At 75.1% G+C, this 55113-nt stretch carries 55 protein-coding genes (1 of these 55 only partly in view); 31 read left to right on the top strand and 24 right to left on the bottom strand.

What is annotated here, in order from left to right:
• Positions 1 to 1444 carry the 5' portion of a sigma-70 family RNA polymerase sigma factor gene (locus ACIQTO_RS19815; RefSeq protein ID WP_402389424.1) on the bottom strand. It extends 143 nt beyond the left edge of the window, so only the first 1444 of its 1587 coding nucleotides appear in the window; its start codon is at positions 1442 to 1444; its stop codon lies beyond the left edge, outside the window.
• A 122-nt stretch (positions 1445 to 1566) separates the two neighbouring features.
• Positions 1567 to 3204 carry a CAP domain-containing protein gene (locus ACIQTO_RS19810; RefSeq protein WP_402389422.1) on the bottom strand — a complete coding sequence of 546 codons (1638 nt, stop codon included), beginning with the start codon at positions 3202 to 3204 and terminating at the stop codon, positions 1567 to 1569.
• Between the two features lie 221 nt (positions 3205 to 3425).
• Here ACIQTO_RS19810 and ACIQTO_RS19805 point away from each other — a divergent pair, with 221 nt between their 5' ends.
• The 6 genes from ACIQTO_RS19805 to ACIQTO_RS19780 all read left to right on the top strand — a co-directional run bounded on the left by ACIQTO_RS19805 (position 3426) and on the right by ACIQTO_RS19780 (position 9029).
• Positions 3426 to 4649, top strand: a complete 1224-nt coding sequence (locus tag ACIQTO_RS19805) for a GNAT family N-acetyltransferase (protein ID WP_402389419.1) — start codon at positions 3426 to 3428, stop codon at positions 4647 to 4649.
• A gap of 172 nt (positions 4650 to 4821) precedes the next feature.
• Entirely contained in the window at positions 4822 to 6381 is a 1560-nt protein-coding gene (locus ACIQTO_RS19800; RefSeq protein ID WP_402389416.1) for an ATP-dependent DNA ligase, read from the top strand.
• Between the two features lie 181 nt (positions 6382 to 6562).
• Entirely contained in the window at positions 6563 to 6802 is a 240-nt protein-coding gene (locus tag ACIQTO_RS19795; RefSeq protein WP_402389413.1) for a ferredoxin, read from the top strand.
• A gap of 108 nt (positions 6803 to 6910) precedes the next feature.
• A complete protein-coding gene (locus ACIQTO_RS19790; protein ID WP_402389410.1) occupies positions 6911 to 8125 on the top strand; it encodes a cytochrome P450 in 1215 nt (404 codons plus the stop codon).
• Positions 8126 to 8404: 279 nt separating this feature from the next.
• Positions 8405 to 8566, top strand: coding sequence for a hypothetical protein (locus ACIQTO_RS19785; protein WP_402389407.1), 162 nt, complete (start codon positions 8405 to 8407; stop codon positions 8564 to 8566).
• Positions 8567 to 8675: 109 nt separating this feature from the next.
• Positions 8676 to 9029 (top strand): hypothetical protein, encoded by a 354-nt coding sequence (locus ACIQTO_RS19780; RefSeq protein WP_402389405.1) that lies wholly within the window; start codon positions 8676 to 8678, stop codon positions 9027 to 9029.
• A gap of 223 nt (positions 9030 to 9252) precedes the next feature.
• Here the strand turns inward: ACIQTO_RS19780 and ACIQTO_RS19775 are convergent, their stop codons facing one another.
• From ACIQTO_RS19775 to ACIQTO_RS19760, 4 genes are all read right to left on the bottom strand, one after another.
• Positions 9253 to 10155, bottom strand: a complete 903-nt coding sequence (locus tag ACIQTO_RS19775; RefSeq protein ID WP_402389403.1) for a hypothetical protein — start codon at positions 10153 to 10155, stop codon at positions 9253 to 9255.
• A 36-nt stretch (positions 10156 to 10191) separates the two neighbouring features.
• On the bottom strand, positions 10192 to 10476 hold the full coding sequence (locus tag ACIQTO_RS19770) for a DUF427 domain-containing protein (RefSeq protein WP_402389400.1): 285 nt from the start codon (positions 10474 to 10476) through the stop codon (positions 10192 to 10194).
• 129 nt (positions 10477 to 10605) lie between these two features.
• Entirely contained in the window at positions 10606 to 10842 is a 237-nt protein-coding gene (locus ACIQTO_RS19765) for a DUF6296 family protein (protein ID WP_402389397.1), read from the bottom strand.
• 140 nt (positions 10843 to 10982) lie between these two features.
• A complete protein-coding gene (locus ACIQTO_RS19760) occupies positions 10983 to 11219 on the bottom strand; it encodes a DUF2277 domain-containing protein (protein ID WP_402389395.1) in 237 nt (78 codons plus the stop codon).
• A 246-nt stretch (positions 11220 to 11465) separates the two neighbouring features.
• Here ACIQTO_RS19760 and ACIQTO_RS19755 point away from each other — a divergent pair, with 246 nt between their 5' ends.
• Positions 11466 to 12722, top strand: a complete 1257-nt coding sequence (locus tag ACIQTO_RS19755) for an MFS transporter (RefSeq protein ID WP_402389392.1) — start codon at positions 11466 to 11468, stop codon at positions 12720 to 12722.
• Between the two features lie 220 nt (positions 12723 to 12942).
• On the opposite strand, the gene ACIQTO_RS19750 is transcribed toward ACIQTO_RS19755, so the two are convergent.
• Positions 12943 to 13935 (bottom strand): helix-turn-helix domain-containing protein, encoded by a 993-nt coding sequence (locus tag ACIQTO_RS19750; protein WP_402389390.1) that lies wholly within the window; start codon positions 13933 to 13935, stop codon positions 12943 to 12945.
• Positions 13936 to 14198: 263 nt separating this feature from the next.
• On the opposite strand from ACIQTO_RS19750, the gene ACIQTO_RS19745 reads away from it, so the two are divergent.
• The gene (locus ACIQTO_RS19745) at positions 14199 to 14606 is read left to right on the top strand and encodes a hypothetical protein (RefSeq protein ID WP_402389388.1); all 408 of its coding nucleotides are present in this window, start codon (positions 14199 to 14201) and stop codon (positions 14604 to 14606) included.
• Between the two features lie 103 nt (positions 14607 to 14709).
• Here the strand turns inward: ACIQTO_RS19745 and ACIQTO_RS19740 are convergent, their stop codons facing one another.
• The 3 genes from ACIQTO_RS19740 to ACIQTO_RS19730 all read right to left on the bottom strand — a co-directional run bounded on the left by ACIQTO_RS19740 (position 14710) and on the right by ACIQTO_RS19730 (position 17575).
• Positions 14710 to 15252, bottom strand: coding sequence for a gamma carbonic anhydrase family protein (locus ACIQTO_RS19740; protein ID WP_402389385.1), 543 nt, complete (start codon positions 15250 to 15252; stop codon positions 14710 to 14712).
• Between the two features lie 163 nt (positions 15253 to 15415).
• On the bottom strand, positions 15416 to 16672 hold the full coding sequence (locus ACIQTO_RS19735) for a serine hydrolase domain-containing protein (RefSeq protein ID WP_402389382.1): 1257 nt from the start codon (positions 16670 to 16672) through the stop codon (positions 15416 to 15418).
• A gap of 336 nt (positions 16673 to 17008) precedes the next feature.
• The gene (locus ACIQTO_RS19730) at positions 17009 to 17575 is read right to left on the bottom strand and encodes a DJ-1/PfpI family protein (protein ID WP_402389379.1); all 567 of its coding nucleotides are present in this window, start codon (positions 17573 to 17575) and stop codon (positions 17009 to 17011) included.
• Between the two features lie 258 nt (positions 17576 to 17833).
• On the opposite strand from ACIQTO_RS19730, the gene ACIQTO_RS19725 reads away from it, so the two are divergent.
• Complete coding sequence (locus ACIQTO_RS19725; RefSeq protein WP_402389376.1) at positions 17834 to 18382, top strand: RBBP9/YdeN family alpha/beta hydrolase; 549 nt, start codon at positions 17834 to 17836, stop codon at positions 18380 to 18382.
• A gap of 51 nt (positions 18383 to 18433) precedes the next feature.
• Here ACIQTO_RS19725 and ACIQTO_RS19720 read toward each other — a convergent pair whose 3' ends face one another.
• Entirely contained in the window at positions 18434 to 18730 is a 297-nt protein-coding gene (locus tag ACIQTO_RS19720) for a hypothetical protein (RefSeq protein WP_402389373.1), read from the bottom strand.
• 168 nt (positions 18731 to 18898) lie between these two features.
• Between ACIQTO_RS19720 and ACIQTO_RS19715 the strand changes: the two genes are divergently transcribed.
• The 3 genes from ACIQTO_RS19715 (at position 18899) to ACIQTO_RS19705 (ending at position 21159) form a co-directional block, all read left to right on the top strand.
• Entirely contained in the window at positions 18899 to 19171 is a 273-nt protein-coding gene (locus ACIQTO_RS19715) for a hypothetical protein (RefSeq protein ID WP_402389370.1), read from the top strand.
• A 311-nt stretch (positions 19172 to 19482) separates the two neighbouring features.
• Positions 19483 to 19728: a hypothetical protein gene (locus tag ACIQTO_RS19710; RefSeq protein WP_402389367.1), complete on the top strand. Its 246-nt coding sequence runs from the start codon at positions 19483 to 19485 to the stop codon at positions 19726 to 19728.
• Between the two features lie 162 nt (positions 19729 to 19890).
• Complete coding sequence (locus ACIQTO_RS19705) at positions 19891 to 21159, top strand: glycerophosphodiester phosphodiesterase (protein WP_402389364.1); 1269 nt, start codon at positions 19891 to 19893, stop codon at positions 21157 to 21159.
• A gap of 73 nt (positions 21160 to 21232) precedes the next feature.
• On the opposite strand, the gene ACIQTO_RS19700 is transcribed toward ACIQTO_RS19705, so the two are convergent.
• Positions 21233 to 23602: a transglycosylase domain-containing protein gene (locus ACIQTO_RS19700; protein WP_402389362.1), complete on the bottom strand. Its 2370-nt coding sequence runs from the start codon at positions 23600 to 23602 to the stop codon at positions 21233 to 21235.
• A gap of 224 nt (positions 23603 to 23826) precedes the next feature.
• Positions 23827 to 24909, bottom strand: coding sequence for a hypothetical protein (locus ACIQTO_RS19695; RefSeq protein ID WP_402389359.1), 1083 nt, complete (start codon positions 24907 to 24909; stop codon positions 23827 to 23829).
• A 135-nt stretch (positions 24910 to 25044) separates the two neighbouring features.
• Between ACIQTO_RS19695 and ACIQTO_RS19690 the strand changes: the two genes are divergently transcribed.
• Positions 25045 to 26052, top strand: a complete 1008-nt coding sequence (locus ACIQTO_RS19690; RefSeq protein WP_402389356.1) for an SPFH domain-containing protein — start codon at positions 25045 to 25047, stop codon at positions 26050 to 26052.
• On the top strand, positions 26049 to 27014 hold the full coding sequence (locus tag ACIQTO_RS19685; protein WP_402389353.1) for a hypothetical protein: 966 nt from the start codon (positions 26049 to 26051) through the stop codon (positions 27012 to 27014). The genes ACIQTO_RS19690 and ACIQTO_RS19685 overlap by 4 nt, the downstream gene beginning before the upstream one ends.
• 35 nt (positions 27015 to 27049) lie before the next feature.
• Here ACIQTO_RS19685 and map read toward each other — a convergent pair whose 3' ends face one another.
• Complete coding sequence (gene map / locus ACIQTO_RS19680; protein WP_402389351.1) at positions 27050 to 27817, bottom strand: type I methionyl aminopeptidase; 768 nt, start codon at positions 27815 to 27817, stop codon at positions 27050 to 27052.
• A gap of 76 nt (positions 27818 to 27893) precedes the next feature.
• Here map and ACIQTO_RS19675 point away from each other — a divergent pair, with 76 nt between their 5' ends.
• The 3 genes from ACIQTO_RS19675 (at position 27894) to ACIQTO_RS19665 (ending at position 29400) form a co-directional block, all read left to right on the top strand.
• Positions 27894 to 28163 carry a helix-turn-helix domain-containing protein gene (locus ACIQTO_RS19675; RefSeq protein ID WP_402389348.1) on the top strand — a complete coding sequence of 90 codons (270 nt, stop codon included), beginning with the start codon at positions 27894 to 27896 and terminating at the stop codon, positions 28161 to 28163.
• Between the two features lie 188 nt (positions 28164 to 28351).
• The gene (locus tag ACIQTO_RS19670) at positions 28352 to 28741 is read left to right on the top strand and encodes a hypothetical protein (protein ID WP_402389345.1); all 390 of its coding nucleotides are present in this window, start codon (positions 28352 to 28354) and stop codon (positions 28739 to 28741) included.
• A 32-nt stretch (positions 28742 to 28773) separates the two neighbouring features.
• Positions 28774 to 29400: a hypothetical protein gene (locus ACIQTO_RS19665; protein WP_402389342.1), complete on the top strand. Its 627-nt coding sequence runs from the start codon at positions 28774 to 28776 to the stop codon at positions 29398 to 29400.
• A 115-nt stretch (positions 29401 to 29515) separates the two neighbouring features.
• Here ACIQTO_RS19665 and ACIQTO_RS19660 read toward each other — a convergent pair whose 3' ends face one another.
• From ACIQTO_RS19660 to ACIQTO_RS19650, 3 genes are all read right to left on the bottom strand, one after another.
• A complete protein-coding gene (locus ACIQTO_RS19660; RefSeq protein WP_402389340.1) occupies positions 29516 to 30277 on the bottom strand; it encodes an SDR family NAD(P)-dependent oxidoreductase in 762 nt (253 codons plus the stop codon).
• Entirely contained in the window at positions 30274 to 31626 is a 1353-nt protein-coding gene (locus ACIQTO_RS19655; protein ID WP_402389337.1) for an MFS transporter, read from the bottom strand. The genes ACIQTO_RS19660 and ACIQTO_RS19655 overlap by 4 nt, the downstream gene beginning before the upstream one ends.
• A 301-nt stretch (positions 31627 to 31927) precedes the next feature.
• Complete coding sequence (locus tag ACIQTO_RS19650) at positions 31928 to 32518, bottom strand: TetR/AcrR family transcriptional regulator (RefSeq protein ID WP_402389335.1); 591 nt, start codon at positions 32516 to 32518, stop codon at positions 31928 to 31930.
• A gap of 245 nt (positions 32519 to 32763) precedes the next feature.
• On the opposite strand from ACIQTO_RS19650, the gene ACIQTO_RS19645 reads away from it, so the two are divergent.
• On the top strand, positions 32764 to 33240 hold the full coding sequence (locus tag ACIQTO_RS19645) for a DoxX family protein (RefSeq protein ID WP_402389332.1): 477 nt from the start codon (positions 32764 to 32766) through the stop codon (positions 33238 to 33240).
• Between the two features lie 63 nt (positions 33241 to 33303).
• Here the strand turns inward: ACIQTO_RS19645 and ACIQTO_RS19640 are convergent, their stop codons facing one another.
• Both ACIQTO_RS19640 and ACIQTO_RS19635 read right to left on the bottom strand, forming a co-directional pair.
• Positions 33304 to 33600 carry an MTH1187 family thiamine-binding protein gene (locus ACIQTO_RS19640; RefSeq protein ID WP_402389330.1) on the bottom strand — a complete coding sequence of 99 codons (297 nt, stop codon included), beginning with the start codon at positions 33598 to 33600 and terminating at the stop codon, positions 33304 to 33306.
• A gap of 172 nt (positions 33601 to 33772) precedes the next feature.
• Positions 33773 to 35461: a SulP family inorganic anion transporter gene (locus tag ACIQTO_RS19635; RefSeq protein WP_402389328.1), complete on the bottom strand. Its 1689-nt coding sequence runs from the start codon at positions 35459 to 35461 to the stop codon at positions 33773 to 33775.
• A gap of 993 nt (positions 35462 to 36454) precedes the next feature.
• Between ACIQTO_RS19635 and gcl the strand changes: the two genes are divergently transcribed.
• The 4 genes from gcl (at position 36455) to ACIQTO_RS19615 (ending at position 40159) form a co-directional block, all read left to right on the top strand.
• A complete protein-coding gene (gene gcl / locus ACIQTO_RS19630) occupies positions 36455 to 38242 on the top strand; it encodes a glyoxylate carboligase (protein WP_402389325.1) in 1788 nt (595 codons plus the stop codon).
• 270 nt (positions 38243 to 38512) lie between these two features.
• On the top strand, positions 38513 to 39019 hold the full coding sequence (locus ACIQTO_RS19625; protein WP_402389323.1) for a pyridoxamine 5'-phosphate oxidase family protein: 507 nt from the start codon (positions 38513 to 38515) through the stop codon (positions 39017 to 39019).
• Between the two features lie 69 nt (positions 39020 to 39088).
• Positions 39089 to 39577, top strand: coding sequence for a glutathione peroxidase (locus ACIQTO_RS19620; RefSeq protein WP_402389320.1), 489 nt, complete (start codon positions 39089 to 39091; stop codon positions 39575 to 39577).
• 171 nt (positions 39578 to 39748) lie between these two features.
• Positions 39749 to 40159, top strand: a complete 411-nt coding sequence (locus ACIQTO_RS19615) for a hypothetical protein (protein ID WP_402389317.1) — start codon at positions 39749 to 39751, stop codon at positions 40157 to 40159.
• 58 nt (positions 40160 to 40217) lie between these two features.
• On the opposite strand, the gene ACIQTO_RS19610 is transcribed toward ACIQTO_RS19615, so the two are convergent.
• From ACIQTO_RS19610 to ACIQTO_RS19595, 4 genes are all read right to left on the bottom strand, one after another.
• A complete protein-coding gene (locus ACIQTO_RS19610) occupies positions 40218 to 40691 on the bottom strand; it encodes a GNAT family N-acetyltransferase (RefSeq protein WP_402389314.1) in 474 nt (157 codons plus the stop codon).
• A 110-nt stretch (positions 40692 to 40801) separates the two neighbouring features.
• Entirely contained in the window at positions 40802 to 41587 is a 786-nt protein-coding gene (locus tag ACIQTO_RS19605; protein ID WP_402389312.1) for a hypothetical protein, read from the bottom strand.
• 90 nt (positions 41588 to 41677) lie between these two features.
• The gene (locus ACIQTO_RS19600; RefSeq protein ID WP_402389309.1) at positions 41678 to 43669 is read right to left on the bottom strand and encodes a protein kinase; all 1992 of its coding nucleotides are present in this window, start codon (positions 43667 to 43669) and stop codon (positions 41678 to 41680) included.
• A 286-nt stretch (positions 43670 to 43955) separates the two neighbouring features.
• Positions 43956 to 44888 carry a LysR family transcriptional regulator gene (locus ACIQTO_RS19595; protein ID WP_402389306.1) on the bottom strand — a complete coding sequence of 311 codons (933 nt, stop codon included), beginning with the start codon at positions 44886 to 44888 and terminating at the stop codon, positions 43956 to 43958.
• A gap of 108 nt (positions 44889 to 44996) precedes the next feature.
• Here ACIQTO_RS19595 and ACIQTO_RS19590 point away from each other — a divergent pair, with 108 nt between their 5' ends.
• From ACIQTO_RS19590 to ACIQTO_RS19570, 5 genes are all read left to right on the top strand, one after another.
• Positions 44997 to 45701: a succinate dehydrogenase cytochrome b subunit gene (locus ACIQTO_RS19590; RefSeq protein ID WP_402389303.1), complete on the top strand. Its 705-nt coding sequence runs from the start codon at positions 44997 to 44999 to the stop codon at positions 45699 to 45701.
• Positions 45698 to 47644 (top strand): fumarate reductase/succinate dehydrogenase flavoprotein subunit, encoded by a 1947-nt coding sequence (locus ACIQTO_RS19585; RefSeq protein ID WP_402389300.1) that lies wholly within the window; start codon positions 45698 to 45700, stop codon positions 47642 to 47644. The genes ACIQTO_RS19590 and ACIQTO_RS19585 overlap by 4 nt, the downstream gene beginning before the upstream one ends.
• Positions 47641 to 48378, top strand: a complete 738-nt coding sequence (locus ACIQTO_RS19580; RefSeq protein ID WP_402389298.1) for a succinate dehydrogenase/fumarate reductase iron-sulfur subunit — start codon at positions 47641 to 47643, stop codon at positions 48376 to 48378. The genes ACIQTO_RS19585 and ACIQTO_RS19580 overlap by 4 nt, the downstream gene beginning before the upstream one ends.
• Positions 48379 to 48586: 208 nt before the next feature.
• A complete protein-coding gene (locus ACIQTO_RS19575) occupies positions 48587 to 48751 on the top strand; it encodes a hypothetical protein (RefSeq protein WP_380579549.1) in 165 nt (54 codons plus the stop codon).
• Positions 48748 to 49050: a hypothetical protein gene (locus ACIQTO_RS19570; RefSeq protein ID WP_402389295.1), complete on the top strand. Its 303-nt coding sequence runs from the start codon at positions 48748 to 48750 to the stop codon at positions 49048 to 49050. The genes ACIQTO_RS19575 and ACIQTO_RS19570 overlap by 4 nt, the downstream gene beginning before the upstream one ends.
• 118 nt (positions 49051 to 49168) lie before the next feature.
• Here the strand turns inward: ACIQTO_RS19570 and ACIQTO_RS19565 are convergent, their stop codons facing one another.
• Complete coding sequence (locus ACIQTO_RS19565) at positions 49169 to 50095, bottom strand: DUF2797 domain-containing protein (RefSeq protein WP_402389292.1); 927 nt, start codon at positions 50093 to 50095, stop codon at positions 49169 to 49171.
• Positions 50096 to 50278: 183 nt separating this feature from the next.
• Between ACIQTO_RS19565 and ACIQTO_RS19560 the strand changes: the two genes are divergently transcribed.
• The 4 genes from ACIQTO_RS19560 (at position 50279) to ACIQTO_RS19545 (ending at position 54824) form a co-directional block, all read left to right on the top strand.
• Positions 50279 to 50566 (top strand): hypothetical protein, encoded by a 288-nt coding sequence (locus ACIQTO_RS19560; protein ID WP_402389290.1) that lies wholly within the window; start codon positions 50279 to 50281, stop codon positions 50564 to 50566.
• A gap of 86 nt (positions 50567 to 50652) precedes the next feature.
• Positions 50653 to 51339, top strand: a complete 687-nt coding sequence (locus ACIQTO_RS19555) for a hypothetical protein (protein WP_402389287.1) — start codon at positions 50653 to 50655, stop codon at positions 51337 to 51339.
• A gap of 103 nt (positions 51340 to 51442) precedes the next feature.
• Complete coding sequence (locus tag ACIQTO_RS19550; RefSeq protein ID WP_402389285.1) at positions 51443 to 52459, top strand: NAD(P)-dependent alcohol dehydrogenase; 1017 nt, start codon at positions 51443 to 51445, stop codon at positions 52457 to 52459.
• A gap of 142 nt (positions 52460 to 52601) precedes the next feature.
• Complete coding sequence (locus tag ACIQTO_RS19545; RefSeq protein ID WP_402389282.1) at positions 52602 to 54824, top strand: restriction endonuclease; 2223 nt, start codon at positions 52602 to 52604, stop codon at positions 54822 to 54824.
• The last annotated feature ends 289 nt before the right edge of the window (positions 54825 to 55113 follow it).

Below are 55113 nucleotides of genomic sequence, written 5' to 3'. Positions count from 1 at the left end.
CGGGTGCGCTCGGCCCCCGGTCGAGGTTCTCCCCCCACTGCGACCAGCGGTACCCGGCCGCCGACAACCGGGCGTCCGCACGGGCGCCGTCCGGGTTGACGTGGTCGAAGTAGCCGCGGGCCACCATGTCGTCCGTGTGCTTCTGGGCGGCCGCGTGCAGCTTGGGGTCGATCCGCAGCGGGGCGCAGCCGGCCTTGGCGCGTTCGGTGTTGACCAGGTCCACCAGCTGGCGCTCCAGGCTGGGCGGCGTGGGGCGGGCGGTGGCCGGTGACGGCGACGCGGTGACGGCCGCGGGTGACTCGGTGGCGGTCGGGGTCGGCGCGACCGCCACGGGAGCGGGAGGGGTCTCGGCGAGCGGCGGCTCCGCCACGGGCCGCGCGGGTATCGCGGCCGCGAGCGGGGTGTCGGGCACGGCGCTCGGGGTGGTCGGCTCGGGCGCGGCCCGCTCCGGCTGCGGGTGGTGCGGCCACACCATGGCGAGGGTGGCGACGGCCAGCACCGCGGCCGTGCCGCCCGCGACGGCGGTCCGGCGCCGGACCGGGCCGAACCGCCCCTCGGCGCCTCCGGGCGCCCCGGAGTTCCCGGCGCCGCTCCCCGCTCCGCCCCCGGCGCCTGTCGGCGGAGCGGGCGTGGCCGCGGCGGCCGCGGCCTGGAGCTGCAGCCCGGTGGGCGAGTCCAGCGGGATCGGGACCAGCGCCAGGCCGGCCAGCAGGCCCTCGGCGGGGAAGAGGTCGCGGCCGAGCCCGTCGCAGCCGGCGCAGCCCCGGATGTGCCGGGCGATCCGCTTGCGCCACACCGAGTCCGGGGTGCCGTCCCAGCCCGCGGTCAGCTCGACCAGCTCCGCGCAGCGCGGGTAGGCCGTGAGCGCCCGGACCACCACCCGGCCCGCCTCCAACTGCTTCTTCATCCGCTGGACCCGGACGGCCGTGTGCTGCGGCGTCAGGTCGAGGGCCTCGGCGAGTTCGGCCCGGGTGAGCTCGCCGCAGGCCTCCAGCCACCAGAGCGCGAGCAGTTCCCGGTCGTCCCGGTCCAGCCAGCGGGTGGCCTCGGCGACCTCGCGGCGCTGACCGGACAGGCCCAGCCGCAGGATGGTGAGGTCGGTGAAGTCGGCCCGCGGGTCGGCGAGGTCCCAGGCCTCGTCGAGGCCGCCGACGGTGCTCTGCTGCTGGCCGGTGAAGCGTCGGCGGACCTGGTTCATGGTGATCGCGACCAGCCAGGAGCGGAAGGACTCCGGATCCCGCAGGCCGTCCAGACCGTCCAGCGCGCGGATCATGGTCTCCTGGGCCACGTCGTCCACATCGGCGTGGCCGTTCAGCGCCCGGCCCGCGACGTTGTAGACCAGCGGCAACCAGGCGGCGACCAGCGCCTCCTGGGCCTGCCGGTCGCCCGCCTGGGCCGCCAGTACCAGGGTCGTCCCGGTCCTGCTCTGCACGTCAACGTTCATGGGTCAGCACTCCGTCTTGCCGTCATCCGTCCGCCGCTGCCTCCTCGGAGACCTCGGGGGACTGCTCAGATAACAACAATTCGCGCGGATTCGGAAAACGGGGGTCCGGGCGGGCCCGGCGGTCAGGACGGGGACGCGAAGACCTGGGTCCACCAGGGGCCGCCCGAGCCGGTCTTCACACCGACGCCGATCTCCTTGAAGGAGCAGTTCAGGATGTTGGCACGGTGGCCGGGGCTGTTCATCCAGGCGTCCATCACGGCGGCCGGGTCCTTCTGGCCGCGGGCGATGTTCTCGCCCCAGCTGTTCCAGCGGTAGCCGGTGGCCTCGATCCGGTGGTCGGCGTGGTAGCCCTCGGGGCTGGCGTGGTCGAAGTAGTCGCGGGCGGCCATGTCCTCGCTGTGGCCCTGGGCCGCGGTGGCCAGCCGGGAGTCGGCGGTGAGCGGTCCGCAGCCGTGCTGGGCGCGCTGGACGTTGACCAGGTCCACGACCTGCTGGGCGGTGGAGCCCCCGCCGGTGGCGCCGCTCGTCGGGGCGGCGGTGGTCCGGCCCGGGCTCGCGGCGGAGCTCGCCGACGCCTTGGGGACCGTGCTCGCGGTGGCCGCCGTCGTCCCGGCGGAGGTCGGCCTGCCGCTCGCCGTGGCCGGTGCGGACGCGCTCGCGGTGGCGGCGCCGGCCGAGGGGCTCTGGCCCGCCGTGGCCGCGGCGGTGGGCACCGGGGTGGCGGAGGCGGCGTGGGCGGCGTCGCCGGCCGACGGGCTGTCGGAGGGCGTGGGGGGCAGCGCCGGGGCGCCGAAGCCCGCGCCGGGGACCTGGATCCCGTTGTGGTCCCCGGCCTCCGCCGCGATCTGCGGGTCGAGCGCCAGCGCCTGCTGCCCGTCCCGGTCGCCGTACACGACGTACCCGGCGCCGCCGAGCGCGGCGAGGACTCCGGTGCCGGCCACCGCGGCGGCCACCGCCAGCACCGGGCCGATGCCCCGCCGGCGACGGCCCCGACGGCCGCGCCCCCGGTGCCGGTCGGCCGCCCGCCGCGCCGCGCGGCCGCCGGGCGCACCGGAGCCCCCGGCGGCGGGGAGGATCGTCGTCCTGTCTTCGCTGTTCACCTGGGCACACTTCCTGTTCGGGTCGGCCGGTCCGGGTGCCGACACCTGGGAGACCTCCCGGCCGCGCGCCGATAACAGAAAGTACGAACGAATTTCCGATCCTCCGGGTCCGCCGGCCGAGCGGGCTCCGGAGCCCGCTCGGCCGGCGGCGTCCGGCGCCGGGTCGTAGGTGACGCACATCGTCCGGGTGGCGACCTGGTCGTACGTGCCGCGGGCCCGGTGGTGGTCGGCGGCGGTGATCCACCGCACGGCGCTCCAGCCGCGCCCGGCGGCGATCGCCCTCAGCCGGGCGAGCAGCGCGTCCACCGCGTCGGCGCCGCGCACGGCCGGGCCGACGAACAGGTCGTCCGGGCACCCGGCGGCCGCGCCGTGCAGCGGCCGGACGAACGGACGGTGGCGCGCCAGGCCGACCGGCGTCCCGGCGGTGGCGCGGACCAGCAGGCGCTCCGACTCGTGCGCCGGGCCGTGCGCCGGGTCGGCGAGCCAGGACCGGACCGGCTCGGCCCTCGCGTCCGGGACCGGCACCCGGCAGACGTCGCGGTACCCCCGGAACAGCTCGCGCCAGGCGTCGAACCCGGTGTTCCCGGGCGCCCCGGCGCCCCAGCGGGCGTCGGCGGCGGCGGGCAGCTCGGCCTCCGGGGTCGGCGGGGGCAGCGGCACGGTGGTGCACCACGGCGGCCGTCGGGCCGGCATGACGGCCCGACGGGCCCCGGCGGCTGGACGGTCCGGCCAAGAACCCCGACCGCCCCCCTACCCGGCGGAACGGTCCCGGGCCGCGCCGCCCTCCGCGAAATTCGTTTGACCCGGCGCCGCAGGCACGGCTGCACTGTGACCGGCGCCGCGCCTCGTGGCGCCGGAATGCAGAGGAGACAGCGGCACCGATGGAGATCCGTTCCACGACCGACCAGGACTTCGACGTCTTCGTCGACACGCTCCTCGCCGCGTTCGGCCGTTTCCGGGAAACCCCGACCGAGAGCGGTGCCGAGGCCTGGTGGTCGGCGTTCGAAATGGACCGCGGCCTGCTCGCCCTGACGCCGGACGGGCGGCCTGTCGGCACCGCCGGCGCGTACTCCTTCGAGCTCACCCTGCCCGGGGCGGTCCTGGCCCCGGCCGCCGGGGTGACCGGCGTCGGCGTGCTGCCCACGCACCGGCGCCAGGGCGTGCTCAGCGCGATGATGCGGCATCAGCTCACCGAGCTGCGGGCCCGCGGGGAGTTCCTCTCCGTCCTGCTGGCCTCCCAGGCCCTGATCTACCGCAGGTTCGGCTACGGGCCGGCGACCTACGGGGCGCGGCTGACGGTGCCGCGTCACCAGGCCGCCCTCACCCACCCCCGGGCGCGCGGCGCGGCGGACGCGCCGGCGACCGGCTCGGTCGAGCTGCTGCGGCGTGCCGAGTGCGGCGGGATCCTGGAAGAGGTCTACGACCGGTATCGCCGCGCGCAGCCCGGCGCGCTGTCCCGGCCGCACCGCTGGTGGGCCCTGGGCGGCGGGCTGCCCCCGGTCGCTCCGGTGCAGCGCTACGTCGCCGTCCACCGCGACGCCGACGGCGTCCCGGACGGGTACGCCAGCTACTGGCGCGGCGAGGCCGACACCTTGACGGTCGACGAGACCATCGCCACCGACGACGCCGCCGCCACGGCCCTGACCAGGTTCCTGCTCGGACACGACCTGGTCGGCCGGGTCGTGTTCAGGAACGTCCCGCCCGAGCACCCACTGCGCTGGCAGCTCGCGGACTTCCGCGCCGGCCAGGTGAGCAACGACAACGACGGGCTCTGGCTGCGGCTGCTGGACGTCCCACGCGCGCTGACCGCGCGCGGCTGGTTCACGGACGGCGAGCTCGTCCTCGACGTCGACGACCCGTTCCTCGGCGAGCACGGCCGCTACCTGCTGACCGTCCGGGACGGCAGGGCCGACTGCGTCCCGACGGGCCGGGAGCCCGACCTGTCCCTGGACATGAGCGACCTGGGCTCGATCTACCTCGGCGGCACCGCCCCGAGCACGCTCGTACGGGCCGGACACGTCCTGGCCCACCGTCCGGGCGCGGCCACACTCGCCGACGCCCTGTTCCGCGCCGAGCGTCCCCCGCACTGCCTGCACTGGTTCTGACCCGCGCTCACCGGCCGGGGCACACCGTCCACCGCCGGCCCCGCCCGCAGGAGGGCGGGGCCGGTCCCTCGCCCCGGTGCGGGCGCGTGTCCTGCGATCCGGGGCGGGCCACGTCGCCGATGCTGGAGCCTCGCGCGGGACAAGCCGCGTTCGCGCCTCTCCGAGGAGCCCCATGCTGCTCCGGTACCTGGCCCTGACCTCCCGCGCCGTGGCGGGCGAGCCCGGCCGCCGGGCCAAGACCACGTTGCTGGCGGACTGTCTGCGCGAACTCGGCCCGGCCGAGGCCCCGGCGGCGGTGGCGCTGCTCTCCGGCGAGTCCCACCGGCTGCGCACCGGCGTCGGACCGGCCGCCCTGCGCGACCTGCCGCCCGCCGCCGCCGAACCGTCCTGGGGCGTCCGGGAGGCCGAACGGGCCCTGGAGGCCATCGCCGCGGTGCACGGCACCGGCGCCCGGGCCGAGCGGGCGCGGCTGCTGGCCGCGCTGTTCGGGCGGGCCACCGACGTCGAGCAGGCCTTCCTGCGGGCCGTGCTGGTCGGCGAACTGCGCCAGGGCGCGCTGGACTCGGTGGTGGCCGACGCCGTCGCCCGGGCCGCCGGCGTCCCGGCCGCGGCCGTGCGACGGGCGCTGATGTTCCGGGGGTCGGCCCGCGCCGTCGCGGAGGCGGCGCTGACCGGCGGCGAGCCCGCGCTGGCGGCCTTCCGGCTGGAGGTCGGCCGGCCCGTCCGGCCGATGCTGGCCGCCTCGGCGCCGGACGTCGCCTCGGCGCTCGACCGGATCGGCCCGGCCGCGCTGGAGTGGAAGCTGGACGGCATCCGGATCCAGGTGCACCGGGACGGCCGCGACGTGGCGGTGTTCACCCGGAGCCTGGACGACATCACCGCCCGGGTGCCCGAGGTGGTCGAGGCGGCCCTGGCCCTGCCGGTCCGTTCGGCGGTGCTGGACGGCGAGGCCATCGCGCTCGGCCCCGACGGCCGGCCCCGCCCGTTCCAGGAGACCGCCGCGCGGACCGCGTCCCGGCAGGACCCGGCCCGGCTGCGTGCCGAAGTGCCGCTCAGCGCCTACTTCTTCGACCTGTTGTACCGCGACGGCGCGGACCTCGTGGACCGGCCCGGCCGGGAGCGCTGGGAGGCCCTGGACGAGTCGGCGCCGGCCGCACTGCGGGTGGCGCGCACCGGGACGGCCGACCGGGAGGAGGCGCTGGCCTTCTTCCGGGACACCCTGGCGCTGGGCCACGAGGGCGTCCTGGCCAAGGATCCCGCGGCCGGCTACGCGGCCGGTCGGCGCGGAGCCGGGTGGATCAAGGTCAAGCCGCGGCACACCCTGGACCTCGTGGTGCTGGCCGCCGAGTGGGGCAGCGGCCGGCGGCGAGGTTTCCTCAGCAACCTCCACCTCGGCGCCCGGGCGGCGGGCGAACCCGGCCTCGGCCCCTGGGTGATGCTCGGCAAGACCTTCAAGGGCCTGACCGACGAGACACTCGCCCGGCAGACCGTGGAACTCCTCGCCCGCGAGGTGGAACGCGACGCGTACACCGTGCGGGTACGGCCGGAACTCGTCGTGGAGATCGCCTTCGACGGCCTCCAGCGCAGTCCGCGCTATCCCGCCGGGCTGGCCCTGCGGTTCGCCCGGGTGCTCCGCTACCGGCCCGACAAGAGCGCGGCCGAGGCGGACACCGTGGCCACGGTACGGGAGATCGCCGCGGCGGAGGGTCTCGGCCCGGCCCCCGAAGGGTGATGACGATCGGTCAAACTCCTTTTGCCAGAGCTTTGTTCGGATTAGGAGTGGAATCGGCCATTCTGCGCGAGTGTGGCGGAGCACCCTTCGTGTGCGACAGAGCGACAGCTAGGTTGACAAGGACAGCGGGGGGCGACCGGCCCGGGCGATCCGGTGCCACACCACTGAGAGGTGTCCGTACATGCAGGTGAGCATCGACCAGGACCGCTGCTGCAGCTCCGGCCAGTGCGTCGTCACGGCGCCGGACGTCTTCGAACAGGACGACCGGGACGGCCTCGTGAGGATCCGCCTGGCCGTCCTGCCGCACGTGCGCCACGCCGACGTACGGCTGGCCTCCGAGCTCTGCCCCGGCGGCGCGATCACCGTCGCCGAGGAGACCCCGGACAGAGACGGGGACGACGCGGGCTCCGCGACCGCCTGACGCGCCCGCCGGCCGACCCGGTCCACCACCCCCACGCGGCCGCCGCCCCCCGGCTCCGGCCGTCGAACCGTTGCCGCCTGCCGCTCCGCCACGCGAGGAGACCCCACCTTGACGAGCACGCCCACCGCCCCCGCCCCGCTGCTGCCCGCCCCCCACGACGGCGTCTGCCCGTTCAGCCCGCCCCCCGTCTACACCGAGGCCGCCCGCGAGGCCACCGTCACCCGCGCCGAGCTGCTGGACGGCACCTCCTGCTGGCTGGTGACCGGCTACCACGAAGTCCGCTCGGTGCTCTCCGACCGCCGCTTCAGCGCGGACGTCCGCCGCCCCGAGTTCCCGTCCATCACGCCCGGACGACGCGCGATCATCGCCGCGAACCCCAACTTCCTGCGTCTCGACGACCCCGAGCACGCGCGGCTGCGCCGCATGGTCACCGGGGACTTCCTGGTCAAGCGGGTCGAGGCGATGCGCCCGGAGATCCAGCGGATCGTCGACGAGGCCCTCGACCGGATGACCGCGTCGGGCGGCCCCGCCGACCTGGTCAGCGGCTTCGCCCTGCCGGTGCCCTCCCTGGTGATCTGCCTGCTGCTCGGCGTCCCGTACGAGGAGCGGCAGATGTTCCAGGACCTCAGCCGCCTCCTGCTCAGCACCACGGCGGCCGAGGAGGAGGTGCGCCGGGCCCAGACCGAGCTGATCGACTACCTCGGCGGCCTCGCCGCGCAGAAGCGGCGCCGCCCCGGCGACGACATCCTCAGCCGGCTGGCCGCCCGTGACGACCTCAGCCTCCAGGAGATCGCCGCGACCGGCTTGCTGCTGCTGGTCGCCGGCCACGAGACCACCGCCAACATGATCTCGCTCTCCACCCTCCTGCTGCTGCGCCACCCCGAGCAGGCCGCGCGGCTGGCCGACCCGTCGGCCGTCCCCGGCGCGGTCGAGGAGTTGCTGCGCCACCTCACCATCGTCCACATGGGTCTGCCCCGGCTGGCGGTCGAGGACGTCGAGCTCGGCGGCGTCCGGATCCGGGCCGGCGACGGCGTGGTCGCGATGCTCTCCACCGCCAACCGGGACGGGGAGCTGTTCGGGACGCCCGGCCAGCTCCCCGCCGGCGAGCTGGACGTGGACCGGGACGCCCGGCGCCACCTCGCGTTCGGCTTCGGCGTGCACCAGTGCCTGGGCCAGCCGCTGGCCCGGGCGGAGCTGCAGATCGCGCTGGCCACGCTCTTCCGGCGGCTGCCCGGGCTGCGGCTCGCGGCGCCGGAGAGCGAGCCGGTCTTCCGCTCGGAGGCGTTCGTCTACGGCCTGGAGGCACTGCCGGTCGCCTGGTGAGACCGGCCGCCGGATCGGATCCGCGGTCCGGGGCAGGCATGGCCCGGCCGCGGCCGGGCAGGAGAGGTGTCACAGGCGCCGTCGGGCACGTCGGACGGGTCGGGCGGGTTCCGTCCGGTCGGCCGTGGCGCGGCGGCCCTGCGGTTCGGTTGGCCGTGGCGCGGGCACCGAGGCAGGCTTGAAGGGCGAGACAGGAGCCCGGTCCGGTGGCCGGCCCGCGCCGCGGGACTCCGCGGCGCCCTCGGGCGACCCCGGCCGGCCGAGGAGACGGAGCCCGCGATGACCGATATGAGCGCACGGTCCGAGGTGAGCGTCGATCGGGAGGAGGACGTCCGCGCGGCCGACCCCGAGGAGGGCATCACCTCGATGCAGAACCAGCACGCGCAGGACACCTCGCAAGCGGAGGGCGATCCTCTGGAGGAGCCCGAGACGTACAGCTGACCGTTCAGGACGAACGGATTCCCACGAGGCCGCCCGCCGCACGGGCGGCCTCCGCGACCGCGGGTGTCGCTGCCCTGAGGGCGGCGACACGGCGGGGAAGGATGGGCGCATGAGCGAGCAGCAGAGCGCAGCAGCGGCGCAGGGCGGACGGCCGATCGGGACACCCGGGGATCCACGGGCGTCCTGGGCCACCTGGACCACCCAGTCGATCATCAGCGGACCGGGCGGAGTCACCACCGCGGAGGTCGGCCCGATCTCCGGCGACCTCACCGTGCACACCACCTGGGTGGACGGCGAGGCCCGGCTGACCGTGCAGTACACCGGGGCACTGGACTGGTACACCGTGGCCGGCAGCCCCGTGCCGGCGGCGGACGAGATCACGGCGCGGGCGATCCACCAGGCGATGGTCAACACCGTGAAGACCGGGCGCGGGGCCTCCGCCCCGCAGGCGCCCGGCGTCTGAGCCCGCCCCAAGGGCTCCGCTCCCCGACCGCCCGGCCCGCCGGGCGGTCGGCCGTGCGCGCCCGGGTGCTGGTCTGCGCCGGAAGGGTCCGCGCCGGGATCGTCGACACGGGAGCGTCGACGCCGGAAGGGAGCGGCCTGCGGGTGCCCGCGCCTGAAGGCGCCGGACAGCCGGCCACCGCCGGGCCGGCCCGCGCCCGGCGGTGGCCGGCTGTCCGGGAGCCTCAGCGACCCGTCCCACCCCGCAGGACCGGGGCCGCGGCGGCCCAGTACCCGCCGTCCGCCCCGCTCCGGCGCCGGAGGTCCGCCCGCACCTCGCGGGCGAGCTTGCGGGTGTCGCGCCGGTTGACGGTGGCACCGATGCCCGCCCCGACCAGCAGGGGGATCAACGAGGGCAGCCGGCGCAGCGTGCTGCGGGTGAGTCGCTTGCGCACCTGCTGGCGGACCTCGGCGCCGAGCGCCATCGCGGCGAACCCGGCCGGCTTCACCAGCAGCGTCGCGTCGATGCCCCGGCGGTTGGCCCAGGCGGCGACGTAGGCGGAGGCCCGCTGGGTGGCCGTGCCCTGCACGGCGAAGCCGTACACCTCGTGCAGTTCGGCGATCAGCTTGATCTCGACCGCCGCGACGGCGAGCGTCTCGGCGGCGATCTCCACCGCCATCGCCGGCGGCACCGGCAGCATCGCGGCGGCGCCGACGCCGGCGCCGAGCGTTCCGGAGGCCCGGCTGGCTCCGGTGACCAGCAGATCGGCCAGCCGCTCGGCGTCCGCCGCCCCGGGGTGCTGGGCGCGCAGCGTGGCCAGGTCCCGCACCGGGATGCGCGGCGCCGCGTGCATCAGCTGGTCGGCGAGGGCCCGGCTCCCGTACGCGGCCCCCTTCGCGGCGGCCTTCCCACCGCTGCCGAGCCGGCGGGAGACCGTCCCGAGCAGCGCCGCGGCCCGGCGTCGGCCGCGCCCCGCCCGGTACTCGGCGACCTGCCTGGCCGGCCCGCCCTCGACGGGGGCGGGCCGTTCCAGCTCCTCGACCAGTTCGGCCAGTTCCTCGGCGACCTGGTCGGCGACCTGCTCGGGCGGGGGCTCGGGGGCGGGCTTCAACTGCCGGGAGCGTCCCGGTCTCCTGAAGATTGCCATGCTCTGCGGGTACCCGGTGGGCCGCGGTGGTACGCGCTATTCGGTGATCTCCACCCCGCGCCAGAAGGCCACCCGGCCGCGAACGTGCTCCGCCTCCGGCTTCGGGTCGTTGTAGTACCAGGCCGCGTCGGGGTTGCGCTGCCCGTCGACGTCCAGCGTGTAGTACTCGGCCGTGCCCTTCCAACCGCACACGGTCGTGGTGCCCGACGGGCGCAGGTACTCCGTGCGCACGGATCCGGCCGGGAAGTAGTGGTTGCCCTCGACGACGGTGGTGTCGTCGCTCTGCGCGACGACCGTGCCCTGCCAACTCGCTGTGGTCATGGGCCGATTCTGCCCGAGGCCCGGCCCGCACAACCGCCCGGCCCGGGGCCGGGGAGCCCGGACGGCCACCGCGGGGCACCCGACGGGGGTCGAGCGGCGGTGGCCGTGGCGCCCGCCGGCCGGCGGGCGCTACGGCAGTGGTTCGGCGTGCACCGGGAAGTGCGGGGACTGGTGCCCCCCGCTGGCGAGCATCCGGACCTCGCCCGCGTCGCTGATCTCGGCCCGGACGATGCCGCTGGCGTCCTCGTAGACGGGGTGGCCGCCGGGACCGGTCATGCCGGTGCGGGAGACCACGACGACGTCCTGCGGGGCCTGGGTACCGGGAGTACCCGGGAAGGTCAGTGCGTAACGGTTCGCGGGGCTCATCACCGATCTCCTCGTCCCACCTGGTGCCAGCTGTCGCAGCTGTCGCTGTTGTCCGCGCCATGCTGTCCGCGCGGGACCGCGCCCGACCGCGCCGGACGTGTTGGCCACGCCGGACCGGCCGGTGGCCGCCCGCCGCCGGATCAGGCCGCGGCCCTGGTGGACCGGGCGGACCCGCCGCGGACCTCCAGTTCGTCGAGCAACCGGGCGGTGGCTTCGGCGACGGCCTCCACCGCGCGGTCGAAGGCCTCCCGGTTGTGCGCGGCCGGGGCACGGAACCCCGAAACCTTCCGCACGTACTGGAGGGCGGCCGCGTGGAAGTCCTCGTCCGAGGCGTCGGGCGTCACGGGAGGTCTCAGCGTCTTGATACTGCGGCACATGACCCCAGTCTCGCGCGCGGAAGCTCCGCCGGCGACCCCCGTGCGTCACCGGACCGCCATGGGCAGCACCCGGTGGTGTCATCCGACCGGATGAGGATTTCGCACGAACCAATCGCCCTTCACCCCCGCCCGGCCCCGCTCCCCCACCGGTCTGCCGGCCGGTACGCTCCCCGACTTCACCGGCCCGATGCCGTGCCGGCACCTCCCTGCCCGGCTCCCGTCCGGGCGTCACCCCGGAGTACCCCCTTGCCACTCGCGCTGGTCGCCCTGGCCGTCACCGCGTTCGCCATCGGCACCACCGAATTCGCCGCCATGGGGTTGCTCCCCCAGGTGGCCGAGAACCTCCAGGTCTCCATCCCCCGGGCTGGATGGCTGATCTCCGCCTATGCCATCGGTGTGGTGATCGGCGCCCCATTGCTCACCGCCCTCACGGCCGGCCGGCCGCGCAAGGCGGTGCTGATCGCGCTGGCCGGCCTGTTCGCGACCGGCAATCTGCTCTGCGCGGTCGCGCCCGACTTCTGGTCGCTGGCCGCGGCCCGGGTGATCACCGGGCTGCCGCACGGCGCGTTCTTCGGCGCCGGGGCCGTGGCGGCCGCCGAACTGGTCGCCCCGCACCGGCGGGCCCGGGCGGTCGCCGTGATGTTCTCCGGGCCGACCGTCGCCAACATCATCGGGGTGCCCGCCGCCACCCTGCTCGGCCAACACCTCGGCTGGCGGGCCACCATGCTGGTGGTGGTCGCGATCGGCGTGCTCGGCACCGTCGCCATCGCGCGACTGGTACCCGAGCTGCCCTCCCCCGCGCAGTCCGGGTTCCGCCACGAGATGAGCGCGTTCCGCAGCGGGCAGCTCTGGCTGGCCCTGGCCACGGTGGTGTTCGGCTGCGGCGGCTTCTTCGCCTGCTACAGCTACATCACCCCGTTGCTCACCGAGGTCTCCGGGTACGCGACCGGGTCGGTCACGCTGGTGCTGGCGCTCTTCGGCGTCGGTATGACGATCGGCAACGTGCTGGGCGGCTTCGCCGCCGACCGCGCGCTGCGCCCGACCGTCTGCGCCGCCTTCCTGCTGCTCGCCGCCACGCTGGCGCTCTTCACGGTGACCGCCCGCACCCAGTGGTCCGCCGCCGTGACGGTGGTCCTGGTCGGGCTCTTCGGCTTCGCGATCGTCCCGGCCGTGCAGACCCTGGTGCTGCAGAAGGCGCGCAACGCCCCGACCCTGGCCTCGGCGACCGTGCAGGGCGCGTTCAACCTGGCCAACGCCCAGGGCGCGTACTTCGGCGGCCTGGCCCTGGACGCCGGGCTCGGCTGGACCTCGCCGACCCTGGTCGGCTCGGGGCTGGCCGCCTCGGGTGCGGTGATCGCGGTGATCGCCTGGGCCGCCGACCGGCGACGGCCGGAGCCGGTCGCGCTCGGCTCGGTGCCGGCTCCCGCCGTCGGCCGGGACGGGCCCGCACGCCCCGTCGACGCCGCACCGGCGCCCGGGGCCGAGGCCCCCGCCCACGGCTGACCGGGGTGGCCGGGGTGGCCGCCCCGGCCAGCCGCTGGTCCGTGGCCGCCCGTGGACACCGGCAGGAGGCACCGCCCCCGGGGAGGCACCGCGCGCTCACCGGCCGCCACCGGTCTGCCGGGAAGGATCCCGGCCAGAGAACGACGGAGCGGTCGTGGGGGCGGCGGCCGCACCGGCACGGGCGGCGCCGGTGCGGCCGCCGCCCGTGCCGGCCAGGAGGTCACCGGGGGGCGGGCCGTGACCCGGCGGTGGTGACGGCGGTGTCCCCGCCGGTGTCCCCCGGGGTGCCCTCGGCGGACCGGACGGCGGAGACGCCGCGGAACTCGTCCACGGCGACGTGGTACGTACTCGCGCGCGGGTAGGTCACCCGGATCGAGTCGGCGGTGGTCAGCGCGGAGGCGCCGAGAGCGGTCAGCAGGAGCACCCGGTGCCGCAGCGCGTCCGTGACGTCCTCGATGATCTGGAAGCGGTCCCCCCGGGTGTCGGTGACCGTGACCGCCCCGGCGCAGGTACCGGTGAGCATCATCGTGACGACCAGGGCGTCCCCCTGGGTGACCGGGGCGAGCACGGGCAGCACGGCCTCGGTGCTGGAGCCCGCCTGCTGGTCGGAGGCGGTCCGGGAGATCCAGGACGGGGCGTCGCTACCGGCGTGCCCCGACGGCGGCGGGGTGCCCGTGGCAGGGCGCGAGGTCTCCTCCTCGGCCGGACAGGTGGACGCGTCGGCGGAGTGGGCGGCCGGCGCGCGGACGGCGAGCAGGCCGAGCGTGCCGCCGATGCCGAGCACCACACCGACCAGCAGGGTGAGCGCGTAGGCCCGGAGCCGGCCGCCGCCCCGGGGCGGTGCGGGCAGCGGCTCGACCGGCTGCGGGGCCGGCACGGGGACAGCCGCGGGCAGCGGTGCGGGGAGCGGCGCCGGGACCGGAACGGGGGCCGTGGGCTCCGCGCCGACCGCGGCGTTCCACCGGCGGTGCCACTGGGCCTCGTCACCGCCGCAGGCCCGGACGAACGCCCTGGTCGTGGGCCAGGAGGGCAGCCGTGAACCGGAAGCCGCCTCGTACAGCGTGGTGTGCGAGATGCACCCGGCCGTCCTCGCCATGATGCGGAACGAGGGCCGGCCCGCGTCCAACCGCAGCTGCCGCAGCTCGGCGGCGAGACACTCGGCCGCGGTCGGCGCCTGCGCCGCCCCCTCCGGTTTCGACTTCTGCTCCGTCACGGTGCCCCCCGTTGTCAGATGTCAGATCCTTCGGCGACCACTGTCGCTTGTCGCGTACGGATCATAGCGGCGAGTGACGGGGAAGATACGTGGTCGGTCGATTCCCGGACGAGGACTGGGGCGTTCGGCCTGGACACGGGCTGGTGTCAGCTGTTGTCAGTTTCCGTCAGACGCTGTCGAACACCCCGGACGGTCGGGTCAGCTGTCCTCGCCGCCCCGGGCGACGGGGCGGCCTGGAGCTCGATCGGACAGGGAGAATCGCGATGGGCAAGGGCATCCTCGGCAAGCTCGGGCGGCGCGGGGCGAGCACGGCGGCCGTGCTGGCACTGGCGGTGGGCGGGGTCGGCCTGTCGACCGGCGACGCGTCCGCCGTCGGGTGGTACTACCTCAACAACCACCCGAGCGGCAACGGGGTGGGCGTCTACTCCCAGCCGTACTCGTGGGCGGCCAAGACCACCGGCGACCTGTACTCGGTCGCGGGGCGCCAGGACGCGGTCGACATGCGGTGCTGGACCCGGGGCGAGAACATCAACAACCAGGGCAACGTCTGGTACAAGGTGTCGGAGGTGTACTCCGCCGGCTACGGCTACTGGTACGGGACCGCCTACGTGTACGGCGCCTACACCGACGGCAACTGGAACTTCCACGTCCCGACCGTCCCCGAGTGCTGACCGCCCGCTGAACCGGTGCGCCCCGCCCGTGGACCAGGAGTCCGGACCTCGGACGGGGCGCACCGACGGGCACCCCGTGGCGAGCGGCGACGGCGGACGCGCGCTACGCCGTCCGGCGCTCCACCGGCTCGATCTCCCGGTGGCTGTCGGCCAGCAGCCGGTAGCCCTCGCCGTTGAAGGTGATCCCGGCCCGCTCCTCCTCGGTCAGCTCGCGCCGGACCTTGGCCGGGACCCCGGCGACCAGGGAACCCGGCGGCACCCGCATGCCCTGCGGCACGACGGCCCCGGCCGCCACCAGCGAACCGGCCCCGATCCGGGCCCCGTTCAGCACCGTGGCGTTCATCCCGACCAGGACGTCGTCCTCGATCACACAGCCGTGCAGGACGGCGTTGTGGCCGACCGAGATCCGCTCACCGATCACCAGGGGGAAGCCCAGGTCCGCGTGCAGGGTGCAGTTGTCCTGGATGTTGCTGCCCGCGCCGACCGTGATCGACTCGGCATCACCGCGGATCACCGCGCCGTACCAGACGCTCGCTCCGGCACCGACCGTGACCGACCCCACCACGACCGCGTTGGGCGCGACGAAGGCCGTCGGGTCGAGGTCGGGCTCCCGACCCCCGACTGCGGCGATCAGCGGCTCTGCCATGTCTCGTCCTCCTTGGCCAGGCTTGCCCGTCATGTGCCGGTCATGATGGCACCTCAGGGCCCCGGCACCTCCGGGCACCCCCGCCGGGCGCCCGCGGACCGTCCGCCGCACCCCGCACGGGTCGACCGTCCGCGCCGGCGACCGGCACCGGGGGTCGGGCCCGTCAGCGGAGCGGCCCGTCGGCGGACCGGCCGGCTGTGGAGGAGGTGCCCGCGACCGCGGGCGGGGCCGGCGGCCGGGTGTCGCAGAGCCCGGCGGCGAGCAGGGCCTCGAACCCGGCGTTGGCCGCCGGCAGGTCGGACAGGTCGTACGGGTTCACCGAGGCCGCGAACTGGCGCCGCCCGTCCGGGGCGCCGTACATCAGCGTGGTGTAGCCGGGGATTCCGCCACCGTGGCCCCAGTACTCGCCGCAGGCCGTCGGTGTCCGCTGGAGGCCGAGGCCGTACTCGTTGGACCCGCTCTGCGGGGTGGTCCGCTTCATCTCGGCCAGTTCGGCCGGGGCGAGCAACCGGCCGCCGAGCAGGGCGGAGATGAAGCGGGTGAGGTCGGTGGTGGTGGAGATGCCGGCCCCCGCCGAACCGGCCATGCTCGGGTTGAGCAGGGTGACGTCCGCCGGGCCGTCGGGGAGCTTGTAGTAGCCGTGCGCGTGCGGGCCGGGCACGGAGGCCGAGTTGAGCGGCATCGAGGTGCCGGTCAGACCGAGCGGGCGGATGATCCTCCGCTGCACCTCGTCGGCCCAACTGCGGCCGGTGATCCGCTCGATCAGCATCCCGACCACGATGTAGTTGGTGTTGGAGTAGTGCCAGCCCTGCCCGGGGGCGAAGTACGGCGGGTGCGCGGCGGCGAGGTCGACGAGCTCTCGCGGCGCGTACGACCGCCAGCGGCCGGTGTCGAGCCACTGCCGCAGGGCGACGGGATCCTCCTCGAAGGAGAAGGAGGCGTCCTCGGTGTAGTTGAACAGGCCGCTGGTGTGGTTCAGCAGTTGGCGGACGGTGATCTGCCGGCCGTTCGGCACCACGCCGGGCAGCCGGGTCTCCACCGGGTCGTCCAGGCCGATCCGGTGCTCGGCGACCAGTTGGAGGGCCACCGTCGCGACGAAGGTCTTGGTGACACTGCCGATCCGGAACCGGCCGTCGGCGGAGGCCGGGGCCCCGGTGGCGAAGTCGGCGGTACCGGCCGCGCCCTTCCACGCCGGGCGCCCGCGCTCGGCGACCAGCCCCAGCGCGGCCGAGGCGCCGCCCTGGTCCACCATCGCGCGCACGGCCGCGTTCAGCGCCGCCCGGTCGGCCCGGCCGTCGGCGACCCCGACCACCACTCTCTCGCCGGCAGCCTGCCGACCGGCCCCGGACACCGCGCCCTGGGCACCCGCGACCGGAGCGAGCACACCCACCAGACCGGCGCCCGCGAGCGCGACCGCCACCGCCCTCGCGGCCAGGCCCCGTCGCCACCGAACCCCGCCCGGCCGGCCCACCGGGCCCACCGGCCCCACCCGGCCCGCCTGATCCCTCGTCGTCCCCGCCATGCCGTCACCCTCCCGTGTCCCGAACGGGCGGGTCCCCACAACAGCCGCCCTGGTCCTGTTGCCTGACACTCTGGCAGCGGGTACCGGCACGGGCATCACCCTCAGGTCCGGAGCCTCTCCGCCCCTGGTGCGATCCTCCTCGGGCGTGTCGCTCCACCTCAGGTCGAACAGAACCCCGAGGGATCCCGGGGTGGGCCCGCGACCGGAGTCAGGGGCGCGCCCCGGGCGGCGGGCTCAGGCCAGCGGGGCCTTGACCCGCAGCACCTCGATGAACGCCCGGATCCACGCCGGGTGGTCGGGCCAGGCCCGCGCCGAGACGACCACACCGTCGACGACCGCCTCGCCGTCCACGTACTCGGCGCCCGCGGCGGCCACGTCCGGCTCCAGCGCCGGGTAGGCGGCGCTGCGGCGGCCGCCGAGCACCCCGGCGGCGGCGGTGATCAACGGGCCGTGGCAGATCTGCGCCACCGGCTTGTCGGCCTCGAAGAAGTGCTGGACGATCCGCTTCACGTCGGCGTTGTTCCGCAGGTACTCGGGAGCGCGGCCGCCGGGGATGACCAGTGCGACGTACGCGGCCGGGTCCACGTCCGCGAGGGCGAGGTCGGCGGGCCAGGTGTAGCCGGGCTTCTCGGTGTAGGTGTCGTAGCCGTCGACGAAGTCGTGGACCACGAACTGGAGCCGCTTCTTGGCCGGTGCCGCGATGTCCACCCCGTAGCCCTCCTCCAGCAGCCGCTGGTAGGGGTAGAACACCTCCAGTGACTCCGCGGCATCACCGGTGACGAGCAGGATCTTCGATGTCATCGCCGACATCCCTCCACATGATCGACCGTCAGACATGGTGCGGGCCCGCGCCGGTGGCGACCGGGCCGGGCCGGGAACAACCTCCCGCACCGGGCCGCGCCGACGCAACAGGGCGCACCGGTCGCACATCCGGCGCACACGCGGCGACACGCGCCGGCAGACCGTCGTACGCGCGGTCTCCGGGGCCTTCGATCCCTCTGCGGCACGGCGCCTAGACTCCCTGGTACCCAGGCCAGCCCCCCGAAGGGAGTCCGCACGATGCCGGACCGCACCAGCTACCTCGTCCTCCCCGGCTACCAGGGCTCGGGGCCCGCACACTGGCAGACCCGGTGGGAGGAGGCGGACCCGGCGGCCTTCCGGCGTGTCCGGCAGGAGAACTGGGACTTCCCGGAGCCGGCTGCCTGGGTGGCCGCCCTGGACGCCGCGATCGCCGCCGCGGCCGCCGAAGGACCGGTGGTCCTGGTCGCGCACAGCCTCGGCTGCGTCACGGTCGCCCGCTGGGCGGCCTCGGCCCCCGCCGGGCGGGCCACCGCCGTCCGGGGCGCGCTGCTGGTCGCCCCCGCCGACATCGACACCGCCGACGTCCCGGCGCTGCTGGGCTTCCGTCCGGTGACCCGGGAGCGCCTGCCCTTCCCCTCGTTGGTGGTCTCCAGCACCGACGACCCCTGGGTCACCCCGGAGCGGGCCCGCGGCTTCGCCGAGGCTTGGGGTGCCCGGTACGTGGAGCCCGGCGCCTACGGGCACCTCAACTCCGACTCGGGGCTGGGCGACTGGCCGGAGGGCCGGATGCTGCTCGCCGAACTCTGAGCGGGGGCGCGGAGCCGGGGGCGCGGGCCGAGGAACGGAACCGCGGTGCCGTCAGCCCAGCCCGGCCGCGTGGGCGGTGAGGGTGAGCAGGGCCGCGTTGCCGGCCGCGCCCGCCGCCGTGGCGCAGAGGAACCGGGCCGCCGTGCCCTCGCGCAGCGGGCCGAGGACGATCGCGGGGAAGTAGCCCGGCATCGTCCAGAGCGCCACCGCCCACTGCCGGCGGGCGCGGGCCGGGCCGGCCGGGGCCCGTAGCTCGCGGGCCGCGGCGAGGGCGAGCGGCAGGTAGAGCGCGAGGTACCCGGCGGCGGGCCAGAGCACCGGGGGGACGCCGAGGGCGGTGTGCGGCATGGCCCCATCCTCCGCCGGGCGCCCGGCGGACGCATGAGTACCGGTACTCAGCCGGCCGCGGCCGGGCGCGTGGCAGCCGTCTCCCCCCACCCTTCTGGGATAGGACCGTGATCACCCGGCGGAGCAGAATCGGTGCACCACCGATCCCTCCGGAAGGACCAGACGTTGATGAACCGCCTGTCCCGCCCGCTCACCGCCGCCCTCCTCGCCGCCGCCGCCCTGGTCGGCGGGGCGGGGGCCGCCCAGGCCACCACCGTCGACCTCTCGGCCCACGGGCCGCTCGCGGTGGTGGACCAGCCCGTCGAACAGCAGTCGGCCGCCAGCCGGTGCGATGTCGAGTACACCGTGGCCTACTACAGCTACCGCACGCAGGGCTACCCCGAGCTGGAGTCGATGCTGCACGCCGAGAAGTCCTACGCGCTCTGCCAGGCCGCGGGCTGACCCGGCCGCCGGACACGAACCCGAACCGGCGACAAGCCGGCGCGGCCCCGGAGGGACGCCCTCGGCGATTCCGGGGCCGGGCGTGACGTCGGTCCTCAAGACGCGGTCGGGTCTTGAGGACCGGCGTTGTCGGACGCGCTGAGGACCGTGTCCCGGGCGCAGCGGTCGGGGCCTGCCGATCCGGTGTCGTGGATCAGCGGCTCGGGCTGGGCGGGGCGGCCGGCCCACGCTCGATCTCGCAGGTCAGTGAGCCTTTCCCAGGATCTGGTGACGCTTGGTCAGCATCTCGGCCAGGCCATAAGGTGCGCGCTGTGAACCTCCGCACCAAGAAGACGCTGACGGCCCTGCTCAAGGGCGCGATCGTACTCGGCGCCTGCGCGCTGTACAGCCACGCCCGCGGTGGCCACCTCGCGACCACCCCATTGTTCCTCGGATTCATAGCCTTGAACCTGGCGATCGCCGGCTACACCTGGTGGTGGTACGGCGACTCTCCCAAGGCCGTGGAGGTGCGCGCGAAGGCCGAGGCCGGGAAGGCCGCCGCCAAGCACAGCCACTGACCGCGCCGGAGCGGAGGAACCGTCGGTCAAGGCGTCGGGCCCCGACGCGCGGCGGAACTTCTCCCGCAGTTCGCTCGAAGGCCACCCGGCCGGGCGCCACTGCTCCTAGTCTGCGGGCGACGACCACCACCGCCCCGCCATCAGTGCGAGCTAGGAGCACCCATGACGTACCGTCCGCTCGACGGCAGCACCCCGGCCGAGCCCGTCCGGGACCCGGCGTCCTCGCGCCGCCGGTTCCTGCGCGCGACCGGTGCCGCCGGCCTGGGCGCGGCCGCGTTCGCCGCCACCGGCGGCGAGGCGCTCGCGGCCCCGGCCGGTGACCAGCCCGACGCCGCCGACGAGCGCGGCAGCGCCGCGGCGCCGGCCGGTACCCGCTCCCCGGTCCGCACCGGAACCGGCCTGGACCGGCTGCCGCACCCGCTGGTCATCGGCCACCGCGGCGCGCCCGGCTACCGCCCGGAGGAGACCCTCGGCTCCTACGAGCTGGCCCTGGAGCTCGGCGCGGACGTCATCGAGCCGGACCTCGTCCCCACCAAGGACGGTCACCTGGTGGTCCGGCACGAGAACAACATCGTGGAGACCACCGACGTCGCCGACCACCCCGAGTTCGCGGGGCGGAAGGCCACCAAGACCATCGACGGCGTACCGCAGACCGGCTGGTTCACCGAGGACTTCACGCTCGCCGAGCTGCGCACCCTGCGGGCCAAGGAGCGCCTGCCGCAGCAGCGCCAGCGCAACACCCTGTACGACGGCCGCTGGCCGGTGCTCACCTTCCGCGAGCTGGCCGACTTCGCGAAGAAGCGCGGGCGGGAGCTCGGCCGCGAGGTCTGGCTGTACCCGGAGACCAAGCACCCGAGCTACTTCCGCTCGATCGGCCTCCCGCTGGAGGAGCGGCTCGCCGACGAGCTGCGCCGGGCGGGCCTGGCCGGCCGGCGCGGGCGGGCGATCCTGCAGTCCTTCGAGCCGAGCAGCCTGCAGCGGCTGTCGAAGCTGGTCGAGAACCCGCGGATCCAGTTGCTCGGCGGTCCGACCACCCAGCCGTACGACTTCGTGCTGGCCGGGGACCGGCGCACGGTGGCCGACCTGGTCACCCCGGAGGGGCTGCGCTGGATCGCCTCCTTCGCCCACGGCATCGGCCCGACCACCCAGCTGATCGCGCCGGTGGACGCGAGCGGCAAGCTCCAGCCGCCGACCACGCTGGTGCGCGACGCGCACACGGCCAACCTGCTGCTGCACCCCTACACGGTGCGCAACGAGAACGGCTTCCTGCCGCTGGACTACCGCCGCGGCACCGACCCGAACGCCTACGGCGACGCGATCGGTTGGGCGCGCTACCTCTACGAGCTGGGCGTGGACGGCTTCTTCACCGACCAGACGGACACCAGCGTGCTGGCCCGGCAGGACTTCTGGGCCGCCAAGGGCGTCAACTGACCGCTCGGCGCCCGTCGACGGCTGTGCCCCGGACCGTAGGGCGGTCCGGGGCACAGTCGTCGGCCGGGTCCGGTCAGCCGTCGCTCTGTGGGCTGTCCGTGTGGTCCTCGCCGCCCTGCTGGGCGGGCGCGGTCTGCTCGTTCGGCGCGGTCTGTTGGGGCTGCTGGGGCTGCTGCGTCGGCTGGGTCGAACGCGGCCGCCCCGGGTCCGCCGTGCGCCCGCCGGTGGGCGCGGCCGGCCCGGTCGGCGCGGTGCCGGAACCGCTCGGGCTCCCGCTCGGGCTGCCACTGGCAGCGGGGTCGCGCCTGGGCGGCGGATCGGGGATGTAGACGGTCTCGAAGGTCTCCTCCGGCACACCCCTGAGCGCCTGGTTCATCGCCAGCTGCCAGATCGGGCCCGGGCCGGTGGCCCCGAAGATCTCCGGGTAGTACTTGCCCCCGATCCGGATGTTCTTCATCGGCACGCCCTTGGCCGGGCCGCCGAGCCAGACCGAGGCGGCGAGGTTGGCGGTGTAGCCGCTGAACCAGGCCGACTTCTTCTCGTCGGTGGTACCGGTCTTGCCCGCGATCTGCCGGTCACCGTCCAGCCCGAGGTCGCGCGCGGTGCCCTTCTCGGTCACCCCGAGCAGCACGGTGTTGATGACGTCCGCGGTGTCCTCGGTCATCACCCGGTCGCACTTCTCGGGGACGACCGGCACGTCCTTGCCGTCGACCGTGGTGATCCTGTTGATCGCGACCGGCGCGCAGTGGGTGCCCCGGGCGGCGAAGGTCGCGTAGACGTTGGCCATCACCAGCGGGCTCACCTCCTGGGTGCCGAGGCCCAGGGCCGGCAGCTCCTGGAGCGGATCGCCGCTGGCCTTGGTCGCGACGCCCAGCTTGTTGGCCATCTGCTTGACCGCGCAGAGACCGATCTCCTGCTCCATCTGGACGAAGTAGGTGTTGACCGAGAGGGCCATCGCCTGCTTCAGGTCGTACGGCCCGGCCTCCTTCTCCGACTCGTTGGGGATCGAGCCGCCCTTCTTGCCCTTCTCCAGGTTCTTCCAGGTGCCGTCGCAGGTCTTCATCGTCGGCCAGTCCATCCGGTTCGGCGACGGGTAGATCTGGGTGTCCGGCAGGCCCGCCTCCAGTGCGGCGGCGGCGACGATCGGCTTGAAGTTGGAGCCCGGCTGGAAGCCGTTGCCGCCGCCCATCGCCGCGTCGACGTTGTAGTTGACGACGGTCTGGTTCTTGTTCGGGTCCAGGCCGTAGGGGCGGGTCTGGGCCATCGCCAGGATCTTGCCGCTGCCCGGCTCGACCATCGTGATCGCCGCCGAGACCGGGTCGGTGACGTACACCTTCTTGGTGACGGCGCTCTGGGCGGCGGTCTGCTTGTCGGGGTCGAGGGTGGTGTAGATGTTCAGGCCGCCCTGGTCCCACAGCTTCTTGCGCTCCGCGGCGCTCTTGCCGAACACCGGGTCCTGCTTGACCACGTGCCGGACGTAGTCGCAGAAGAAGCCCATGCCGGCGTTGGCGGTGATGCAGCCGTTCTGCGGGTCCTTGTACGCCAGGCCCAGCGGGGCCGCCTTGGCGTCCCGGGCCTGCGCGGCGGTGAGGTGCTTGTTCTCCACCATCTTGTCGATGACGGTGTCACGGCGCTTCTGGGCGGCGACGGGGTGCAGCTTGGGGTCGTACTGGGACGGGTTCTGCACCAGGCCCGCGAGCATCGCGGCCTCGGGGACGGTCAGGTCCTTGGCGTCCTTGCTGAAGTACCGCTGGGAGGCGGCCTGGATGCCGTACGCCTGGTGGCCGTAGAAGGTGATGTTCAGGTAGTTGGTGAGGATCTGGTCCTTCGTCAGGTCCTCCTCCAGCTTGATGGCGTACTTGAGTTCCTGGATCTTGCGGCCGAGCGTCTTGCGCTGGGCCTCCAGCACGGCGGCCTGGTCGTCGCCGGCCTTCTCCACGTTGACGTTCTTCACATACTGCTGGGTCAGTGTCGAGGCGCCCTGGACGGCGGTGCCGCTCTCGGCGTTCTTGGTGGCGGCCCGGAGCACACCCTTGAGGTCGACCGCGCCGTGCTCGTAGAAACGGGCGTCCTCGATGTCCACCTGGGCCTGGCGTATCAGCGGTGACATCTGGTCGGCGGGTATGACGGTGCGGTCACGCTCGTAGACCTTGGCGATCAACCCGCCCTTGGCGTCGAAGATCTGCGAGGCCTGGCTGAGCGGCGGGGTCTTGAAGTCGTCCGGGATGCTGTCGAAGCTGTCCGCGGTGTTCTTGGCGGTCAGCCCGAGCGCGCCGGCCGCCGGCAGGGCCACGCCTGCCAGCAGCACCCCGGCCAGCGTGCTGTAGCCGAGGAACTTCACCGCGTGGCCCGCCAGGGCGAGCGGACTCTCGCGGCGCGGGGGACGCGGGACCCAGGTGTCGCCCGGGTCCGGGGAGGAGGTGCGGCGACTCTTCCGTGACATAGGCGGAACACTACGTCCACGAAAACCCTGCACGGGGCGGGTGTTGGCCAAGCTTTGTCACAAATCGGCGACAGATTCACCTCATCGGAGCCGGTCGGACACCCGGCCCCGGCGGCACCCCGGCCGCGACCGGACCGTTCGTCCACGCCCCTTCGGGTCGGCCGGCCCCGCAGCCGGGCGGCACCGGCCTCCCGCACCCGGGGCGGCCACGGCGATCCCGGCCGTCAGCCCGCGCGGCGCTTCTTGCGCAGGGTGAACACGGCCCCCACCACGGCGAGTACGAACAGCACGCCCAGCGTGCGGTCCGACGGCCCCTCGGACGAGGAGGAGGACCCGGCCCCGCCACCCGGGGCCGCGGACCCGGACGGCGCCGCGGCCGCACCGGAGGACGGCGCCGCGGCGGGCAGCGGCTGGACGCTGTCCGGGAGTTGGTCGTCGTCGAGCGGCGACCGCCACACCGGGCTGTTCTTGCCCTCGCTGCCGTAGAGCAGCGCCCGGCCGTCCGCGGTGAAGGTCACCGATTCGCCCTGCCGCTGCAAGGGGGTGGAGAGCGGGGCGAGTTGGGCGGGCGCGCCGTCCCGCCAGCGGTACAGGGTGGCGGCGAAGTAGCCGCGCAGGACGAGCCGGCTGCCGTCCGGGGAGAACGCGCCGTCGGTCACCCAGGGGACGTCGGCGATCCGGCGGAAGGTATTGACCCCGGTCGCGGAGAGCTTGTCCGGCCCCTGGTAGAGGCTGCCGCCGCCCTGCTTCTTGCTCGCGATGTACGCCCGACCGGTGACCGGGTGGACCATCAGCGCCTCGGCGTCGCGCGGGCCGTCCTCGTACCGCACCCGGTAGCGGACCACGTCCACGGTCAGGTCGCGCAGCTCGGCGGGCTCGGCGAAGGCGTAGATCCAGACCTCGGGCCACTTGCCGCCGAGGTTGTCGCCGATGTCCCCGACGTAGACCCGTCCGTCCGGGCCGATCGAGATCGCCTCCACGTCGCGCGGTTCGATGCCGCGCAGGGTGACGGTGGCGACGGTGCGCCCCTGCGAGTCGACCGCGTAGACGTACGGGCCGTCGTCGCTGTCGTTGTGCGTCCAGTAGACGCCGGGGTGAGTGGGGCTCGCGGCGAGGCCGCTGGACTCGGTGATGCGCGGGTCGGCGATGGTGAACGCCTGCCCGGCCGCGCCGTCGGCCGCCCGGGCGGGCGGGGCGCCGAGCGCGGAGGCCCCGAGGGCGGCGGCGGTCGTACAGGCGGCCGCGAGCAGCGCCGCCGCGGTGCGGGCCGCCGCACGATCGCGCCGTCGCCGCGTCTTCGTTCGCATCCTCAGCACCCGGCGATCCTCCCACGCCGGCCGGGGCCGGAGCCGGTACGGCCACCGATCCCCCCTTTTCGTCACCTTGACGAGATCAACGGAACGGGAATATCGTCGCAGTGACGAAAAGGGAAGGAGCCTTCCATGGCCGACATCACCAAGCGGTTCGGACTGCGCCACCTGCGCGCCGTCCCGACCGCCCACATCCGCCATCTGCACCGGGGCGAGGTCGTCCACGACGGGGCCGGCCTGGCCTTCTGGTTCCGGCCGCTCACCGCCGCACTCTCCGAGGTGCCGGTGGACGACCGCGAGCTGGCCATGCTGTTCCACGCCCGCACCGCCGACTTCCAGGACGTCACCGTGCAGGCCACGCTGACCTACCGGATCACCGAGCCGGCCGTCGCCGCCGCCCGCGTCGACTTCGGCATCGACCCCGACAGCGGCGCCTGGCGCGCCGCCCCGCTCGACCAACTCGCCACCCTGCTCACCGAGACCGCCCAGCAGCACGCCCTCGGTCTGCTCGCCCGCACCCCGCTCGCCGACGCGCTGGCCGACGGCGTCAGCGCCGTCCGCGACCGGATGGCGGCCGGCCTCGCCGCCGAACCGCGCATCGCCGAGACCGGGCTCGCCGTGATCGCCGTCCGGGTGGTCGCCCTGCGCCCCGAACCCGAGGTGGAGCGCGCGCTGCGCACCCCCGCCCGCGAACTCGTCCAGCAGGAGGCCGACCGGGCCACCTTCGAGCGGCGCGCCGTCGCCGTCGAGCACGAACGCGGCATCGCCGAGAACGAACTCGCCAACCGGATCGAGCTGGCCCGCCGGGAGAAGCAGCTGCTCACCCAGCAGGGCGCCAACAGCCGTCTCCAGGCCGAGGACGAGGCCGTCGCCGACCGCGTCCGGGCCGAGGCCGAGGCCGACCGCCGGACCAGACTGGCCACCGCCGAGGCGGACGCCGCCCGCGCCCTGGGCGAGGCCCGGGCCACCTCCGAGGCCGCCTGGCTCACCGCCCACCAGCAGGCCGACCCGGCCGTGCTGCGGGCCCTCGCCCTGATGCGGCTGGCCGAGCACCTGCCCCGGATCGAGAACGTCACCGTCACCCCGGACCTGCTCACCGGGCTGCTCAGCAGGCTCTCCACCACCGCGGGTGAGCCGTGACCCTCGCACCCCGGGCCGTCCTGGTGCACCGCCGCACCGAGTACGAGGAACTCCTGGCCCACCACGGCACACCCGGCCAGGCCGCGTTCTTCCTCTCCGCCCGCGGCCGGTCGGTGACCGAGGTCGAGGAGCGCCACCGCCGCCAGGCCGACGCGCTCGCCCGGGCGGCCGCCGCCGTACCGCTGGAGTGGCGGCGCACCCGGGTCGAACGGACCGACCTGCCCCGCTTCCTGTTCGAACCCGAGGACGTGGTGGTCGTGGTCGGCCAGGACGGGCTGGTCGCCAACGTCGCCAAGTACCTGGACGGCCAGCCGGTGATCGGCGTGGACGCCGACCCCGGCCGCAACCCCGGCGTCCTGGTCCGCCACCGAGCCGACGCGCTGCCCGCCCTGCTGCCGGCCGCCGTCGCGCGCACCGGCGCCCGTCACCTGGAGGAGCGCACCATGGTCGAGGCGGTCGCGGACGACACCCAGCGGCTGCTGGCCCTCAACGAGGTGTACGTCGGACAGCCCGGGCACCAGACCGCGCGGTACCGGCTGACGGTGGACGGCGCCCCGGACGGGGGCACAGACGCCCGGAGTTCGAGCCGCCGACCGGTGGGCGACCGGCCGCGGGCCGCCCCGCCCGAGCCGCAGGCCTCCTCCGGCGTGCTGGTCGGTACCGGCACGGGCGCCACCGGCTGGTGCCGCTCCGCCTGGCTGGAGCGCGGCGCCCCGCTGGCCCTGCCGGAGGCCGCCGCGCCCGCGCTCGCCTGGTTCGTCCGCGAGGCCTGGCCGTCCCCCGCCACCGGCACCAGCCGGGTGCACGGGCTTCTCGACGCTGGCCGGCAGCTGGTGCTGACCGTCGAGTCGGACCGGCTGGTCGCCTTCGGCGACGGCATCGAGACGGACGCGCTGGAGCTGACCTGGGGGCAGAGCATCCGGCTGGGCGTGGCCGCGACCCGGCTGCGGCTGCTCGGCTGAACCGCCGGACCACCGGACCACCGGACGGCGCCGCGCTACGGAAGGGTCAGGATGCGCGGCCCCCGCTCGGTGATCGCCACGGTGTGCTCGAAGTGCGCGGCCCGGCTGCCGTCCGTGGTCCGCAGGGTCCAGCCGTCCTCGTCGGTCAGGTAGTCGTCCCGGCCGCCGGCCGTCAGCATCGGTTCGATGGCGAGCACCAGCCCCGGCTTGAGCGGGTAACCCCGGCCCGGGCGGCCCTCGTTGGGCACGTGCGGGTCCTCGTGCATCCGGCGCCCGATACCGTGCCCGCCGAACCCCTCCGGCAGCCCGTAGCGGGCTCCGCGCGCGACGGCGGCGATCGCGTGCGCGATGTCACCGGTCCGGTTCCCGACCACGGCCGCGGCGATCCCGGCCGCCAGCGCCCGCCGGGTGGCGTCGATCAGCGCGTCGTCCGCCGCACGGGGCGTCCCGACGGTGAAGCTGACGGCGGCGTCGCCCGCCCAGCCGTCCAGCACGGCCCCGCAGTCGATGCTGACCAGGTCACCGTCGCGCAGCCGGTACCCGTCCGGAATACCGTGCACCACCGCGTCATTGACGGAGGCGCAGATCACCGCCGGGAACGGCACCGGAGCGAACGACGGCCGGTACCCGAGGAACGGCGACACCGCTCCCGCCTCCCGCAGCACCCCGCGCGCCACCTCGTCCAGCTCCAGCAGGCTCACCCCCACGCCCGCCGTCCGCTCCACGGCCGCCAGCGCGTCGGCCACCACCCGCCCGGCCTCCCGCATCGCCGCCAGCGCCGCATCCGACTTGAGCTCCACCATGACTGCCCCCTCGACTTCGAATCCAATTCTTATACCGGTATATCTATCACGGTCCGGGCGGGACTAGGATCGGCACATGGTGAGGACTCCGCTGACCCCCTGGGAACGCGAGCGCGGCGAGCGCTTCGGCGCACTGCTCCGCGCGGCCCGCGGCACGCGCAGCATGGTCGAGATCGCGGCGGTGGCGGGCATCTCCTCGGAGACCCTCCGCAAGATCGAGACCGGCCGCGCCCCCACCCCGGCCTTCTTCACGGTCGCCGCGCTCGCCTACGCCCTCGACCTCTCGCTCGACGAGCTCGCCGCCGCCTGCGCCCTCCCGGACGACGGCGAAGCGCTCTCGGCGTAGGGCAGCGCGCTTTCGGCGTAGGGCGGGCGGGAACCCCGCAACGCACCGCACACCAACGGCGGCCGCGCCAAGCCCCCCGGGGTGATTTTCCGCATCCGCACCACACGGCCGGGAGCGATCCGGCAGCATCGTTCTGCCGCCGATGCGCGCACCCCTGCCCGCGATGCCTGCCCCGGGAGATCCCGCTCATGATCGACGAAGTAGCCACGGCCATTGCCACCGGAGCGGCGGGCAACGTCATCGCCTATCTGCTGAACAACCAGGCGGACACCCTGCGGACGCGCGTCGTCGCCATCTTCCGGCACGGGACGGAAGAGCGGCGGGCCGAGGCACTGACGGCCCTGGACCACGACCGGGCCGCCCTCGCCGAGCGCCGGGAGTCCGAGACCGCCGTCGCCGAACGCTGGGCCGGCCGCTTCGCCGCCCACCTCGGCACCCACCCCGAGGCCCGCGACGCCGTCGAGGCGCTGGCCGCGGGCCCCACCTCCCGCGTCATCGGCGCGCAGCACAACCACGGCTCCGGCGTCTTCGTCGGAGGCGACAACCACGGTGGAATCACCCTCACCGGCCCGCGGTGACGGGCGTGACGCACTCCACCGGGAAGGAACCCGTGGAGCAGCACAATCACGGCTCCGGCGTCTTCGTCGGCCACAACAACTTCGGCCCGATCCACCACCAGGCGGTCGATCCGGAGACCAAGCGTCTGCTCGCCAAGATGTCCAGGGACGCGCCCGCGCTGGCCGGCCTGCTCGGCAAGGCGCTCCGCGACGGCGTGATCTCGCCGGAGATCGTGGCCACCCTCGCCGGCGCGGCCCGGAACATCAACGAGGACGTCGCCTACGCACTCCGGATGGCCGGCGAGAACATCAACGAGGACGTCGCCCACTCGCTCCGAATGGCCGGCGAGAACATCAACGGGGAGGTCGCGACCACGGTGTCGGAGGCCGCGCGGACCCTCGGCGGCGTCGACCTGGCCGGCCTCCAGGAGGCCGCCACCCGGTTCGACACCACCGCGCGAATCCTGGCCGAGGCCACGACGACCATCGAACGGCTGCAGGACGGAAGCCGTCTGGAACGCGTCGCCGGCGCGCTCAGCCTCGCCGCCGATCGTATCGAGCGCACCGTGACCCCTCCCCCGGCACGGATCGTGGTCAATCGGAAGGCCACCGTTCAGGCCTTCCTCTGGGGCCTCGGAGCCGGTGCGGCCCTCGCCGCCTATCTGCTGGGGAGATCCTGAACGCGCCCCCGTTCCGGACCACTTCGCCGCCGGACGGGCGCTGACGACGCACCCCGGGCACCCGTGAGCGGCCGGCCGACTCCTATCGGCAAGCCGCTCACGGGCGGGGTGCCCCTCAGGCGGTGATGCCGCCGTCGAGGACGAGGTCGGCGCCGACGGTGTAGGCGGACTCGGGGGAGGCGAGGTGGAGGACGGCGGCGGCGATCTCCTCGACGGCGCCGGCCCGGCCGACGGGGACGTCGGCCCTCATCCGGTCGGCCTTGTCGGCGGCGTTCTCGCCGGGGCGGCTGGACATCGGGGTCTCCACCGGTCCGGGGCTGACGGAGTTGATCCGCACGCCCTCGCCGATGTGGTCGCGGGCCGCGCTGCGGGTGAGGGCGCTGACGGCGGCCTTGGTGACGGCGTAGGCGCCGAGGCCCGCGATGCGCATGTGGACGCCGAGGTTGGAGGCTATGTTGACGATGGCGCCGCCGCCCTGGGTCCGCATGTGGGCGATCTCGTACTTCATGGCGAGCCAGGTGCCGGTCAGGTTGGTGTCGACGACCCGCTGCCAGTCCTCCTCCTCCAGGTCCGCGACGGGTGCCACCGCGCCCAGGATGCCGGCGTTGTTGACGGCGACGTCCAGGGCGCCGAGGTGGGCGACCGTCTCCCGGACCAAGCGGGCGGCGTCGGCGCTGTTCGCGACATCCCCCACCAGGGCGACGGCCTTGCCGCCCTCCTCCTCGATCAGCCGGACCGTCTCGGCCAGCGAGCTCCCGGTGCGGCCGGCGACGGCGACGCGGGCCCCCTCACGGGCGAACGCGAGGGCGATGGCGCGGCCGATTCCGGTGCCCCCGCCGGTGACCAGGACGGACTTGTCGGCGAAACGCGTGCTCATGCGGAGTACTCCTCGGTGTGGGTGAACGGGGGTCGTGCGGTTCGGGGGCGGGCCAGGAAGGCGACCGCCACGGCGGTCAGCGCGAGGCCCACGGCGGCGGCCGCGAAGGCGGCGGCATAGCCGCCGACAGCGGTCGGGCGGGTGGCGGCGAGCGACATCAGGGCGGCCAGTCCGGCGGTGGGGCCCAGCTCCATCGCGGTGTTCAGGACGCCCGCCGCGAGGCCGGTCCGCTCGGGCCGGACCCCGCCGGTGGCGAGGACGGCCGAGCCGGCGAAGGCCGGACCGGCCCCGGCCGGCAGCAGGAGCAGGCCGGGCAGCAGGCCGGTGGCGTAGGGGGTGGCGGGGCCGACGCCGGCCAGCAGCGCCAGCCCGCCGGCGGCCATGGCCAGGCCGCCGGCGGTGACGGCGGCGGGGCCGTAGCGGGCGGTCAGCGGGCCGGCCAGCCGACCGGCGGCGATCAGCACCGCCGCGTACGGGAGGAACGCCGCCGAGGTGGCCAACACGCCCCAGCCACGCAGCTGTTGGAGGTAGAGCGGGAGGACCAGGAAGGTCAGCGCGGTGGCGGCGGCGGTCGCCATGACGGCGGCCAGGGCGGTGGCCCGGCGGCGGTCGGCGAGGAAGCCGGGCGGCAGCAGCGGATCGGCGGTGCGCCGTTCGGCGGCTGCGAAGGCCAGCAGCAGGGTGGTGCCGAGAGCCAGCGGCAGGAGCACCGGGGGCGCGCTCCAGGACCGCTCCCCGGACGCGACCAGACCGTAACCGACCGCGCAGACACCGGTGGTGGCGAGCGCGGCGCCGCGCAGGTCGAGCGACGGGGGCGCGGTGGCGGCCGGCCCGGCGGCGGGCAGCCGGCGGCCGGAGAGCGCGAGCCCGGCCAGGGACACCAGGACCGGCACGGCGAACAGCCAGCGCCAGGACACCCAGGCGGCGACCGCCCCGGAGAGCAGGCTGCCGCCGGTGGCGCCGAGCACGGACAGGCCGCCCCAGGTGGCCATCGCCCGCCCGTAGTCGGCGGATCGGGGGAAGAGCGCCCGCACCACCGCGACCGCCGCCGGGGCGGCGAGGGCCGCGCCGACGCCTTGGGCGAAGCGCGTCACCAGCAGGACGGCGAAGGTGGGGGCGAGGGCGCAGGCGACCGAGGCGGCGGCCAGCAGGACGAGGCCGACCCGCAGCATCCGGCGGCCGCCATGGCGGTCGGCCAGCCTGCCGCCGAGCAGCAGCAGGGAGCTGAAGGAAAGACCGTAGGCGGCGCTGAGCAGCAGGATGCCGGCCGGGCCCAGGCCCAACTCCCGGGCCACCAGGGGCAGCGGGACGGAGAGGATCATGATGGTGAAGATCAGCGTCGCCTGCACGGCGCCCAGCAGGGCGAACCCCGACCGCGGTGACGCCGGCGACGAGGCCGGCGAAGGTGTCCGCGCGGCCCCCCGGGCAGGCACCCCGACGGGCACCCCGGCGGGCCCCGCGGCAGCCACCCCCGCGGGTAACCCGGCGGGCACCCGCGAGGACGTCCCTGTGGACGTCGACATTCCCCGTACCATCGAACCCCCCTCACTATAATGATCGTTCGGTCCAGAATATGGACAGCGGAATGCGATGACCCCCGAGCAGCCCCCCGCAGGCGCCGGGGCCGACCACCGCAGGCCTCGGCGGCCCTCAGTCCAGCAGGGCGAGCGCCTGCTCGGCGGCGTCGCGCAGCCGGTCCGCGCCGTCCCCCGCCTTGCCGATCACCCGCATGCCCTGCATCAGCACCAGCAGCATCCGCGCCAGCGCCCGGGGGTCGCGCCCCCCGGGCAGCTCCCCCTGCGCCTCGGCCCGGACCAACGCGGCCGTCAGCACCGTCTCCAGGTGGCCGAGGCTGGCCGCCACCCGCCGAGCCGCGTCCGGGTCGTGCGGGGCGAGCTCGACGGCGGTGTTGGTGACGAAGCAGCCGCGCCTGAGGCCGGTCGCGCCGTCCTCGCCGGCCTCCGCCGCGAAACGGCGGACCAGGCCGCGAACGGCCGGCAGCACCGGACCGGGCTGCGACAGCTCGGCCAGCAGCACCGGATTGTGCTGGTCGCCATAGCGCTCCAGCGCCCGCAGGTAGAGCTCGTGCTTGCTGCCGAAGGTGGCGTAGATGCTGGCCCGGGCGATCCCGAGCTCCTCGACCAGCTCCGCCATCGAGGTGGCCTCGTAGCCGCGTCGCCAGAACAGCTCCAGAGCCGCCTGGAGCGCCGTGTCGGGGTCGAATTCCTTGGTCCGTGCCATGCCTGAACCTTAGTCATATCCAGACCGATCGGTCAAGAAAGGTAGGGCGGATGGCACGGCGGGTACCGGATATCGGGGACGCCCGCCGGAAAGCCCTTCCGGCAACGGACCGTTGAGCCACGAACAACGGACGGTGAACAAATTCGAACACGGTCGATTTGACGGAGCGTTGTCAATCGACTTCCGATAAGGGTACCCTTACCGCCGCCCGTCCCCCCGCCCCCTCCCCCAGAGGAGACGTCCCCATGCCGGCTACTCCCCAACAAGCGGTCGACGCCGCCCGCCCCCTCGTCCTGACGGTCTTTCGCGTCGTCATCGGCCTGCTCTTCGCCTGCCACGGCGCCGCCTCGCTCTTCGGCGTCCTCGGCGGCGCCAAGGGCGGCGGCTCCGTCCCGGTCGGCCAGTGGCCCGGCTGGTGGGCCGCGCTGATCCAACTGGCCGGCGGCGTGCTGGTGCTGGTCGGCCTCGGCACCCGGACCGCCGCGCTGCTCTGCTCCGGTTCGATGGCCTACGCGTACTTCACCGTTCACCAGGAGCACGCCCTGCTGCCGCTGCAGAACGGCGGCGAGGCCTCGGTGCTGTTCTGCTGGGCGTTCCTCGCGATCGCGGCACTCGGCTCCGGCCCGTTCGCGGTGGACCGACTGCTCCCCCGCTGGACCGCCGGCCGGGCCTACGCCTCCGACCGGACCGCGCCGAACTCCCAGCCCACTCCGGTCCGCTGACCCAGCTCCCGTCAGGACCGGAGCCCCGCCCGCCGACCCGCACGGGCCGGCGGGCGGGGCCGCTCAGCCCTCGGCGAGGTGGCGCTCCACCGAGGCCACCTTCGCGGTGAGCCCGTCCGTGACCCCGGCCCGGTCGTCGATCTTGATCACGGTGCTCACCCGCCCGCTGTAGGCCTTCACGGCCTCGATCGCCTCCCTGATCACCGGCATCACCTCGTCCCACTCCCCCTCGACACTGGTGAACATCGCGTCGGTGCGGTTCGGGAGCCCGCTCGCGCGGACCACCCGGACGGCGGCGGCGACCGCCTCCCCCACCTCCTCGCCGGCCCCCAACGGGGTGACCGAAAACGCTGCGATCACGGCTCTGCTCCTCTCGCCCGGTGCTGTCACGGCGCCCGGTCCGTCGAGCTCCCCCGGCACCGGGACCAGGCTAGCCGCCCGACCGGGGCGGCCCCGGTCGGGCGGGTCGGCGGACCGGACCGGCGGACCGGAACGGCGGCCGTGCCGGGTGGACCGCCGCTCCCACGGACCGTCAGGCCACCGTCGGCAGCGGCGGCTCGACCGCCAGCGGCGCCGAGCTGCGGGCGCGGTGCTGGTCGGCCCAGGTGCTGAGCGCCACCGTGCAGGCGTGGTCCAGATGGCGCAGCCCCGACCAGTCCAGTTCGACCGGACGGTCCGCCGGCAGTCGTTCCAGGGCGTCGAGCAGCCGGGGCAGCCGCAGGAAGGTCGCGTTGCCGCTCAGCCGGACCCGCAGCGGCGCCCCGGCGACCGCCGGGGCGGCCGCACCGCCGATCCCGGGACCGGGATCCGGAACGACCGGAACGACCGGCACAACGGGAATGACCGGATCGCCCGGATCGCCCGGGGCCGGCAGCTCCTCCACCGCGATCTGCAGGTGCGAGGTCTGCCAGGCCGACTTGACCACCGCCAGGCCGATCCCGATCAGCACCCCCTCGAACAGGTCAGTGGCGATGATCGCCACCGCCGTCACCGCGAGCACCGCCGCCTCGCCCCGGTGGCCACGGCAGAGCCCGACGATCCGCCGGACCGGCACGAGCTTGGCGCCCGCGTGCACCAGCACGGCGGCCAGCGCCGTGAGCGGGACCAGGCCGAGCACCCCGGGCAGCAGCGCGGTGAACAGCAGCAGCCAGAACCCGTGCAGAACGCGCGAGGCCTTGCTGCGGGCGCCGGCCTGGACGTTGGCCGCGCTGCGGACGATCACCGCCGTCATCGGGAGCGCCCCCAGCAGCCCGCACAGCGTGTTTCCGACGCCCTGGGCGGTGAGTTCGCGGTCGTAGTCGGTGCGCGGGCCGTGGTGCATCCGGTCCACGGCGGCGGCGCTGAACAGCGTCTCGGCGGAGGCGATCAGGGTGAAGGCGACGATGGTGCCGAGACCGGCCGTGCCGGCCAGCTCGCCGAGCGCGTCGCGCTCCGGCAGCCGCACCACGTCCAGCAGGCCGGAGACCCGGATCCGGGCGACCGGCAGGTCGGCGGCGGCGGTGACCGCTGCCGCGAGGCCCACCGCGGCCAGCGGCGCGGGCACCGCGCGGCCCACCCGGGCCGGCAGGTACTTCCAGAAGGCCAGCACCAGCAGGGTCGCGATGCCGAGGGCCACCGCGGCGGGTGCGGCCGCGCCGGTGACGGCGTCGCGCAGCAGCACGGGCAGGCCGGCGATCTTGTCGGGCCCGGTGGCGGGCGCCTTGCGGTCGGCGAGCGCGTAGAGCTGGCCGAAGAGCAGGGTCAGGCCGATGCCGGCCAGCATGCCGTGCACCACGGAGGCGGACATCGCGCGGAACCAGCGGCCCAGCCGCAGCGCGCCCATGGCCAGCTGGAGCAGCCCGGTGGCGAGCACCAGGACGCCCAGCGCGCCGGCCCCGTACTCCTGGACGGCCTCGTAGACCAGGACGGTCAGCCCGGCGGCCGGGCCGCTGACCTGGAGGCTGCTGCCGGGCAGCGCGCCGACCACCAGGCCGCCGACGATCCCGGTGACCAGTCCGAGCTCGGCCGGGACGCCCGAGGCGACGGCCACGCCGACACAGAGCGGCAGGGCGACCAGGAAGACCACCAGCGAGGACGGCAGGTCGAAGCGCCAGGGCACGGCCCGCAACGCGCGGACCGGATCGCGGTGGCGCAGCGCGCGGCGCGGGCGGGCCCGGCCCGGCGGGGCGCTCTTGCGGGGGCGGCCCGGCGGGCTCTTGCGCCGGCGGGGCAGGGCGCTCATCGGGCCACCACCGGGGTTCGGGAGAGGAGGGCGGGGGAACAGCGGGCGGGTCGGAGCATGGGTGCGTTCCTTCCGCGCACCCGCCGACGGGGCGGACGCGCTGCTGGGGTGGCCGGTCGGCCGGTCGGACACGGCTCGGCCGGGACGGACGGCGGAGAGGCGGCGGGCAGGCAGGCAGCGGCGGGCGGGGTTCCCCGGGCGCGGCGGGCGACGCGGTGCGCCGGCGGACCGGGCGATGCCTCGGCGGGGCACCCGGTGACGTCCGCGGCCCGTACGGCGCGGGCGGCGTCGGGACGGCGGCAGCCCGGGCGGCCCGGGCGTCGGCGGTGGGTGTCGGGGCGGGGCGGGTGGTGCGGTCAGGGGGCCTGTCCCTCGATCGGCTGTGTGCGGACCGGGCCGGCCGGTCCTGGACGGGACCCGCCGGCCGGAGCTCCCCCGCTCCCCGGTCGATCCCAAATCCCCCTGCCGCTACCCGAGTTGAACATGGCAACCATGACGGGTCCGGCGTGCCACCGACGGTACCCAGCGCGCCGGACGGGGCCGACCTCGCACACCGTAACTTCACCCGGACCGCACACCGGGGCCGCTTTCCGGGCCGGATCGGGGCTCCGGCCGGGTACGCGCGTTCGGAGTCCGGCCGGGCATGCGAACGAAGCCGGTACGGGGAGGCCGGCGCTTTGCAGAAAGGGACGAGGACGGAGCCCGTCCGGCACCGGCGAACTGGAGGAACGGGCGATGGATCGGCCGCGCCCGGCGTGACAGCCTGGCCCGACAGCCGGCCGGCGCCCGCCCGGCATCCCTCGCGACGCCCGCCACCTGCGGTTTCCCCCACCCCCACCGCACGGTCGACTTCCACAATCTGTTGAAACCCCCCTTGACGCCCCGACAGGCCCCGCCTTACTTTGTTTCCGCATACAGAAACCGTTCTTCCGTATGGTGGAATTCTGGAGATGAGCCCTCCGACCCACTGCGGGCCGACGCAGGAGAAACCCGATGCCTCGTATGACAGCCGCCCGCGCGGCCGTGGAGATCCTCAAGCTCGAAGGCGTTGAGGTCGCGTTCGGCGTGCCGGGCGCGGCGATCAACCCCTTCTACCGGGCCCTCAAGGAGGGCGGCGGCATCCGCCACACGCTGGCCCGCCACGTCGAGGGCGCCTCCCACATGGCGGAGGGCTACACCCGCGCCAAGGCCGGCAACATCGGTGTCTGCATCGGCACCTCCGGCCCGGCCGGCACCGACATGATCACCGGCCTCTACTCGGCGATCGCCGACTCGATCCCGATCCTGTGCATCACCGGCCAGGCCCCGGTCTCCAAGCTGCACAAGGAGGACTTCCAGGCGGTCGACATCTCCTCGATCGCCAAGCCGGTCACCAAGAAGGCCACCACCGTGCTGGAGGCCGCGCAGGTCCCGGGCGTCTTCCAGGAGGCCTTCCACCTGATGCGCTCCGGCCGCCCGGGCCCGGTCCTCATCGACCTGCCGATCGACGTCCAGCTGACCGAGATCGAGTTCGACCCCGAGACCTACCAGCCGCTGCCGGTCTACCAGCCGCGGGCCAGCCGTGCCCAGGCCGAGAAGGCGCTCCAGTTCCTGCTGGAGTCCGAGCGGCCGCTGATCGTCTCCGGCGGCGGCATCATCAACGCCGACGCCTCCGACCTGCTGGTCGAGTTCGCCGAGCTCACCGGCGTCCCGGTCATCTCCACCCTGATGGGCTGGGGCACCATCCCCGACGACCACGCGCTGAGCGCCGGCATGGTCGGCGTCCAGACCTCGCACCGCTACGGGAACGCGACCTTCCTGAAGTCGGACTTCGTCCTCGGCATCGGCAACCGCTGGGCCAACCGCCACACCGGGTACAACCTGGAGGCGTACACCAAGGGCCGAAAGTTCGTCCACGTCGACATCGAGCCCACCCAGATCGGCAAGATCTTCGCCCCGGACTACGGCATCGCCTCGGACGCCAAGGCCGCGCTGGAGCTCTTCGTCCAGATCGCCAAGGAGCTCAAGGCCGAGGGCCGGCTGCCCGACTTCACCGCCTGGGCCGAGTCCGCCCAGGAGCGCAAGGCCACCCTGCAGCGCCGCACCCACTTCGACAACGTCCCGATGAAGCCGCAGCGCGTCTACGAGGAGATGAACAAGGCCTTCGGCCCGGAGACCCGCTACGTCACCACGATCGGCCTCTCCCAGATCGCCGGCGCGCAGATGCTGCACGTCTACAAGCCGCGCCACTGGATCAACTGCGGCCAGGCCGGCCCGCTCGGCTGGACCATCCCGGCCGCGATCGGCGCCGCCACCGCCGACCCCGCGACCCCGATCGTCGCGCTCTCGGGCGACTACGACTTCCAGTTCATGATCGAGGAGCTGGCGGTCGCCGCCCAGCACAAGGTCCCCTACATCCACGTCCTCGTGAACAACGCCTACCTCGGCCTGATCCGCCAGGCGCAGATCAACCTCGGCATCAACTTCGAGGTCAACCTGGAGTTCGAGAACATCAACACCCCGGAGCTGGGTGTCTACGGCGTCGACCACGTCAAGGTCGCCGAGGGCCTGGGCGTCAAGGCGATCCGGGTCACCGACCCGAACGAGCTGGGCGCCGCCTTCGAGGAGGCCAAGAAGCTCGCCGCCGAGTACAGCGTCCCGGTCGTGGTCGAGGCCATCCTGGAGCGCATCACCAACATCTCGATGAGCAAGACCGTCGACATGAGCGACGTGACCGAGTTCGAGGAGCTCGCCACGCTGCCCGAGCACGCCCCCACGGCGATCAGGCCGCTGGCGCTCTGAGCCCCGCCGGTCCGGCGCCCCGACGGGTGCCGGACCGGAGCCCGCCGGGTGCCCGCCGGCCGTCGCCCACGGGCACCCGGCGGGCGTTCGACCGCGTCCTTCCGGGCCCGAACGCGGTCGGGCAGGGCGACCGTCCGGGGGCGAGCGCGTTCGACAGGGCGACCGTCCGGGGGCGAGCGCGTTCGACAGGGCGACCGTCCGGGTACGTACCGGTGAACCGCCCGCGCGCGACCGCAGCCCGCGGGCCCCCGTACCCCGGGAGGCCGCTCCGTGCCCTTCACCATGAGCATCCCCGACCGCGAGACCTTTCTGGCCGGCCCGCACGTCGGCGTCCTGGCCGTCGGCGACGGCGGCGCCCGGGCGACCGGGGGCCTGCTGGCCGTCCCGATCTGGTACTCCTACCGACCCGGCGACGTCCTCACCATCCTCACCGGCCGCGACTCCGCCAAAGCCCGCCGGATCCGCGCCACCGGCCGGTTCGCGCTCTGCGCCCAGCAGGAGGAGCCGCCCTGCCGGTACGTGAGCGTGGAGGGCCCGGTGGTGGCGATCGAGGACCGGATCGATCCCGACGAGCGCGCCGCGATGGCCCACCGCTACATGCCGCCCGCCACCGCCCGCGCCTATCTCGCCGCCACCACCGAGCAGTTGACCGCCGACATCGCCATCCGGATGCGCCCCGAGCGCTGGCACAGCGCCGACTTCGCCGCCGTCGCCGCCCGCTTCGACGCCCGGTCCACCCGAACGGGGACGGAACACCCGGAGCCCGGCCGTGGTTGACCCCGGCGGGGCGACTACCGTTCCGTGACGAGTCCTGTCCCGACACCCGACCATCCGAAGGGGACTTCCGTGAGCCTGTACGACATCCCGCTGCGCACCCTGTCCGGCGAGGCCGCCTCGCTGGGCGACTACAAGGGCAAGGCGCTGCTGATCGTCAACGTCGCCTCCAAGTGCGGCCTGACGCCCCAGTACGCCGGCCTGGAGCGGCTCCAGGAGCGCTACGCCGCGCGCGGCTTCACCGTGCTGGGCTTCCCGTCGAACCAGTTCGCCGGGCAGGAGCCGGGCAGCGCCGAGGAGATCCAGACCTTCTGCTCCACCACCTACGGCGTCTCCTTCCCGCTGTTCGAGAAGGCGGACGTCAACGGCGACGCCCAGCACCCGCTCTACGCGGTGCTGACCCGGACGGCCGACGCCGAGGGCCAGGCCGGCGACGTGGCCTGGAACTTCGAGAAGTTCCTCGTCTCGCCGGACGGCACCGTGGCCGCCCGGATCCGGCCCCGCACCGAGCCGGAGTCGGCCGAGGTGATCGCGGCGATCGAGGCCGTCCTGCCGGCCTGACCCGCACGACCGCCGCACGGGCCCCGGGGCACCCGCCCCGGGGCCCGTGCGCGTGTCCGGGGAGCCCGTCACATTTCCGGCGGCTGCGTCGTCGAACTGTCGAGAGGCCGGTGCGCCGACCCCGGAGCACGGCCCGGACGCGGAGTCGAGCAGCAGTAGGAAGGGTTCCTCATGCCCACACGGACGACGACACAGCAGCGCGGCCCCGGCTTCGCGACGTTCCTGCGCGTCGCGATCGCCCTGCAGACCACGGCCATCCTCTTCCAGGCGGTCACCGCCGGGATGCTGCTGTCCTCACGGCACGGAGAGGTGCTGCACAGTGCCGGTGCCCGCGGGATGTACGCCGCGACGATGGTGTACGTGCTCGCCGCGATCCTGCTGTGGCGGCCGGGCGGCGGCTCACCCCGGCCGATCCTGTACGCGACCGGGTTCCTGGTCCTCGCCTCGGCCCAGGTGGTCCTGGGCGTCGCGCACATACCGAGCGTGCACGTCCCCCTGGGCGTCCTGATGTTCGGCCTGAGCCTTCTTCAGCTGGGTCTGGTGACGGCCGGCCGCCGGGTCCGGGCGGGCGCCGCGGCCTGACAGCCGGTGCGGCGGCCCGATCCGGACGGGTCGGGCCGCCGCACCGTCCGGTCACGGGTCACGGATCCGCCGTCCCGGTCCGCGGCCGGCAGAGGTAGAACAGTTCGGGGTCGCCGTCGTCGAGGCCGTGCAGAAGGCCGACCGGGCTCCAGCCGGCCCGTCGCAGCAGCCGCTGCATCGGCTGGTTGGAGACGTTGGTCGAGGTGAAGAGCTTCTCGGTCTCGCACGAGGCCGCCACGGCGTCCAGCAAGCGCCGGCCGACCCCGCCGCCACGGGCGGACGGTGCGACCATCAGCATCGTGACGAAGCCCTGTTCGAAGAACGTGTACTCGACGACGCAGTAGCCGAGCGGGCCGGACCCGCCTTCCGCCACGAGGACCAGACCCTGCCGGCACCACCGTCGGATGCTCGCCGCCCGCTCCCCGTCGCCTCGGAGCGCGACCGAGTCGACCGCCGCCAGCGCGTCCGCGTCCGACTCCCCGGCGCGACGCACGCCGAGGTCGCCGAGGTCGACGAGGTCCGGTGCGTCCATGGGGCCATGCTGCCACGTCGCACCGGTGCCCCCGCACCGCCCCTGACCCCGGCGCCGGACCACCCGGCGGCCAGCGGGTCGCCCATCCCGTGGCCCGGCCCCCCGGGAGCTCAGGGGCAGTGGTAGGCGAACGTGACGGCGGCACTCCGGGGGGCCGGAGCGAGGATCTCCAGGGTGGCGGTGGACCGGAGGGAGCCCTGGCCCTCGAAGCTCCAGCGCAGGACCAGGTCGGCGCGGTGGGCGCCGGACCCGATCTCTCGGGCCATCTCGCCCGAGGTGGTGCCGTCGCTGCGCAGCCACCGGTACCGGACGGTGCCGGCGCCGCCGTTGGTCTCCAGCTCGGCTGTGATCACCGCTGTGCCACCGCAGCCGGGGCCGGCCGGGTCGGTGCGCACCGCGACGCCGGCGACCGCCAGGGCCGGCGTGGCGAAACGCCAGAACAGGAAGGCCGGCACGGCCAGCAGCAGCACCACCGCCAGCAGCAGGAGCCGCACCCGGCGCGGGCGGGGCGGCTGGTGCGCCTGCGGCCCGGCGGCGCCGTGCCAGACCGCGGCGGCGCGCGGCGGGACACCGGGGCCGAACCGCCGCAGCTCACCCGGGGCGAAGGGTCGTTCGGCCGGGGAGCCGCCGTCCGGCGGCGGCTCGACGAGCGTGGTGGTCTCCCCCGGCTCCGGTGCGCCGCCCCAGGCCCGGGGGTCCAGGAAGGTCGCGCTCGCGGCCTCGGTGCCGTCGAGCCGGACCGTCACCTCGGATTCGGCAGCGGCTTCGGGTTCGGCCTCGGCGCCGGGCCCGAGGCGGACCGTCCCGTCGATGGTCTCCGGCCCCGGGACGAGCCGAACGGTCCGGTCGGTGGCCGCGCCCGGTGCCGGGGCGGAGTCGGGGCGGGGCGTGGACATGGCTGCTCCAGGAGGCGGGACGGGGAGGGGTTCGTCCGAGGGGGGCCGGCGGGTGACCGGCCGACGTGCGGTACGGGACGCGGAACGGAGTCAGCGGGGCGGGTCGCAGAGGTAGGCGGCCATCGTGTCCGACGCCCGGCCCGGCTTGGCCGCCGCCGGGCTGGTGCCGACGCTGACCCCCCAGGTCGGGAAGGTGTCGGCCGAGCCGAAGTCGTGCGGCCGGGTGACGGTGGCGCGGCCGTCGCGGACCACCACCGTGTCGGTCGCGACGGTGACCGTCCCTCGGCCCGAGGTGTGGAACCAGGTCAGCGTCAGGGTGCCGGCGCCCGCGCCCTGGGCGACCACGGTGGCCGTCGCGGTCAGGCTCCACCGCCCGCCGCAGGTCAGCGAGTCCAGGTTCACCGTGCTGACGGCGAGGCTCGCCGGGGCGACGGTCGCCGTCGGGGTCGGGGTCGGGGTCGGGGTCGGGGCGGCCGTCCCGGTCGGCGCGGCGGTGGTGGGGGCCGGCCCGGCGGGCGGGGCCGTCGGCGGCGCGGCGGTGGGGGCGGCCCCGCCGGCCGGCGCCGACGGTGCGCCGGAGCCGGGGGCACCCGTCGCGGGCGGTGTCCCCTTGGCGGTGGGTGTCTTGCCGGTCACCGTGGCCGTGGGAGAGGGGACCGGGCTGCCGGAGGTCGCCGACGGCGAGACCGAGGCGGCCTGCGAGGCCGATTCGGACGGCTGGGCGCTCGGGAGTTCCGTGGCGCCGCTCGCGGCAGGCGACGGCCCGACCGACGGATCGGGTGCGCCGAGCGTGGTGGTGGCCTCCGGGGCGGCGCCGCCGACGACGGTCCGGGCTCCGCCGTCGGCGGCCCCCGCCATCGCCATGCCGGCCGGCGTGGCCGCGGTCAGGGAGCCGGCCACGACCCCGGCGAGCACCTTGCCGCGGGTACCGAGGCGCACCCCGCGACGGGCCGGCGTCCTCCCGGCCGGCGTCCCCCGCACCAGCGTCTCGCGGACGGTGGCGGCCGGGGCGGTGCCGGCGACCGCGGCCGTGCCCGTCGGCGTCCCGGTGCCGCCCGCCAGGACGGTGTGGGCCAGCGAGGTGCCGCCGGCCGCGCCCCCGGCGCCGGGCAGCAGCAGGGCGAGCAGCCCCACCAGCGCCGTCAGGTCCAGGCGGCCCCGCTCCTCCCACCGCGGCCCGTACGCGTCCGAGGCGACGGCCTCCAGTTCCTCGACCAGGTCGGCCGCGCTGCCCGGCCGGTCCTGCGGGTCCTTGGCGAGGCCCGCGAGGATCAGTGGTCTGACCGGGTCGGGCGCCAGCTCGGCCGGGATCGGGGCCTCGGTGTGCTGGACGGCGAGTTCGGCGATCGTGGCGCCGTCGTACGGGCGGGTGCCGGTGAGGCACTCGAAGAAGGTGACGGTGGCGGCGTAGACGTCACCGGCCGGGGAGGCGGGCCGCCCCGCCCACTGCTCGGGCGGCATGTAGGCGGGGGTGCCGGACACGTCGCGGTCGTCGCCGGCCGGTACGGCGATGCCGAAGTCGACGAGCTTGGAGGTCCCGGCGACGTCGACCAGCACGTTCGCGGGCTTGTAGTCGCGGTGCACCACCCCGGCCCGGTGGGCGGCCGCCAGGCCCAGCAGCGAGCCCTTGAGGACGACCAGGGCGGCCTCCGGGGTGGTGGCGCCCTCGGCGCGGAGCAGGTCGCGCAGCGCGATCCCGTCCACCAGTTCCATCACGATGGCCGCGCCCCGCTCACCCTCCACGTACTCGTGGAGCCGGGTGACGTGCGGGGAGTCGACGGCGGCGAGGACCTGGGCCTCCGCCCGCAGGGCGGGGGTGCCGACGGCGCTGTGCAGGTACTTGATCGCGACGGGGGTGTCGGTCGCGCGGTGGTGGGCGAGCACGACGCGGCCGCTGGCCCCGGCGCCGAGCTCCCGGCCGTGGAGGTAGTCGGGAAGCTCCCAGGGGCGCTCGTCCTCGATCTCCGGAGCACGGTCCTGCGGAGCGACGGCGGGAGCACCGACGGGAGCGGCGGCCGGGGCCGTGCCGGGGGCCGTGTCGTCCGGGGCCGCGTCGTCCGAGGGGGCATCCGTCGGGCGCACCTCCGGAGCCGTCTCCTCCGGAAGGCCACCCGCCGGGGCCCCGCCCGCGGGAGCGCCGCCGCTCCCGGCCCGTCTGCCGTCCTGCCGCTTCCCGTGGTCCATCGCGCCGCACTCTCCCCGTGACTGCCTGGCCGGCCCTGCGGCGTCGCACCCTACGACACCGCGGCTACCGCCTGGGACGCGGCCCGTGAGCAGCGGGTTCCGGCGCCCCGGGGGCGTCAGGTCACGATTCGGGTGATTCGCACACCGTGCCAACCATTCACCCGCGCGGCGGACCTCCGACCGGCTACGGCTCCAGCAGCAGCCGGGTGCCCGGCGGCAGCTCGCCCGCCCGGGCCGCGTCGCGCAGGTGCCGCAGCAGGGTCTCGCGCAGCGCGGCCGCCGCCCGGGTCAGCGGCACCTCGTGGCCGTGCGCGACGGCGATCGTCCGCCCCAGCCCCGGCCCGGCGAACGGGGTGACGGCCAGCCCCGAGCGGGCCGCCACCATGCCCGGTACCACGGCCGGCCCGAGCCCGGCCCGGACGAAGCCCAGCACCGCGTCCATCTCCCCGCCCTCCACCGCGAACTCCGGCTCGAAGCCGGCCTCCCGGCAGGCCGCCAGGGTCGCCTCCCGCACGTCGTAGCCCTCCCGGAACATCACCAGCGGCCGGCCGCGCAGCTCCGCCACCCGCGCCCGCCGGCGCCGGCCGGCGGTGGCGGCCCGGGCCACCAGCACCAGTTCCTCGTGCAGCAGCTCGGTGACGGCCAGGGCAGGCGCCGGCTCCCCGCTCGGCGGGGTGATGATCAGCGCGACGTCCAGCTCCCCCGCCGCCAGCGTCCGGACCAGATCGCGCGAACCGCCCTCGCGGACCACCAGCGCCACCCCCGGGTAGCGGTCCCGGAAGACCCGCAGGACGTCCGGCACCAGGCTGGTGCACAGGCTCGGCGGCGCTCCCAGCCGGACCCGGCCCCGGCGCAGCTGCACCGTCTCCTGGACGGCCAGCCGGGCGCTCTCGGTGTCCGCGAGGATGCGTCGGGCCAGTGGCAGCAGGGCGTCCCCGGCGTCGGTGAGGGCGATGTTGCCCCGGGTGCGGTGGAACAGCTCCGCGCCCAACTCCCGCTCCAGGGAGCGGATCTGCTGGGAGAGGGAGGGCTGCGCCACATGCGCCGCCTCGGCCGCGCGGGTGAAGTGGCGGGTCTCGGCGACGGCGAGGAAGTAGCGGAGTTGCTGCAGCTGCACCCGGCCAGGATAGGCGCGCACCCCAGCGCGTGCCATAGGCCATGACTATTGTGGTGAGCCGCAGCATGTCTTGGACGTACCGTCGGCCCCGTCCCTACCGTTGTCGCCATGACAACCGCGACTCGGACGGCCCGGCATCCGTCCACCCTGGTGACCCTGTGGCGGTCGACCGTCGGCAAGAAGGCGGTCATGGCCGTCAGCGGACTGGTCATGCTGCTGTACCTGGTCGCGCACATGCTGGGCAACCTCAAGGTCTTCTTCGGCCCGGACGATCTCAACGGCTACGCGCACTGGCTGCGCACCCTCGGCCAGCCGGTCCTGCACTACGAGTGGTTCCTGTGGATCGCCCGGGTCGGCCTGCTGGCGGCGGTCGGGCTGCACGGCGCGGCCGCGTACCAGCTCAGCCGGCGCGACCTCGCGGCCCGGCCCAGCAAGTACGTGCACCAGCGGCGACGGGCCAGTTACGCGACCCGGACGATGCGCTGGGGCGGGGTGATCCTGGCGCTGTTCATCGTCTGGCACATCCTGGACCTCACCACGCTCACCGTGAACCCGGCCGCCGAGCACGGCCACCCGTACCAGAACATCGTGGCCTCCTTCTCGAACTGGTACAGCTGCGTGATCTACATCGTCGCGATGCTGGCCGTCGGCCTGCACATCCGGCACGGCTTCTGGAGCGCCGCGCAGACCCTCGGTGCCAACAACGCCCGCCGGGACCGCGCGTTGAAGCTGACCGCCAACGGCCTGGCGCTGGTGCTGACCGTCGGCTTCCTGTCCGTCCCCGTGGCCGTGATGACCGGAGTGGTGAGTTGACCCCCTACAGCGAGTACCGCGTCGGCGACCCGGTCGCCGACACCAGCGCCCCCGCCGGGCCGATCGAACAGCGGTGGGACCAACGGCGGTTCGAGGCCAAGCTGGTCAACCCGGCCAACCGGCGCAAGCACACCGTGATCGTGGTCGGCACCGGCCTGGCCGGTGGCGCGGCCGGCGCGACGCTGGCCGAACAGGGCTACCACGTCGTCCAGTTCTGCTTCCAGGACTCCCCCCGGCGGGCCCACTCGATCGCCGCCCAGGGCGGGATCAACGCCGCCAAGAACTACCGCAACGACGGCGACTCGGTGCGCCGGCTCTTCTACGACACCGTCAAGGGCGGCGACTTCCGCGCCCGCGAGTCCAACGTCCACCGGCTGGCCCAGGTGTCGGTGGAGATCATCGACCAGTGCGTGGCCCAGGGCGTCCCCTTCGCCCGTGAGTACGGCGGCCTGCTGGACACCCGGTCCTTCGGCGGCGTCCAGGTCTCCCGCACCTTCTACGCCCGCGGCCAGACCGGCCAGCAGCTGCTGCTCGGCGCCTACCAGGCGCTGTCGCGCCAGATCGCCGCCGGCAACGTGGAGATGCACGCGCGCACCGAGATGCTCGACCTCCTGGTGATCGACGGGCGGGCCCGCGGCATCGTCGCGCGCGACCTGGTGACCGGCGAGATCAGCACCCACACCGCCGACGCGGTGGTGCTCGCCACCGGCGGCTACGGCAACGTCTTCTACCTCTCCACCAACGCCAAGAACTCCAACGCCACGGCGGTCTGGCGGGCCCACCGGCGCGGTGCCTGGTTCGCCAACCCGTGCTTCACCCAGATCCACCCGACCTGCATCCCGCGCTCCGGCGAGCACCAGTCCAAGCTGACCCTGATGAGCGAGTCGCTGCGCAACGACGGCCGGATCTGGGTGCCGAAGGCCAAGGGCGACACCCGGCCGCCGGCCGAGATCCCCGAGGCCGAGCGGGACTACTACCTGGAGCGGATCTACCCCGCCTTCGGCAACCTGGTGCCCCGCGACATCGCCTCCCGGGCCGCCAAGAACGTCTGTGACGAAGGGCGCGGCGTCGGCCCCGGCGGCCAGGGCGTCTACCTGGACTTCGCCGACGCCATCCAGCGGCTGGGCCGCGACGCGGTGGCCGCCAAGTACGGCAACCTGTTCGAGATGTACGAGCGGATCACCGCCGAGGACCCGTACCGGGTGCCGATGCGGATCTACCCGGCGATCCACTACACGATGGGCGGGCTCTGGGTCGACTACGACCTGCAGACCACCGTCCCGGGCCTGTTCGCGATCGGCGAGGCGAACTTCTCCGACCACGGCGCCAACCGGCTCGGCGCCAGCGCCCTGATGCAGGGCCTCGCCGACGGCTACTTCGTCCTCCCGCCGACCCTCAACGACTACCTGGCCCGCAACCCGCTGCCCGCCGTCCCGGCCGACCATGCCGAGATCGCCTCGGTGGAGGCCGAGGTGGCGGACCGGCTGAACCTGATCCTCGCGGTCGGCGGCGACCGGACACCGGACTCCTTCCACCGCGAGCTCGGCGCACTCCTGTGGGACGAGTGCGGGATGGCCCGCGACGAGGCCGGTCTGCGCCGCGCCCTCGCCCGGATCCCGCTGCTGCGCGAGGAGTTCTGGCGCCGGATCCGGGTGCCCGGCACCGGCGAGGAGCTCAACCAGTCGCTGGAGAAGGCCAACCGGCTGGTCGACTACTTCGAACTGGCCGAGCTCATGTGCCTGGACGCGCTGCACCGCGCCGAGTCCTGCGGCGGCCACTTCCGGACCGAGAGCCAGACCGAGGACGGCGAGGCGGCCCGGCGCGACGACGCCTTCTCCTACGCCGCGGCCTGGGAGTTCACCGAGACCGGCGCCGCCCCCGTCCTCCACCGCGAGCACCTCGACTTCGAGCACGTCCACCCCACCCAGCGGAGCTACGCGTGAACCTCACCCTTCGAATCTGGCGCCAGGCGGGCCCGGACACCCCCGGCTCGATGACCACCTACCAGGTCGGCGGGATCAGCCCGGACATGTCCTTCCTGGAGATGCTCGACACCCTCAACGAGGAGCTGATCACCCGCGGCGACACGCCGGTGGCCTTCGACCACGACTGCCGCGAGGGCATCTGCGGCGCCTGCGGCATGGTCATCAACGGCCAGGCCCACGGCCCCGAGCGGACCACCACCTGTCAGCTGCACATGCGGCACTTCGCCGACGGCGACACGATCGACATCGAGCCCTGGCGGGCCGCCGCGTTCCCCGTCGTCAAGGACCTGGTGGTGGACCGCTCCGCGTTCGACCGCATCATCGGCTCCGGCGGCTACATCACCGCCCCCACCGGCAGCGCCCCCGACGCCCACGCCACGCCGGTGCCCAAGGAGATCGCCGACACCGCCTTCGAACACGCCGAGTGCATCGGCTGCGGTGCGTGCGTCGCCGCCTGCCCCAACGGCTCGGCGATGCTCTTCACCTCCGCCAAGGTCGTCCACCTCAACGTGCTTCCGCAGGGTGCGCCCGAGCGCCGGTCCCGGGTGCGCGACATGGTCGCCACGATGGACGCCGAGGGCTTCGGCGGCTGCACCAACACCGGCGAGTGCGCCACCGCCTGCCCCAAGGGCATCCCGCTGCCCAGCATCGCCGCGATGAACCGGGAGTTCCTCCGCGGCGCGGCGGGCTGACCGCTGCGCCACGCGCGGTGGGTCCCCTCCGGACCGGAGGGGACCCACCGCGCGTCCCCGGAGGCCGGACCGAACACCTGTCGGGGCCGCCGGGCCGGCGGGGCGTACGAGGTCGGCGTACGCGCCCCGCACGGGTGGCGGTTGCTCAGGACCGGTGCTGTACGCGGGGAATTCGCGCTACGGTGGTCCCCGCGCCAAGGAGGGTCATATGCCCGAGGTTCAGTCCTGCTCCGGGTGTGGCGGGTCCGGGGGGACGCAGAAGACCGAGGCCACGGTCGAACTGGACGAGGAAGGGAGCATGGTGCCGAAGCTCAACACCTTCTGGTCGCCGTGCGGTCGGTGCCACGGATCCGGGACGGTGATCGTCGGATGAGGCTGGTCTTCGAGTGCGTCGAGTGCGGCGGCCACTACCTGCCGCCGGAAAGCATGGTGTACCCGGACGGGCCCGCCTCGGCGCTCTGGTGCGCACACTGCCAGGCGCTGAACCGGGCGGCGGGCCTGCGTGAGGACCCGCTGCTGGCGCGGATGGCGCTGGCCGGGGCCCGGGCCGCACTGGCCCGCCGCGCCGCCGACGAGACCGGGCCCGCGCGGGCCGACGTCCGGCCGTCCCGGCCACCGCTGTCGCGCCGGGCGCGGTCCGGGCCGGGCGCGGTCCGCACCAAGCTGGCCTGAACCGGGCCGGTCCGAACCGGGCCGAACCGGGCCGGCCCGAACCGGGCAGCGCCGCACGGCCGGGGCCGTTCCGTCGCCGCGTGCCCGCCTGCCGCCCGGCCGGCCCTCCGCCCGCCGATCAGAACAGAGCCTCTTGGGTGTCCGGCTCCTCCGGGCGCACCCGGGGGCTCACGGTCAGGCCCGACGACGGGCGGCCGGCCACCGGGCCGAGCGTCCAGCCGGTGAGCCGGCGGGTGTCCAGCAGCAGCGGTTCGGCGCCCTCCGGCTGGTCGAGCAGCAGGTACCGCCCGATCGGCGGGCGCAGCCGCCCGGCGACCACCGCGCCGGGCGTCAGGGCGTCGATCTGCCCGTAGGCCGCGGGCGCGCCCTCGGCCAGCCCGTAGATCCCGACGTGGTCCACCACCGGATGGCCGGGCAACAGCTCCACCCCGTGCCCGTCGAGCAGCCGGTGGGCGCGCGAGCGGGCATCGGCGAGGAGCGCGCGGCGCCCGGCGGCGTCACCGGGGCGCCACCAGTGCGGCGTCTTCACCCGGCCGGTGAACCGCTCCCGGGCCAGCCCCGAGGCGGCCACGGTGAGCTCCGCCCGGCGGACGGCGGGCAGGGCGCCGCGAGCGGCGAACGTCCAGGCGAGCGCACCCTGTTCGAGCAGCCGGGCGGTGCCGCGCTGCTCGGCGGTCAGGCCGACCTTCAGCAGCCCCTCGCCGAACCAGGCCAGGTAGAGCCGGTAGGTGCGCCCGTCGTCGAGGATCTGGTCCCGGGCGAGCGCCAGCCCGCGGTCGACGCTCTGACAGGCGGCGCACTGGACGGCACCGCCGTCCGGCTCGATGACGGCGTGGTGCGGGCAGGGCGTCCGCTCGGTCGCCCCCGCGAGCCAGGCGCCGGTGCAGCGGCGCGGGCCGCCGAGGAGCCAGCCGACCTCCGCGCCCGGCTCCACCACCCGCTCGTGCACCCGCCGCCCCTGGGCCGCGGTGAGCACCGGCCGCCCGTCGTGCCAGTGCAGCCCGGTGCAGACCCAGCCGCCGGCCGCCTGCCGCGGTACGTTCACGCCCACCTCCCGTCCGAACCAGCGAGGCTACCCGCTGCCTCCGACAGTGCGCCGACGGGCTGCGCCGGCAGGCCGTGCCCGAACCACCCTCCGCCCCACCGGCCGCTCCACCGGTCCGCGCCCGAAGCGGTGATCACCCGTACGCGTGGCATCCGGCCGGGGCCTCCCGTCGTTGCTCCGGGCATGAGCCATACGAACCCGCCCCGCGTCCTGCACATCGTCTCCGCTCCGCCCGAAGCCACCCCGCGGACGGCGGAGTTGACGCAGTCGTGGGACAGCAGCGCGGCCGAGCTGGCCTCCGACGCCCTGGACGCGCTGCGCACCGTCGAGGTGCCGGTGGGCGCCCTGCGCGCCGCTCTGCTGATCCTGGCCGACCTCGTGCGGCGGCCCGGGGAGAGCGAGGAGATGCGGGCCGCCGCACGCGAGGTGTGCGGCGTCCTCGTCGGGCTGACCGACGCCCTGACCGCCTGACCGGGCGCCCGGGGGCGGCGCGCGGCCGCCCCGCCGGGGGCCCGGGGGCACGGTGGGGCGGCGGTGTGACGGGGTACGGTCACGCCATGATCGACAGCGCCCACGGGCCGAACCCCGCTCCCGACCGCACCCCCGGCCCGGTCACCGCCGACGACCTCGCGCTCGTCCTGCGGCTCGCCGCCGAGACCCTGGACGGCGCGCCCGCGGACGCCGACTGGTCCCGGCCCGCCGGGGCGCTCACCTGGGACTGCTGGACCACCGTCGAACACCTGGCCGACGACCTGCTCGCCTACGCCGCCCAGCTCGGCCCGCGGCGTCCGCCGCAGGACCGCTACGTGCCGTTCCGCTCGGTCCGGCTGTCCCCGGGCGCGCCGAACAGCTTCGTCTACGCGCGGCCCGACAGCGGCCCGGACGGGCTGGTCCAGGTCCTGGAGGCGAGCGGCGCGCTGATGGTCGCGATGGCGCGCACCGCCTCGCCGGACACCCGCGCCCACCACCCGTGGGGTCTCGCCGACCCGGCCGGGTTCACCGCGATGAGCCTGGTGGAGACGCTGGTCCACCTGCACGACGTCGCCCGGGGGCTCGGTCTCCCCTGGGAGCCGCCGGCCGACGTCTGCCACCGCACGCTCGCCCGGCTCTTCCCCGACGTGCCGCTCGACCCGGCCGCCGGCCCGTGGCCGACCCTGCTCTGGGCCACCGGCCGCGGCGACCTCGCGGGCCGCCCCCGGCGCACCGACTGGCGCTGGTACGCGGAGGTCCGCGCCACCGGGTAGTACCCCCGGCATTCCCCGCCGGGAATTGGCGCGGCGCCCGGCTCCGGCCAGGACCGGCCGGAGCCGGGGACCTCCGGCGCGACCCCGACGGCAGAGGACCTCCATGCGCGCGTACCGTCTCGACCGTCCCGGCCGTCCCGACGGCCTGGTCCCGCACCACCGCGAGCCGGCCGAGCCGGGGCCCACCGAGGTCCTGGTGAAGGTGCACGCCGCCGCGCTCAACCGACGCGACGCCCTGATCCGCTCCGGCCGCTACCCGCTGCCCGCCCGGCCCGGCGTGGTCCCCCTCGCCGACGGCGCCGGCGAGGTGGTCTCCGCCGGCGCCCGGGTGACCCGGTTCCGCGTGGGCGACCGCGTCACCGGCAGCTACTTCCCGCGCCGGACGGACGGCCGGCTCCGGCCCGACCTCGCCGACCAGCTCGGCTGCACCGTCGACGGCCTGCTCACCGAGTACGCCGTCCTGGACGAGGAGGCACTGGCCGCCGTCCCCGCGCACCTCGCGTGGGCCGAGGCCGCCGCGCCGAGCTGCGCCGGGGTGGCCGCCTGGCGCGCGCTGACCGGCGGCGGCCCGCTGCTGCCCGGAGGGACCGTCCTCACCCTCGGCAGCGGGGACGTCTCGCTGTGCGCCGTGCAGTTCGCCAAGGCGCACGGCTGCCGGGTGCTCGCGGTCAGCGGGAGCGCGGCGGGGGCCGAACGGCTCACCGCCCTCGGCACGGACCACGTCCTGGACCGCCGCCGCACCCCCGAGTGGTCCGCGGAGGTCCGGCGGCTGACCGACCGCGCCGGCGCCGACCTGGTGGTCGAGACCGGCCCGGCGACCATCGACCAGTCCGTCCGCGCCGCCGCGCTGTACGGGCAGATCGTGCTGCAGTGGGTCGTCTCCGACCGGCCGGCCGCGCTGCGGATCACCGACGAGGCGTACGCGGGATCGCCGGCGACGATCCGCCGGGAGTTCGTCGGCAGCCGTGCCGACCTGGAGGCGATGCTCCGCGCGGTCGGACAGCACGGGCTGCGCCCGGCGATCGGGCGGGAGTTCGGCTTCGACGAGGTACCGGACGCCTACCGGCACTTCCTGGCCCGGGAGCCCGTCGGGAAGGTCGTGATCCGGGTGGCCGGGTGACGCCGGGCCGCCCCGGACGCCGTCGCAGGTCATGGGCGCTTGGCCGGTTCACCCGTCCACGTTCTATTGTGGCGGGCGCGGCGGCGGCGCGGCCGGGAGGCGGCGCGCGGGCGCGGCCGGACGCGAGGCGAAGGGGTGGACGGTGGCGGGGCGGCGGAACGACGGTGTGCTGGCGGTCTGGGCGGAGACGCAGCGACAGGAACAGCGCCGGGAGGAAGCCCGGTGGCGCGCCCAGGCGGCCGAGCAGCGGCGGCGCGAACGCGAGGAGCGCGAGGCCCAGCGGGCGGCCGCCCGGGGCGAACGCGAGGCGCTGCGGGCGTACCAGCAGTCGCGGGAGGCGGAGGCGCTCCGGCAGACAGCCGAACTCGACGACAAGGTACAGGAGTTGAGAGGCCTGCTGACTGCCGGGCTGGGCCGGGCGGCGTTCAGCCCGCAGGCCCTGCTGGCGCCCCGCGCGCTCCCGCCCTTCGAGCCGGGCCGGCTCGGCGAACCGGTGCCGATGCCCGATCAGGCGCACTACCAGGTACCGCCGCCCGACCCGGTGCAGGCCCGCAACCCGGGGGTCCGGCAGCAGTACGAGCAGTACCTGGCGCAGGCCCGGGCCCGGTTCGAACAGGACTGGTACGCGGCCCAGGCGGCCGAGGTGGACCGGCAGCGCCGACTGGCCGAGTACCACGGGCAGTACCTGGAGTGGGTGGCCCAGCACCGCCGCCAGGACGAGGAACGGGCCGCCCGGACGCAGGAGTTGCTGCACCGGCTGCGCTCCGGCGAACCGGAGGCGGTGCAGGAGTACTTCACCGCCGTGCTGTACGCCTCGGCGGGCTGGCCGGAGGGGTTCCCGCACCGGCTGGTGGCCGCCTGGGAGGCGTCGACCCGCCAACTGGTCGTCAACTGGGAACTGCCCGGCGCGGACGTCGTCCCGGCCGCCTCCCGGGTGCGGTACGTGAAGTCGGACGACCGGGAGGCCGAGGTGGCCCGCCCGGCCACCGAGCGCAAGGCCCTCTACCGCGAGGTCCTGGCGCAGAGCGCGCTGCGGGTGGTGACCGAACTCTTCCGCGCGGACGCGGACGGCCTGCTGGCGTCCGTGGTGCTGAACGGCTTCGTGCACGGCATCGACCCGGCGACCGGCCGGGAGGCCGAGCGCTTCCTGTCGACGGTCACCGTGGACCGGCCCGAGTTCGCCGGCCTGGCGCTGGACCGGGTGGCGGCCGTGGAGTGCTTCCAGGGGCTCGGCGGCGTCCTGTCCGCCCGGCCGGAGCGGCTGGACGAGGTGCGGCCGGACCGGCTGCCGGAGACGGTCGGCGGCAGCCTCGCCGGGCAGGGCGGCGAGGACGAGCCGGACCTCTTCGCGATGGACCCGATCGAGTTCGAGGAGCTGATCGCCGAACTGTTCCGGCTGCGCGGCTTCCGGGTGATGACCACCGCGCGCAGCGGGGACGCCGGGGTGGACGTGGTCGCCGAGGACCTCGATCCGGTGACCGGCGGACGGATCGTCATCCAGGCCAAGCGCTACCGCTCGACGGTCTCGCCCACCGCCGTCCGGGACCTCGACTCCACGGTGCGCCACCACGGCGCGATCAAGGGCATCCTGGTGACCACGGCCGGCTTCGGGCCCGGCTCCTACGAGTACATCCGCAACAAGCCGCTGACGCTGGTGAGCGGGCCGGAGCTGGTCGAGCTGCTCGCCGAACAGGGCCTGCGCGGCCGGCTCGGCGACGGCGCGGGCGCGGGCGGCGCGGCCCCGGCCGGCGCCACCACCCGCGCGAACGGCGGCAGCGCCCCGCACGGCGACGCCCACCGGTCCGGTCACGGGCCGGCCGCCCGGGCCGGCGGCGCGGAGCCGGACGACCGCCCCACCAGCGTGCGGCTCTCCTGGCAGAGCCGCACGGCCGGCGGCGACGCGGTGGAGCTCGACGTCTCCGTCTTCCTCTGCGCCGGCGGCCGGGTGGTCAGCGACGAGCACTTCGTCTTCTTCAACAACCCGCAGGACCCGGACGGCGCGGTCCGCCTGCACCCCACCCGCTCGAAGCCGGGCGAGCCCGTCCGGGAGGCCGAACTCAGCCTGCACCTCGACCGGCTGGCGGCGCACGTGGACGAGGTGGCGGTCGCGGTCTCCACCGAGGAGGAGGAGCCGCCCGCGCTGCCGCTCGGCTATGTGCACGGGCTGGCCCTGGCCGCCGCGTTCGGCCCGGGCGCCGCCGGGCCGGAGCGCTGGACGGCCACCACCGCCGGGGTCCCGGACACCGCGCTGGTGATCGGCTCGTTCCACCGCACCGGCGGCGGATGGCAGTTCGCCCCGGCCGGGGCGGCGGTGGCCGGCGGGCTGGCCGGGCTCGCCCAGCGCTGGGGCGTCGCGGTCGAGTAGCCCGGCCGCCGCACCGCCGCGCGGACCTCAGGGCCGGTGTCATACCTGAGGAGGACCGATCCCCCCGCCGGACCGCCGGGACGGCGGGGGGCCGCCGTCCCCGCGGGCGACATAGCGGACCCGGACGGATTGGGAGGATTGGACGGAACCCGATCATCCGTTCCGTCCCCGCAGGAGTTCCCCCGTGACGATGTCCGCAACCGCCGTCCGTACCGGCCGGGCGGCCGCCCGCGCCACCGGCCTCAACAAGGTCTACGGGGACGGGGAGACCCGCGTCGTCGCCCTCGAC

It is taken from the genome of Kitasatospora sp. NPDC091207 (assembly GCF_044768625.1).
Lineage (GTDB): Bacteria > Actinomycetota > Actinomycetes > Streptomycetales > Streptomycetaceae > Kitasatospora.
This window is presented reverse-complemented; position numbering and strand designations above follow the sequence as displayed.

Coding starts and splice junctions, on each gene's coding strand:
- ACIQTO_RS19740 (WP_402389385.1), bottom strand. CDS start 15,252: ATGGCAGAGCCGCTGATCGCCGCAGTCGGGGGTCGGGAGCCCGACCTC.
- gcl (WP_402389325.1), top strand. CDS start 36,455: ATGCCTCGTATGACAGCCGCCCGCGCGGCCGTGGAGATCCTCAAGCTC.
- ACIQTO_RS19590 (WP_402389303.1), top strand. CDS start 44,997: ATGACAACCGCGACTCGGACGGCCCGGCATCCGTCCACCCTGGTGACC.
- ACIQTO_RS19730 (WP_402389379.1), bottom strand. CDS start 17,575: ATGACATCGAAGATCCTGCTCGTCACCGGTGATGCCGCGGAGTCACTG.
- ACIQTO_RS19715 (WP_402389370.1), top strand. CDS start 18,899: ATGAACCGCCTGTCCCGCCCGCTCACCGCCGCCCTCCTCGCCGCCGCC.
- ACIQTO_RS19560 (WP_402389290.1), top strand. CDS start 50,279: ATGAGCCATACGAACCCGCCCCGCGTCCTGCACATCGTCTCCGCTCCG.
- ACIQTO_RS19690 (WP_402389356.1), top strand. CDS start 25,045: ATGGCCGACATCACCAAGCGGTTCGGACTGCGCCACCTGCGCGCCGTC.
- ACIQTO_RS19675 (WP_402389348.1), top strand. CDS start 27,894: ATGGTGAGGACTCCGCTGACCCCCTGGGAACGCGAGCGCGGCGAGCGC.
- ACIQTO_RS19650 (WP_402389335.1), bottom strand. CDS start 32,518: ATGGCACGGACCAAGGAATTCGACCCCGACACGGCGCTCCAGGCGGCT.
- ACIQTO_RS19760 (WP_402389395.1), bottom strand. CDS start 11,219: ATGTGCCGCAGTATCAAGACGCTGAGACCTCCCGTGACGCCCGACGCC.
- ACIQTO_RS19700 (WP_402389362.1), bottom strand. CDS start 23,602: ATGTCACGGAAGAGTCGCCGCACCTCCTCCCCGGACCCGGGCGACACC.
- ACIQTO_RS19770 (WP_402389400.1), bottom strand. CDS start 10,476: ATGACCACAGCGAGTTGGCAGGGCACGGTCGTCGCGCAGAGCGACGAC.
- ACIQTO_RS19765 (WP_402389397.1), bottom strand. CDS start 10,842: ATGAGCCCCGCGAACCGTTACGCACTGACCTTCCCGGGTACTCCCGGT.
- ACIQTO_RS19670 (WP_402389345.1), top strand. CDS start 28,352: ATGATCGACGAAGTAGCCACGGCCATTGCCACCGGAGCGGCGGGCAAC.
- ACIQTO_RS19615 (WP_402389317.1), top strand. CDS start 39,749: ATGCCCACACGGACGACGACACAGCAGCGCGGCCCCGGCTTCGCGACG.
- ACIQTO_RS19660 (WP_402389340.1), bottom strand. CDS start 30,277: ATGAGCACGCGTTTCGCCGACAAGTCCGTCCTGGTCACCGGCGGGGGC.
- ACIQTO_RS19695 (WP_402389359.1), bottom strand. CDS start 24,909: ATGCGAACGAAGACGCGGCGACGGCGCGATCGTGCGGCGGCCCGCACC.
- ACIQTO_RS19775 (WP_402389403.1), bottom strand. CDS start 10,155: ATGGCAATCTTCAGGAGACCGGGACGCTCCCGGCAGTTGAAGCCCGCC.
- ACIQTO_RS19800 (WP_402389416.1), top strand. CDS start 4,822: ATGCTGCTCCGGTACCTGGCCCTGACCTCCCGCGCCGTGGCGGGCGAG.
- ACIQTO_RS19705 (WP_402389364.1), top strand. CDS start 19,891: ATGACGTACCGTCCGCTCGACGGCAGCACCCCGGCCGAGCCCGTCCGG.
- map (WP_402389351.1), bottom strand. CDS start 27,817: ATGGTGGAGCTCAAGTCGGATGCGGCGCTGGCGGCGATGCGGGAGGCC.
- ACIQTO_RS19805 (WP_402389419.1), top strand. CDS start 3,426: ATGGAGATCCGTTCCACGACCGACCAGGACTTCGACGTCTTCGTCGAC.
- ACIQTO_RS19725 (WP_402389376.1), top strand. CDS start 17,834: ATGCCGGACCGCACCAGCTACCTCGTCCTCCCCGGCTACCAGGGCTCG.
- ACIQTO_RS19795 (WP_402389413.1), top strand. CDS start 6,563: ATGCAGGTGAGCATCGACCAGGACCGCTGCTGCAGCTCCGGCCAGTGC.
- ACIQTO_RS19785 (WP_402389407.1), top strand. CDS start 8,405: ATGACCGATATGAGCGCACGGTCCGAGGTGAGCGTCGATCGGGAGGAG.
- ACIQTO_RS19720 (WP_402389373.1), bottom strand. CDS start 18,730: ATGCCGCACACCGCCCTCGGCGTCCCCCCGGTGCTCTGGCCCGCCGCC.
- ACIQTO_RS19745 (WP_402389388.1), top strand. CDS start 14,199: ATGGGCAAGGGCATCCTCGGCAAGCTCGGGCGGCGCGGGGCGAGCACG.
- ACIQTO_RS19605 (WP_402389312.1), bottom strand. CDS start 41,587: ATGTCCACGCCCCGCCCCGACTCCGCCCCGGCACCGGGCGCGGCCACC.
- ACIQTO_RS19635 (WP_402389328.1), bottom strand. CDS start 35,461: ATGAGCGCCCTGCCCCGCCGGCGCAAGAGCCCGCCGGGCCGCCCCCGC.
- ACIQTO_RS19780 (WP_402389405.1), top strand. CDS start 8,676: ATGAGCGAGCAGCAGAGCGCAGCAGCGGCGCAGGGCGGACGGCCGATC.
- ACIQTO_RS19550 (WP_402389285.1), top strand. CDS start 51,443: ATGCGCGCGTACCGTCTCGACCGTCCCGGCCGTCCCGACGGCCTGGTC.
- ACIQTO_RS19555 (WP_402389287.1), top strand. CDS start 50,653: ATGATCGACAGCGCCCACGGGCCGAACCCCGCTCCCGACCGCACCCCC.
- ACIQTO_RS19610 (WP_402389314.1), bottom strand. CDS start 40,691: ATGGACGCACCGGACCTCGTCGACCTCGGCGACCTCGGCGTGCGTCGC.
- ACIQTO_RS19645 (WP_402389332.1), top strand. CDS start 32,764: ATGCCGGCTACTCCCCAACAAGCGGTCGACGCCGCCCGCCCCCTCGTC.
- ACIQTO_RS19575 (WP_380579549.1), top strand. CDS start 48,587: ATGCCCGAGGTTCAGTCCTGCTCCGGGTGTGGCGGGTCCGGGGGGACG.
- ACIQTO_RS19570 (WP_402389295.1), top strand. CDS start 48,748: ATGAGGCTGGTCTTCGAGTGCGTCGAGTGCGGCGGCCACTACCTGCCG.